The sequence below is a fragment of the Ignavibacteria bacterium genome (genome assembly GCA_016873845.1).
In the GTDB taxonomy this organism is placed as follows: Bacteria; Bacteroidota; Ignavibacteria; order Ch128b; family Ch128b; genus JAHJVF01.
In genome coordinates this window covers 1-49,036 of the sequence record VGVX01000010.1, presented here as the reverse complement: position 1 = coordinate 49,036, position 49,036 = coordinate 1, and the positions used below count along the sequence as shown (strand labels likewise).

59 protein-coding genes and 5 tRNA genes are annotated in these 49,036 nt (G+C 37.3%); 62 read left to right on the top strand and 2 right to left on the bottom strand.

Features of this window, described 5'->3' with window-relative positions:
• Positions 1-63 precede the first annotated feature (63 nt).
• Positions 64-270: a hypothetical protein gene (locus FJ213_04160; GenBank protein ID MBM4175351.1), complete on the bottom strand. Its 207-nt coding sequence runs from the start codon at positions 268-270 to the stop codon at positions 64-66.
• A 762-nt stretch (positions 271-1,032) separates the two neighbouring features.
• Here FJ213_04160 and FJ213_04155 point away from each other — a divergent pair.
• From FJ213_04155 to FJ213_03855, 61 genes are all read left to right on the top strand, one after another.
• Positions 1,033-2,283, top strand: a complete 1,251-nt coding sequence (locus FJ213_04155) for an insulinase family protein (protein ID MBM4175350.1) — start codon at positions 1,033-1,035, stop codon at positions 2,281-2,283.
• Positions 2,284-2,297: 14 nt separating this feature from the next.
• On the top strand, positions 2,298-3,533 hold the full coding sequence (locus tag FJ213_04150) for a pyridoxal phosphate-dependent aminotransferase (protein ID MBM4175349.1): 1,236 nt from the start codon (positions 2,298-2,300) through the stop codon (positions 3,531-3,533).
• A 27-nt stretch (positions 3,534-3,560) separates the two neighbouring features.
• Complete coding sequence (locus tag FJ213_04145) at positions 3,561-5,249, top strand: 2Fe-2S iron-sulfur cluster binding domain-containing protein (GenBank protein MBM4175348.1); 1,689 nt, start codon at positions 3,561-3,563, stop codon at positions 5,247-5,249.
• A 3-nt stretch (positions 5,250-5,252) separates the two neighbouring features.
• Entirely contained in the window at positions 5,253-6,272 is a 1,020-nt protein-coding gene (gene nuoH, locus FJ213_04140) for an NADH-quinone oxidoreductase subunit NuoH (GenBank protein MBM4175347.1), read from the top strand.
• Between the two features lie 14 nt (positions 6,273-6,286).
• Positions 6,287-6,781 (top strand): NADH-quinone oxidoreductase subunit I, encoded by a 495-nt coding sequence (locus tag FJ213_04135; protein ID MBM4175346.1) that lies wholly within the window; start codon positions 6,287-6,289, stop codon positions 6,779-6,781.
• Positions 6,782-6,969: 188 nt separating this feature from the next.
• Positions 6,970-8,511 (top strand): YifB family Mg chelatase-like AAA ATPase, encoded by a 1,542-nt coding sequence (locus FJ213_04130; protein MBM4175345.1) that lies wholly within the window; start codon positions 6,970-6,972, stop codon positions 8,509-8,511.
• 120 nt (positions 8,512-8,631) lie between these two features.
• Positions 8,632-8,718 (top strand) — tRNA-Tyr (locus FJ213_04125).
• An 87-nt stretch (positions 8,719-8,805) separates the two neighbouring features.
• Positions 8,806-8,882, top strand: a tRNA-Gly gene (locus tag FJ213_04120).
• A 65-nt stretch (positions 8,883-8,947) separates the two neighbouring features.
• Positions 8,948-9,023: transfer RNA gene (locus tag FJ213_04115), tRNA-Thr, on the top strand.
• Between the two features lie 20 nt (positions 9,024-9,043).
• Positions 9,044-9,193, top strand: coding sequence for a 50S ribosomal protein L33 (gene rpmG / locus FJ213_04110; GenBank protein MBM4175344.1), 150 nt, complete (start codon positions 9,044-9,046; stop codon positions 9,191-9,193).
• Positions 9,194-9,198: 5 nt separating this feature from the next.
• A tRNA-Trp gene (locus FJ213_04105) sits at positions 9,199-9,272 on the top strand.
• 17 nt (positions 9,273-9,289) lie between these two features.
• Positions 9,290-9,472, top strand: a complete 183-nt coding sequence (gene secE, locus FJ213_04100) for a preprotein translocase subunit SecE (GenBank protein MBM4175343.1) — start codon at positions 9,290-9,292, stop codon at positions 9,470-9,472.
• 3 nt (positions 9,473-9,475) lie between these two features.
• Positions 9,476-10,009 (top strand): transcription termination/antitermination factor NusG, encoded by a 534-nt coding sequence (nusG, locus tag FJ213_04095; protein MBM4175342.1) that lies wholly within the window; start codon positions 9,476-9,478, stop codon positions 10,007-10,009.
• A gap of 16 nt (positions 10,010-10,025) precedes the next feature.
• Positions 10,026-10,451, top strand: a complete 426-nt coding sequence (rplK, locus tag FJ213_04090; protein MBM4175341.1) for a 50S ribosomal protein L11 — start codon at positions 10,026-10,028, stop codon at positions 10,449-10,451.
• 18 nt (positions 10,452-10,469) lie between these two features.
• Positions 10,470-11,168, top strand: coding sequence for a 50S ribosomal protein L1 (locus tag FJ213_04085; GenBank protein ID MBM4175340.1), 699 nt, complete (start codon positions 10,470-10,472; stop codon positions 11,166-11,168).
• Positions 11,169-11,242: 74 nt separating this feature from the next.
• On the top strand, positions 11,243-11,767 hold the full coding sequence (locus FJ213_04080) for a 50S ribosomal protein L10 (GenBank protein MBM4175339.1): 525 nt from the start codon (positions 11,243-11,245) through the stop codon (positions 11,765-11,767).
• A 23-nt stretch (positions 11,768-11,790) separates the two neighbouring features.
• Positions 11,791-12,171 (top strand): 50S ribosomal protein L7/L12, encoded by a 381-nt coding sequence (locus tag FJ213_04075; protein ID MBM4175338.1) that lies wholly within the window; start codon positions 11,791-11,793, stop codon positions 12,169-12,171.
• Positions 12,172-12,289: 118 nt separating this feature from the next.
• Positions 12,290-16,048: a DNA-directed RNA polymerase subunit beta gene (gene rpoB, locus FJ213_04070; protein MBM4175337.1), complete on the top strand. Its 3,759-nt coding sequence runs from the start codon at positions 12,290-12,292 to the stop codon at positions 16,046-16,048.
• Between the two features lie 35 nt (positions 16,049-16,083).
• Positions 16,084-20,322, top strand: coding sequence for a DNA-directed RNA polymerase subunit beta' (gene rpoC / locus FJ213_04065; GenBank protein MBM4175336.1), 4,239 nt, complete (start codon positions 16,084-16,086; stop codon positions 20,320-20,322).
• Positions 20,323-20,400: 78 nt separating this feature from the next.
• Entirely contained in the window at positions 20,401-20,784 is a 384-nt protein-coding gene (locus FJ213_04060; protein ID MBM4175335.1) for a 30S ribosomal protein S12, read from the top strand.
• Positions 20,785-20,793: 9 nt separating this feature from the next.
• Positions 20,794-21,261, top strand: coding sequence for a 30S ribosomal protein S7 (gene rpsG / locus FJ213_04055; protein ID MBM4175334.1), 468 nt, complete (start codon positions 20,794-20,796; stop codon positions 21,259-21,261).
• 15 nt (positions 21,262-21,276) lie between these two features.
• A complete protein-coding gene (fusA, locus tag FJ213_04050; protein MBM4175333.1) occupies positions 21,277-23,370 on the top strand; it encodes an elongation factor G in 2,094 nt (697 codons plus the stop codon).
• A 32-nt stretch (positions 23,371-23,402) separates the two neighbouring features.
• Positions 23,403-24,611 carry an elongation factor Tu gene (gene tuf, locus FJ213_04045; GenBank protein ID MBM4175332.1) on the top strand — a complete coding sequence of 403 codons (1,209 nt, stop codon included), beginning with the start codon at positions 23,403-23,405 and terminating at the stop codon, positions 24,609-24,611.
• 42 nt (positions 24,612-24,653) lie between these two features.
• A complete protein-coding gene (rpsJ, locus tag FJ213_04040; GenBank protein MBM4175331.1) occupies positions 24,654-24,962 on the top strand; it encodes a 30S ribosomal protein S10 in 309 nt (102 codons plus the stop codon).
• Between the two features lie 12 nt (positions 24,963-24,974).
• Positions 24,975-25,595: a 50S ribosomal protein L3 gene (locus tag FJ213_04035; protein MBM4175330.1), complete on the top strand. Its 621-nt coding sequence runs from the start codon at positions 24,975-24,977 to the stop codon at positions 25,593-25,595.
• Between the two features lie 2 nt (positions 25,596-25,597).
• Positions 25,598-26,224: a 50S ribosomal protein L4 gene (gene rplD / locus FJ213_04030; GenBank protein MBM4175329.1), complete on the top strand. Its 627-nt coding sequence runs from the start codon at positions 25,598-25,600 to the stop codon at positions 26,222-26,224.
• Positions 26,224-26,529, top strand: a complete 306-nt coding sequence (locus tag FJ213_04025) for a 50S ribosomal protein L23 (GenBank protein MBM4175328.1) — start codon at positions 26,224-26,226, stop codon at positions 26,527-26,529. The genes rplD and FJ213_04025 overlap by 1 nt, the downstream gene beginning before the upstream one ends.
• Positions 26,530-26,547: 18 nt before the next feature.
• The gene (rplB, locus tag FJ213_04020; protein MBM4175327.1) at positions 26,548-27,381 is read left to right on the top strand and encodes a 50S ribosomal protein L2; all 834 of its coding nucleotides are present in this window, start codon (positions 26,548-26,550) and stop codon (positions 27,379-27,381) included.
• A gap of 11 nt (positions 27,382-27,392) precedes the next feature.
• A complete protein-coding gene (gene rpsS, locus FJ213_04015) occupies positions 27,393-27,680 on the top strand; it encodes a 30S ribosomal protein S19 (GenBank protein MBM4175326.1) in 288 nt (95 codons plus the stop codon).
• Between the two features lie 13 nt (positions 27,681-27,693).
• The gene (locus FJ213_04010; GenBank protein MBM4175325.1) at positions 27,694-28,047 is read left to right on the top strand and encodes a 50S ribosomal protein L22; all 354 of its coding nucleotides are present in this window, start codon (positions 27,694-27,696) and stop codon (positions 28,045-28,047) included.
• Positions 28,048-28,056: 9 nt separating this feature from the next.
• Positions 28,057-28,695 (top strand): 30S ribosomal protein S3, encoded by a 639-nt coding sequence (gene rpsC / locus FJ213_04005; protein ID MBM4175324.1) that lies wholly within the window; start codon positions 28,057-28,059, stop codon positions 28,693-28,695.
• 18 nt (positions 28,696-28,713) lie between these two features.
• Positions 28,714-29,136 carry a 50S ribosomal protein L16 gene (rplP, locus tag FJ213_04000; GenBank protein MBM4175323.1) on the top strand — a complete coding sequence of 141 codons (423 nt, stop codon included), beginning with the start codon at positions 28,714-28,716 and terminating at the stop codon, positions 29,134-29,136.
• Between the two features lie 9 nt (positions 29,137-29,145).
• On the top strand, positions 29,146-29,385 hold the full coding sequence (locus FJ213_03995) for a 50S ribosomal protein L29 (GenBank protein MBM4175322.1): 240 nt from the start codon (positions 29,146-29,148) through the stop codon (positions 29,383-29,385).
• Positions 29,386-29,646, top strand: a complete 261-nt coding sequence (gene rpsQ / locus FJ213_03990) for a 30S ribosomal protein S17 (protein MBM4175321.1) — start codon at positions 29,386-29,388, stop codon at positions 29,644-29,646. It abuts the gene before it with no gap.
• Positions 29,647-29,670: 24 nt separating this feature from the next.
• Complete coding sequence (rplN, locus tag FJ213_03985) at positions 29,671-30,039, top strand: 50S ribosomal protein L14 (protein ID MBM4175320.1); 369 nt, start codon at positions 29,671-29,673, stop codon at positions 30,037-30,039.
• 9 nt (positions 30,040-30,048) lie between these two features.
• Positions 30,049-30,378, top strand: a complete 330-nt coding sequence (locus tag FJ213_03980; protein MBM4175319.1) for a 50S ribosomal protein L24 — start codon at positions 30,049-30,051, stop codon at positions 30,376-30,378.
• 10 nt (positions 30,379-30,388) lie between these two features.
• Positions 30,389-31,045: a 50S ribosomal protein L5 gene (rplE, locus tag FJ213_03975; GenBank protein ID MBM4175318.1), complete on the top strand. Its 657-nt coding sequence runs from the start codon at positions 30,389-30,391 to the stop codon at positions 31,043-31,045.
• A 10-nt stretch (positions 31,046-31,055) separates the two neighbouring features.
• A complete protein-coding gene (locus FJ213_03970; GenBank protein MBM4175317.1) occupies positions 31,056-31,241 on the top strand; it encodes a type Z 30S ribosomal protein S14 in 186 nt (61 codons plus the stop codon).
• An 18-nt stretch (positions 31,242-31,259) separates the two neighbouring features.
• Positions 31,260-31,655 carry a 30S ribosomal protein S8 gene (gene rpsH, locus FJ213_03965; protein ID MBM4175316.1) on the top strand — a complete coding sequence of 132 codons (396 nt, stop codon included), beginning with the start codon at positions 31,260-31,262 and terminating at the stop codon, positions 31,653-31,655.
• An 18-nt stretch (positions 31,656-31,673) separates the two neighbouring features.
• Positions 31,674-32,213, top strand: coding sequence for a 50S ribosomal protein L6 (locus tag FJ213_03960; GenBank protein MBM4175315.1), 540 nt, complete (start codon positions 31,674-31,676; stop codon positions 32,211-32,213).
• A gap of 2 nt (positions 32,214-32,215) precedes the next feature.
• Complete coding sequence (locus FJ213_03955; protein MBM4175314.1) at positions 32,216-32,581, top strand: 50S ribosomal protein L18; 366 nt, start codon at positions 32,216-32,218, stop codon at positions 32,579-32,581.
• 22 nt (positions 32,582-32,603) lie between these two features.
• Positions 32,604-32,677, top strand: a tRNA-Gln gene (locus tag FJ213_03950).
• A 24-nt stretch (positions 32,678-32,701) separates the two neighbouring features.
• Positions 32,702-33,199 (top strand): 30S ribosomal protein S5, encoded by a 498-nt coding sequence (locus tag FJ213_03945; GenBank protein MBM4175313.1) that lies wholly within the window; start codon positions 32,702-32,704, stop codon positions 33,197-33,199.
• Position 33,200: 1 nt separating this feature from the next.
• Positions 33,201-33,383, top strand: coding sequence for a 50S ribosomal protein L30 (gene rpmD / locus FJ213_03940; protein MBM4175312.1), 183 nt, complete (start codon positions 33,201-33,203; stop codon positions 33,381-33,383).
• A 3-nt stretch (positions 33,384-33,386) separates the two neighbouring features.
• A complete protein-coding gene (locus tag FJ213_03935) occupies positions 33,387-33,848 on the top strand; it encodes a 50S ribosomal protein L15 (GenBank protein MBM4175311.1) in 462 nt (153 codons plus the stop codon).
• A gap of 1 nt (position 33,849) precedes the next feature.
• Positions 33,850-35,184 (top strand): preprotein translocase subunit SecY, encoded by a 1,335-nt coding sequence (gene secY, locus FJ213_03930; protein MBM4175310.1) that lies wholly within the window; start codon positions 33,850-33,852, stop codon positions 35,182-35,184.
• A gap of 9 nt (positions 35,185-35,193) precedes the next feature.
• On the top strand, positions 35,194-35,952 hold the full coding sequence (gene map / locus FJ213_03925; protein MBM4175309.1) for a type I methionyl aminopeptidase: 759 nt from the start codon (positions 35,194-35,196) through the stop codon (positions 35,950-35,952).
• On the top strand, positions 35,952-36,170 hold the full coding sequence (gene infA / locus FJ213_03920; GenBank protein ID MBM4175308.1) for a translation initiation factor IF-1: 219 nt from the start codon (positions 35,952-35,954) through the stop codon (positions 36,168-36,170). Before map ends, infA begins: the two co-directional genes overlap by 1 nt.
• 14 nt (positions 36,171-36,184) lie before the next feature.
• Entirely contained in the window at positions 36,185-36,298 is a 114-nt protein-coding gene (rpmJ, locus tag FJ213_03915; protein ID MBM4175307.1) for a 50S ribosomal protein L36, read from the top strand.
• A 17-nt stretch (positions 36,299-36,315) separates the two neighbouring features.
• Entirely contained in the window at positions 36,316-36,699 is a 384-nt protein-coding gene (gene rpsM / locus FJ213_03910) for a 30S ribosomal protein S13 (protein ID MBM4175306.1), read from the top strand.
• Positions 36,700-36,714: 15 nt separating this feature from the next.
• Complete coding sequence (gene rpsK / locus FJ213_03905) at positions 36,715-37,101, top strand: 30S ribosomal protein S11 (protein MBM4175305.1); 387 nt, start codon at positions 36,715-36,717, stop codon at positions 37,099-37,101.
• An 18-nt stretch (positions 37,102-37,119) separates the two neighbouring features.
• Positions 37,120-37,746 (top strand): 30S ribosomal protein S4, encoded by a 627-nt coding sequence (rpsD, locus tag FJ213_03900; GenBank protein ID MBM4175304.1) that lies wholly within the window; start codon positions 37,120-37,122, stop codon positions 37,744-37,746.
• Between the two features lie 25 nt (positions 37,747-37,771).
• Positions 37,772-38,761 (top strand): DNA-directed RNA polymerase subunit alpha, encoded by a 990-nt coding sequence (locus FJ213_03895; GenBank protein MBM4175303.1) that lies wholly within the window; start codon positions 37,772-37,774, stop codon positions 38,759-38,761.
• Between the two features lie 16 nt (positions 38,762-38,777).
• On the top strand, positions 38,778-39,341 hold the full coding sequence (locus FJ213_03890) for a 50S ribosomal protein L17 (protein MBM4175302.1): 564 nt from the start codon (positions 38,778-38,780) through the stop codon (positions 39,339-39,341).
• A gap of 61 nt (positions 39,342-39,402) precedes the next feature.
• Positions 39,403-40,014 carry a YihA family ribosome biogenesis GTP-binding protein gene (locus tag FJ213_03885; protein ID MBM4175301.1) on the top strand — a complete coding sequence of 204 codons (612 nt, stop codon included), beginning with the start codon at positions 39,403-39,405 and terminating at the stop codon, positions 40,012-40,014.
• A complete protein-coding gene (locus tag FJ213_03880; GenBank protein MBM4175300.1) occupies positions 40,015-41,844 on the top strand; it encodes a GGDEF domain-containing protein in 1,830 nt (609 codons plus the stop codon). It abuts the gene before it with no gap.
• Positions 41,845-41,921: 77 nt separating this feature from the next.
• Positions 41,922-43,106 carry a phosphopentomutase gene (locus FJ213_03875; protein MBM4175299.1) on the top strand — a complete coding sequence of 395 codons (1,185 nt, stop codon included), beginning with the start codon at positions 41,922-41,924 and terminating at the stop codon, positions 43,104-43,106.
• A 110-nt stretch (positions 43,107-43,216) separates the two neighbouring features.
• Positions 43,217-43,516, top strand: coding sequence for an ethanolamine utilization protein EutN (locus FJ213_03870; protein ID MBM4175298.1), 300 nt, complete (start codon positions 43,217-43,219; stop codon positions 43,514-43,516).
• Positions 43,517-43,519: 3 nt separating this feature from the next.
• The gene (locus FJ213_03865; GenBank protein MBM4175297.1) at positions 43,520-43,807 is read left to right on the top strand and encodes an ethanolamine utilization protein EutN; all 288 of its coding nucleotides are present in this window, start codon (positions 43,520-43,522) and stop codon (positions 43,805-43,807) included.
• Positions 43,808-44,665 carry a sigma-70 family RNA polymerase sigma factor gene (locus tag FJ213_03860; protein ID MBM4175296.1) on the top strand — a complete coding sequence of 286 codons (858 nt, stop codon included), beginning with the start codon at positions 43,808-43,810 and terminating at the stop codon, positions 44,663-44,665. It begins immediately after the preceding gene.
• 119 nt (positions 44,666-44,784) lie between these two features.
• Positions 44,785-45,456, top strand: a complete 672-nt coding sequence (locus FJ213_03855; protein MBM4175295.1) for a hypothetical protein — start codon at positions 44,785-44,787, stop codon at positions 45,454-45,456.
• Positions 45,457-45,521: 65 nt separating this feature from the next.
• On the opposite strand, the gene FJ213_03850 is transcribed toward FJ213_03855, so the two are convergent.
• Positions 45,522-48,278: a vitamin B12-dependent ribonucleotide reductase gene (locus tag FJ213_03850; GenBank protein ID MBM4175294.1), complete on the bottom strand. Its 2,757-nt coding sequence runs from the start codon at positions 48,276-48,278 to the stop codon at positions 45,522-45,524.
• 309 nt (positions 48,279-48,587) lie between these two features.
• Here FJ213_03850 and FJ213_03845 point away from each other — a divergent pair, with 309 nt between their 5' ends.
• Positions 48,588-48,998, top strand: coding sequence for a hypothetical protein (locus FJ213_03845; GenBank protein ID MBM4175293.1), 411 nt, complete (start codon positions 48,588-48,590; stop codon positions 48,996-48,998).
• Positions 48,999-49,036 lie beyond the last annotated feature (38 nt).

The window sequence follows — 49,036 nt, the reverse complement described above, 5'->3', positions numbered from 1 at the left end:
TGTACATGTTCCGGCAAAGACTTGAGGTCGCGAGCGAATCTATTTGTTCGCTGAAGAACTCTCTTATGCAATAAAATCGTCGAACGAATGTATTTCGTTCATCTTTTTGTTTCGAATGTCGTCATCGGCTTCATGAAGTCCAATTAAGAATTCTTCACGATATAATTTTTTGGGTGGAATTGTTGATTCAAGGAACTCTTGAATAGTTTTATAAGCATCGATAAGTTTTGTTAATTGTTCTTCGGAGATATTTATTGTTTCAGTGGTCATAGGTATTCCTTTCAAGTAGCACACTGCAAAGTAAGAAGTCTTGCGGACATAAACAAACATCGAAGTTATGTTTTGTGATGTATCTGTAGGATATTTTTTTACAAGCTTGTGATGAATCTAATTGAACCATTTATGGTGAGTTATATCGAAGCATTGCAAGCTGGATCGTTTATTGAGACAAAGAAATTAGTTTTGCTGAAGTGAAATGAAAAAAGATGACATCTTTAATTCAATGAAGTGAATACTTCAACTTATTTGTAATTATAATTAGAACCGAAGTCCTTAGAAATCAATTTTTTTTAATCCCACGATTAAGCGTGAAGTTTTTATAATCAAAAAAGAATACACTCAAAGCTCCAAATTTCTGTAGATATCTTTACGGTGAGCAATCCGCTTGAGGTAAACCGCTTTGTCATCGTATGAGAAAATAATTCTATAATCTTTTACTACAACGACTCGATAATTGCCTTTAGGAGCAGCCATAGCCCGAACATTTAATTCAACGTGAAAGACGTCTTCGCAAAAATTCATTGCATCGACAGAAGTTTTATAAAATCTTTACCAAAATTTTCAATATCCAATCTTCAATCTTCAATCTGCAATCTTTAATCTGCAATCTGCGACCTGCAATCTGTGACCTGCAATCTGCGATTTACGATCTCCCATCTTCAATCACCAATTCCAATTCTCAATTGAATCTCTAAGCCCATCTTTCTATATTTGTACAAAATTTTTGAAAATTTCTTACAGAATTGAAACGATTTGAAGTTCTACGATAAAACTATTCTCGATAACTGTATAAAAGTCCTCACAGAAAAGAACACTCATGTAAAATCTTTTTCACTTGGAATTTGGATTGATGTCGGTTCACGTGATGAAAACATGGTTAACAACGGGATCAGCCATTTTATTGAACATTGTGTTTTTAAGGGAACTCAAAGACGAACTGCGCGGCAGATTGCTCTCAGTCTCGAAGCTTATGGCGGTTATTTAAATGCATTTACAACAAAAGAACATACTTGTTTTTATGCCCGTGCTCTGAGTGCTCAAGTTCCAAAAGCTTTTGATGTACTTTCTGATTTGATCACTTCCGCAACATTTAAACAAAAGGAAATCGAAAAAGAGAAACAAGTCGTCATAGAAGAGCTTGTGACTTACGAAGACACTCCAGAAGAACATATTCCTGAACTCCTAGATACTGAATTATACTCACCTCATCCACTTGGTTATCCGGTTATTGGCACCAAAAAGAATCTAGAAAACTTTACTCAAAAACACTTACAAAATTTTATTGAAGAGAAGTACATTCCTTCAAGAATGATCATCTCAGCGGTTGGTGATATAGAGCACGAGAAAATTGTTAGCCTGGCGAATAATTATTTTAGTTCGTCAAAAAATAGACTCAATGATTTTTCAAGATCGAAACCAAGATTGAATAATCGTTCAAAATCATTACGAATGGAAAAGGACATAAACCAAGTTCACATCTGTCTTGGCAGAAAAACGTTTGGTGTGAAGAATAGCAATCGAACCAATCTTGCAGCGCTCAATACTATACTCGGTGGGGGAACAAGCAGCAGACTTTTTCTTAATATTAGAGAAAAATATGGATTCGCATACAATGTTTATTCGTTTTTAAGCAGTTATTATGACTCGTCGACATTCGGAGTTTACATTTGCACTTCACCAAGAAATCGTGACCGTTCTATTGACTTGATATGGAATGAATTAAATAAGTTGAAAAATAATCCAATCAGCAAATCAGAATTGAAAAAAGTCAAAGAACACATCAAGGGAACTATATCGCTCGGATTGGAAAGCACATCATCGAAAATGATTCATCTGGCAACATCTGAGTTATATTTTAATCGTGTGAAGTCAATCGATGAGATTTTTGCAGAAGTTGATTCTATAACTTCTGAAGGGATTCAGAACTTGGCTAAAGAATTATTCGATAGAAGTTCATTTACAACTGTTACAATCGAACCGAAGAACAGCGTTACAATGAACTAAGAGGTGAGGAACAAATGGAAATCGCTAAAGAAATAAAGAGAGAAACAAAAGTGCCGCAGATCTCCGAACGTGCGAAATCAATGCAGGCTTCTCCACTGAGAAAACTTGCGGCAATCGCAGATGCGAGGAAAAAGCAGGGAGTGAAAATCTATTTTTTGAATATTGGTCAGCCTGATCTTCCAACCGATCCGGAAGTTTTCAATGAAATTCAAAAACGTCAGCAGCGTACTATTGCTTACGCACCATCAAACGGGATTGCTGAAACTTTGACTGCATGGAAAACATATTTCAAACATTATGGAATTGAATTTGAAGAAAGCGAAATGATCGTAACTGCAGGTGGTTCGGAAGCGATTATTTTCGCAATGTGTTCGATATGCGATGCGAATGATGAAATTATTGTCTTCGAGCCGTTTTATACTAATTATAATGGATTCGCAACTTTATCAGACGTAAAATTGAGTGCTGTTCCGCTGAGCATTGAAAATGGCTTTCATCTCCCGTCTAAAGAAATTATTGAAAAATACATCACGCCAAAAACTAAAGGAATACTTTTAAACAATCCTTCAAATCCAACTGGTGCAATTTACTCAAGAATGGAGCTTGAAGGTGTTGTCGAACTTGTAAAAAAACATAATTTATTTCTGCTGTGCGATGAAGTCTACCGCGAATTTGCTTACGACAGCGAATTTATAAGCGTGATGGATTTCCCGGAAGTCTCTCAACAGACAATTTTATTAGATAGTTGTTCTAAACGTTTTAACGTTTGCGGTGCAAGAATCGGTGTGATTGCAAGTCATAATAAAGATGTTATCCAAAGTGCATTTAAATTTGGAATGGCAAGGCTTTGTGTGGCAACTATCGAACAGCTTGCAGTAATTCCGTTGTTAAATTCACCGGAAAAATTTACCAAACCGATAGTAGATGAATTTAGAAAAAGAAGAGATGTCGTTCACGAATGTTTGAAGGATATTCCGGGTGTTACTTTCTACAAACCCGAAGGAGCTTTTTATATCGTAATTGGACTGCCAGTAAAAGACTCAGAACATTTTTCGAAATGGCTGATTGAAGAATTTGAATATGAGAACGAAACGATATTATTAGCCCCGGCCCAAGGTTTTTACGCCACGCCTGACAAAGGAATGAATGAAGTCCGTTTAGCGTTTATGTTGAATGTGGATGAAATGAAAAGATGTTTGAATATCTTGAAGATTGCTTTAGAGATTTATAAAGAGAAATTTGGTTCATAATTTGTTGTTTGAATTATAGGAATAAGAATGCCGACTTTAACAATAAATAATAAACAATACGAATTTACCCCCGGCGAAACTGTCATCGAAGTTGCCGAAAGGAACGGAATAAATATTCCGCATTACTGCTGGCATCCGAGATTATCAGTATCAGGGAATTGCAGAATGTGCTTAGTTGAAATTGAGAAAATTCCAAAACTTGCAATTGCATGTTCGACTACTTGTATGGACGGAATGATAGTTCATGTCGATTCCGAAAAAGCGGTCTTTGGACGCGAACATGTCATGGAATTTTTGCTGATCAATCATCCACTCGATTGCCCAATTTGTGACGAAGCAGGTGAATGCAAACTGCAAGATTATGCATATCATCACGGAACCGGTGAAAGCAGATTCATCGAAGAAAAAAATCACAAGCCAAAAAGAGTAAAGCTCGGTCCATATGTAATGTTCGATGCAGAAAGGTGCATTTCGTGCTCACGTTGTATCCGATTCTCAAAAGAAATTGCGAAGGAAGATCAACTCACGTTTGTGCAAAGAGGAGATCGCGTTACAATCGAAACTTTTCCGGGTAAAGATTTTGATAATCCATATTCGTTGAATGTGGTGGATATTTGTCCCGTAGGTGCATTGACGAATATCGATTTTAGATTTAAAGCACGGGTTTGGGATATGTCATCAACTCTAAGCATCTGTCCCGGCTGCTCGCGCGGATGCAGCATCGATGTTTGGACCCGCAACAATGAAATTCTACGGCTCACACCACGATTTAATGAAGAAGTAAACGATTATTGGATGTGCGACAACGGCAGAATCAATTCTTTCAAACATGTTAATGCAGGATCGAGGATCGACGGACCCAGAATTCGAAAAAGCGGTGAACTAACTTCCGTCGGATGGGATGAAGCCATTAGCAAATCTGTTTCAGAGTTGAAACGATTCAAACCGTCTGAAATAGCTGTAATTGGTTCTTCCTTTGGAACAGTGGAAGATAACTATGCCTTGCTTAAATTCGCAAAAAATGTTCTTCGTACAAAAAATTTAGATTTGGTTGAACATATTCATCCGGGAGATGAAGATGAAATCTTAATTCGTGAAGACAAAACTCCGAACTCGCTTGGTGCAAAACTCGCCGGTGTCGTTCCTCAAAAAGATGGGATGAACTTCTCGCAAATCATTGAGGGAATTAAAAACAAATCGATCCGCTGCTTAATCTCCATGGAAGAAGATTTCGTTGCACTCTCTTCTGAGAATGTTACTTTAACTGAAAACTTAGATCTGTTTATTATACTTGCTTCGAATTTTAATGAGTCGACCAAATATGCTCACATTGTTTTTCCGGCAGCAGCGTTCGCTGAAAAGAATGGTGTGTTCGTGAATTTCGAAGGTCAAGCACAGCGGATTCGTCCTGCCGTTATGACTGTCGAAATGGATCGAAGCTTGGAAGGAATGAATCTAAGCCGATTGGATAAGTTCGGTACAGAATTCGACCGATGGGGAAAATCAAAAAAGATGAATGCATTTTCTTCATGGAAGATAATCACAAAGCTCGCGAATGCTTTAGGGGTAAAATTCAATTTCGAAACTTCTGAAGACGTATTCATTGAGTTGTGTGAAGTCAATAAAGAATTTAAAGATCTAGATTACGATAAGCTCGGAAGCAATGGCGTAAAATTAAAAAGCTACAAAAAAATTCAAGAAAAAATTCCGGTGTGATAAATGGAAATTTTGATCGCTCTTGGTAAAATTATTATTGCAATTGGAGCAATATTATTTACAGTAACCTACTTGGTCTATTTTGAAAGAAAGATAAGTGCATGGATACAAGACCGTGTCGGACCCAATCGTGTCGGCTGGTTTGGTTTGCTTCAAGCACCGGCCGATGTTCTGAAACTCTTTTTCAAAGAAGATATTGTTCCGCTTGCAGCAAATAAGGTCATTCATGCATTCGCACCGATCATTTCGTTAACGATTGCACTCTCGACTTATGCAGTCATTCCGATCGGACCCGAAGTCGAACTTCTTGGATATAAAGTTAAGCTTGTTGTTGCAGATGTGGATGCTGGAATTTTATTCATTCTCGCTTTCACATCGATCGGAGTTTATGGTTTGACTCTCAGTGGATGGTCGTCGAATAATAAATATTCTCTGCTCGGCGGATTGCGTTCCGCTGCACAAATGATCAGCTATGAATTATCGATGGGAATTTCGGTTGTTGGAGTTTTAATGCTCGCAGGTTCACTCAGCATTTCAAACATAGTTGAGTATCAATACGGATGGATGTGGATGGCAGTTCTCCAACCGATTGGATTTATTACTTTTGTAGTTTCAGCATTTGCAGAAACCAATCGTCTTCCGTTCGATCTTCCTGAGGCAGAACCTGAACTTGTCGGAGGTTATCATACAGAATACAGCAGCTTGAAGTTCGCAATGTTCTTTCTGGCGGAGTATGCAAACATGATAGTCGCGAGTGCATTGATTGTCTCATTATATCTCGGCGGCTGGCAGTTTCCGTACGCTCAGGAATTCGGATTAAGTTCAGGCTTAACCGTATTGCTACAAGTGTTTTCTTTTATTGCAAAAGTTCTGTGCGTTCTTTTTGTTTTTATTTGGGTGAGATGGAGTATCCCAAGATTTCGTTACGATCAATTGATGAACCTCGGCTGGAAAGTTATGCTTCCGCTGTCGCTGGTAAACTTAATTTGGGTTGCATTCTTAATTTATGTTTTTAAGATTTAATCAGAGGATATCGAATGGCTGTTGTAAAGAAAAGACTTAAAGATTTAACTCTGCTTGAAAAACTTTACATTCCGGAAATTGTAAAAGGAATGCTGTTGACACTGAAGCATCTTGTCAGTCCGAAATTCACCCGTCAATATCCGGAAGTAAAATATGTGCAGCCGGAATCCTACCGCGGCAGACCTGTTCTAGTTGAAGATGGTGGAAAAGAAAGATGCGTTGCCTGTAGTTTATGTTCGCGTGTTTGTCCTGCACTTGCAATTGATGTTCAAGCCGCTGAGACAATTGATGAAAAGGAACGATATCCCGAACGGTTCGAAATAAATATGCTTAGATGCATCTTCTGTGGATTCTGTGAAGAAGTCTGCCCAGAAGAAGCTATTGTAATGAGCAAAGATTACGAACTCACCTTCTTAAATTATAAAGATGCCATTTACGGTAAAGATAAACTTCTTACTCCGGTCGAAAAACTTAAAGACCGAATTGAGTTTTTAAGAAAGTATAGATAATCTAATAGTTATATTTTTTTGCTCAAACTTTTCTCTGTGCGCTTTGTGGTACTCTGTGTAACTCTGTGGTGATTTTTTTTTCTTTCACAAGGGGTCACAATGATCAAACTCGGTTAAAAATTTAAAATTGCATTCAATATTGTAAAATCACTTACCATTAATTAACTTAGCCAAAAAAGTTAAAGAGCATGTTCGCCAAAGTTTTTTGTGCAGCGACATACGGCATAGACGCATTCATCATCGAAGTTGAAACTCACATCGAGAATCAAGTTCCGTCGTTCACAATTGTTGGTCTGCCTGACAGTGCAGTAAAAGAAAGCCGTGAAAGAGTTTTTGCCTCGATAAAAAATTCTGAATACACATTTCCGAGTAAAAAAATAACGATAAATCTTGCACCTGCTGATATCAAAAAAGAGGGCAGCTCATTTGATCTTCCAATTGCATTAAGCATTCTCCAATGCAATGGTTCTATTGAACTTCAAAATCTTGATAAGTACTTAATTCTCGGTGAACTTTCACTCGATGGATTTTTGCGTCCAATACGCGGTGTTCTTCCGATTTGCATCCGAGCAAGAAAAGAAGGATTCAAAGGAATTATTCTCCCGGAGAAAAACGCACTCGAAGCTTCTATTGTCGATGGACTTGATGTTTACTCAGTGAGTGGGCTCGGCGAATGCATTAATCTGTTGAACAATATTGAATCTGCTGCTCCGCTGCGAACAGATGTAAATGAAGTTTTCAAACACGCTTTGGATTACTCGTTCGACTTTTCTGAAGTCAAAGGGCAGGAGAATGTGAAACGTGCCTTAGAAGTTGCTGCAGCCGGCTCACATAATATTTTAATGATTGGTCCGCCTGGTTCAGGAAAAACTATGCTCGCGCGAAGACTTCCATCAATTTTACCAACTCTAACTTTTGAAGAAGCATTGGAGACAACAAAAATCCACTCAGTTGCCGGCTTACTTCAATTTGATAGTCCGCTTGTAACAAACCGTCCATTCAGAAGTCCGCATCATACAACCTCGGACGTTGCTCTAATTGGCGGAGGAACTATCCCGCGTCCAGGTGAAGTTTCGTATTCACATAATGGAGTTTTATTTTTGGATGAGCTTCCTGAGTTTAAAAAAAATGTTCTCGAAGTTTTGCGTCAGCCGCTTGAAGATCGAAGAGTAACAATAAGCAGATCAAAAATGACTCTGGAGTTTCCCTCGAACTTCATGCTCGTCACTGCAATGAATCCATGTCCGTGCGGTTTTTTTACAGATCCAACAAAAGAGTGTACTTGTACTCCGCAGCAAATTCAAAAATATCTTTCAAGAATATCCGGACCGCTTTTAGATAGAATTGATATTCATATCGAAGTACATGCGGTTAAGTTTAAGGAGCTAATGTCATCAAGTTCCGCAGAATCGTCAAAAGAAATTCGAGATCGAGTAACAACTGCAAGGATGGTGCAACTGAAAAGATTTAGTGAGGTCGAAGGAATTTATTCTAATTCTGGAATGACGAATAAGCTTGTAAAAAAGTTTTGCTCGATAGATTCAGCGGGTGAAGAGCTGCTAAAAACCGCCATCACAAAACTCGGTCTTTCTGCCAGGGCGTATGATAGAATTCTTAAGGTTTCTCGGACTATTGCTGATCTTGAGGGTAACGAAAAAATCTTACCTCAACATCTAAGCGAAGCAATTCAATACCGCAGCTTGGATAGAAATAGCTGGTTTTCTCAATAAAAAATCATACCATAATAAATAATTTCCCTATAATAATTTTTTTCCTTTCTTATGGACTAAACATTATTGCATTTGACACTTTTTTTTAATAAACTTGTAAGCTCAAAATTGGATTTTTACGGGTAGACGCCGGAGTTGGAGAGCCGGGGCGGACTGTAAATCCGTTGGCAAATGCCTTTGGGGGTTCGAATCCCTCGCTACCCACAACATATTAACTAAATATTCAACTTATCTCTAAAATACAATCTAATAATGTGAGATAAGTTGTTCTTTAAATTTTGTAATGCACATGCTGCGGGAGTAACTCAGTTGGCTAGAGTCACAGCCTTCCAAGCTGTTGGTCGCGGGTTCGAGTCCCGTCTCCCGCTCGAAGAGAGATTGTGAATTCTAAAAAGTCTTCGCTTCAAAGAAATCAAATCACTCGCTCAATCAACAAGCTTGCGTAGCTCAGTTGGTAGAGCACTTCCTTGGTAAGGAAGAGGTCACCGGTTCAATCCCGGTCGCAAGCTCAACAAAGAAAAAATAGAAGACGATGAGAGATATAATAACATTAGAATGTACAGAGTGTAAGAGAAGAAATTACACAACAACTAAAAACAAAAAGTTGCACTCCGGCAGAGTTGAATTTAAAAAGTTTTGTAAGTGGTGTAACAAACATACAACTCATAAAGAGACCAAATAAGTTCTACGTCAGTAGCTCAATTGGCTAGAGCAGCGGTCTCCAAAACCGCAGGTTGGGGGTTCGAGTCCCTCCTGACGTGCACAAACAGGTATTTATATGAAAGAAAAAATAATAAACTTCTTTTCCGATGTCGTTAAAGAAATGAAAAAAGTCACTTGGCCTACAAAAGACGAACTAAGAGAGTCGACAGTTATTGTTATTGTCACTTGTGTTATTCTGGCAGCGTTTGTTTATGCCATTGATATGATATTAAGTAATCTAATTAAGGGATTGTTCTAGGCAATGACTCATAAGTGGTATGTAGTTAGAACTTATTCTGGACATGAGAAACGTGTGAAGACTGCTCTCGAAAACGAAATCGAATATCAGAGTTTGCAGGATTACATTAAACAGGTTCTGATCCCTACAGAAAAAGTATTTGAAGTAAAAGACGGAAAGAAGAAAAGTAAGAGCAAAAGTTTTTTCCCAGGATATGTTTTGATAGAAGCGATCCTGGATAAAAAAATAATAGATATTATTCTTAGTGTCCCATCGGTAATGGGATTTTTAGGCAATCGAAATAATCCGCAGACTCTTCATGCTGATGAAATCAAACGAATTTTCGGAAAAATTACAGAAGAAGCTACGGGTGAAAGATTAGAGAATCCATTCCGTCTTGGTGATGCAATTAAAATTATTGATGGACCATTTAATAATTTCAATGGTGTCGTTCAAGAAGTAAATAACGAAAAAATGAAACTGAAAGTAATGGTTAGCATCTTCGGGAGGAAAACTCCTGTGGAGCTTGACTTCATTCAAGCTGAGTTAGAAAAATAATTAGAGAGAATTTTTTATGGCAAAGAAAGTAACTGGTTTTATTAAGCTTCAAATTCCTGCAGGTCAAGCAAATCCTTCACCACCTGTTGGACCGGCATTAGGTCAAAAAGGTGTGAATATAATGGAGTTTTGCAAGCAGTTTAACGCAAAGACTTCAGACAAAGCTGGTTTAATCATTCCAGTTGTGATTACAGTTTATTCGGATAAATCATTTACATTTATTACTAAAACCCCGCCTGCTTCTATTTTATTATTGAAAGCAGCAAAGCTTGAAAAGGGTTCACCAGAACCAAATAGAAATAAAGTCGCAAAAGTTACAAAAGATCAAGTTAGAGAAATTGCCACATTGAAAATGCCTGACTTAAATGCAAACGACGTTGATCATGCAATGAGTATGGTCGAAGGGACTGCAAGAAGCATGGGAATTTTAGTTGAAGGCTAATCATATTTATAAAGGTTGATTATGAAAGTAAGCAAAAGATCAAAAGAAAATTTTAAGAAAGTTGATTCAAAAAAAGATTATAAAATTAATGAAGCAATCGATTTAGTCAAGGGACTTTCTAATTGTAAGTTTGATGAATCAGTTGATGTAGCAGTGAGACTTGGTGTTGATCCACGACATTCTGATCAAATGGTTCGTGGAACTGTTGTTTTACCGCATGGCACCGGAAAAAAAGTAAGAGTTTTAGTACTAACTAAAGGTGCGAAAGAAGAAGAAGCAAAAGAAGCAGGTGCCGATCATGTCGGATTTGATGAAATGATCAAGAAAATACAAGAAGGATGGTTTGATTTCGATATCGTGATCGCAACTCCAGATGTTATGTCTGAAGTTGGTAAACTTGGAAAGATTCTTGGAACACGCGGTTTAATGCCGAATCCAAAGAGCGGAACTGTAACCAACGATATTAGTAAAGTTGTAAAAGAAGTCAAAGCCGGAAAAATTCAATTCCGTGTAGATAAAGCCGGAATTGTACATGCTTCAATTGGAAAATCTTCTTTTGATGAAACCAAGCTGCAAGAAAATTTGAAAGCTTTCTTAAGCATGATTGTTAAATTGAAACCTTCCTCTGCGAAGGGTCAATATGTCAAGAGCGTTTATATGTCAAGTACGATGAGTCCAGGTGTGCGGATTGATCGCAATGAAGTTGCTGCGCTCTAATAAATAAGAATTTACGCACTCATAAATAGCTTCTATATTTAGATAACAAGTGTAAAGTTCAGACAGGAAATACTATGAACAAAACAGAAAAGGCGGAAATAATCTCAAATTTTGCCGAGAAGTTTCAAAATACTTCGGCTTTGTATTTGATTGATTATACCGGAATTACTGTCGAAGAAGTTAGCGAACTTCGAAGAGAATTCCGCAAATCAAAAGTTGAATACAAAGTCATCAAGAATACTCTCGCGAAACGAGCGATTGATGAAGCCAATAAATTTGACAAGCTTAAAGATTATTTTGTAGGGATGACAAGTGTTGCTATTAGCTCTGATGATCCTGTCGCACCAGCAAAAATAATCAAAAAGTACAAAGATAAATTTAACAAGCTTGATCTTAAAGCATGCTACATCGAGAGCAGTTTTTACGATGGATCTAAGCTTAATGAAATTGCATCACTTCAAACAAAACCAGAAATTATTGCTGGAATTTTAGGAAGTCTGCAATCACCAATCAGTGGAATTGTTGGATCAATCAATGCAGTTATGCGCGATCTAGTTGGTGTTTTAGATGCAATTGCAAATAAAAAAGAATCAAATTAAAAATTTTATTTTAGGAGATTAAAATGTCAGAAAAAATTGCCGGATTAGTTGAACAGATTAAAGGCTTAACATTAATTGAAGCAGCAGAATTGAAGAAGGCATTAGAAGATGAGTTCGGTGTGACAGCAGCAGCTCCGGTTGTTATGGCAGCAGGCCCAGCAGGTGGCGCGGCAGCTCCAGCGCAAGAGGAAAAAACTGAATTCACAGTTATGTTAACCAGTGCAGGTGCACAAAAAATTAATGTTATTAAAGTAGTTAGATCACATACTGGATTAGGTTTAAAGGAAGCTAAAGACTTAGTTGACGGTGCACCAAAACCTGTTAAAGAAGCTATCAGCAAAGATGAAGCTGAAAAAATAAAGAAAGAGATTGAAGAAGCTGGCGGTTCAGTCGAGCTTAAGTAATCTTTTTGCTTATAATTTTTTTACTAAAACGGGAAGTGATGAGTTGAAAAATCGACTCATCATTTTTCCGTTTTATTGCGTTTATATGAAATACAATATTTTATCAAGTTAATGGAGAATTAAATTGTCAGAACGAATATCATTCTCGAAGATCAAACCGGTTATTGATACTCCTGATTTACTTGCGGTACAATTAAGTTCATACGAAGATTTTTTACAAGCTAACATTCCTCCAACTGGGAGAGAAAATAAAGGCTTACAGAGTGTTTTTCTTGCGAACTTTCCTATTTACGATACCCGCGAGAATTTCAAATTAGATTTTGTTGAATACTATCTTGAGAAACCAAGATTCACTATCACTGAATGCCAAGAACGTGGATTGACTTTTGCCTGTCCATTAAAAGCAAAACTTAGGCTGTCGATCAAGGATTTGGATTCGCAAGAATTTGCCGAGTCTATTGAACAAGGTGTGTATCTTGGAAATCTTCCTTTTATGACAGAGAAAGGAACCTTCATTATAAATGGTGCCGAGAGAACTATCGTTAGTCAGCTGCACCGTTCACCTGGAGTAGTATTCGCTGAATCACGCCATCCAAATGGTACGATGATTTACACAGCTCGAATAATTCCTTTTAGAGGTTCTTGGGTTGAATTCGCGACGGATATTCAGAATGTAATGTATGTCTATATCGACCGTCGAAAAAAGTTTCCAGCTACTACGTTATTACGCGCACTTGGATATTCCTCTGATGAACAGATACTCGAACTTTTTGAATTGGCCGACGAAGTTGATGTAGATAAGAGTGACATAAAAAAATTCATTGGTAAAAAATTAGGAAACGATTTAATCGATTTCTCAACTGGTGAAATTTTTGCTTTCAAAGATTCTGAATTTACTGAAGAAGCTCTCAAGAGAGCAAAGAAAGCAGGAATCAAAGCGATCAAATTTATTAAAGATGATCAGCCGATTGATGGGCATATCATTATTAATACTCTCGGTAAAGATATTTCAAGAAGCGAAGATGAAGCTCTTGAAGCAATTTATAAACAACTGCGTTCAACAGAAGCGCCGGATTTAGAAACAGCCCGCGGATTGATCGATAAATTGTTTTTCAATCCAAAGAGATATGATCTTGGAGAAGTTGGTCGTCACAGAATGAACACAAAGCTTGGATTGACTGTGCCAGGCGACATTACAATTCTAACAAAAGAAGATATTCATACTATTATCAAATATTTAATTGAGCTTAAAGACCAAAAACGTTCTGTCGATGATATTGATCATTTAGGAAATCGTAGAGTCAGAACTGTTGGTGAGCAATTAACTTCTCAATTTAATGTAGCATTTGCACGTCTTGCAAGAACGATCAAAGAAAGAATGAACTTACGCGAATCCGAAAACTTCACTCCTCAGGATTTAGTCAATGCAAGAACGATTTCAAGCGTGGTTAATGCGTTCTTTGGTACAAATCAATTATCACAATTCTTAGATCAAACTAATCCACTCGCCGAGTTGACTCATAAGAGAAGGTTGAGTGCTTTAGGACCAGGTGGTCTTACAAGAGAGCGGGCAGGATTCGAAGTTCGTGACGTTCACTACACTCATTATGGACGATTATGTCCAATCGAAACTCCCGAAGGTCCAAACATTGGATTAATCTCATCACTTTGCATTTACTCTAGAATAAACAGATTTGGTTTCATTGAAACTCCCTACAGAAAAGTTGCAAAGAACCAGGCAACCGACGAAGTAGAATACCTTACTGCCGAGAGAGAAGATGAAGTTACAATTGCGCAGGCAAATGCTGTACTCGATGAAAAAAGCAAATTTGTAAATGAAAGAGTGAAATCAAGATTTAAGGGAGATTTTCCTGATACTGAACCAGCAAACATTGATTATATGGATGTTGCTCCAAGTCAGATTGTAAGTCCGGCTGCTGCACTGATTCCATTTCTTGAGCATGATGATGCTAACCGTGCACTTATGGGCAGCAACATGCAGCGTCAAGCGGTTCCATTATTCTCACCAAAATCTCCGCTTGTCGGAACAGGAATGGAACATAAAGTTGCTTTAGACTCTCGTGCGATGATAGTTGCTGAAACGAGTGGTGTTGTGCTTTCGTGTGATTCAACTCACATTACTGTTGAATACGATATGACGGAAGATGAAAAATTAACTTCATTCCATGAAAAGAACATTGTTAATTATGATCTGACTAAATTCCAGCGGACAAATCAAGACACATGTTTAAACCAGAAACCAATTGTACTAGAAGGTTCAAAATTCGAGAAAGGTGCAGTATTGGCCGATGGTTTCGGTACCGAGCAAGGTGAACTTGCTTTAGGAAGAAATGTTCTAGTCGCATATATGCCTTGGAGAGGATATAATTTCGAGGATGCTATTATCGTGAATGAACGTCTCGTTGCAGATGATGTTTACACCTCAATTCATATTGAGGAGTTCGAACTCCAAGTACGAGAAACAAAACGTGGCGAAGAAGAGCTTACTCGCGAAATCCCAAATGTTAGTGAAGATGCAACAAAAGATCTAGACGAAAATGGTATCATCCGTGTCGGTGTTGAAGTAAAAGAAAATGATATATTAATCGGGAAAATTACTCCAAAGGGTGAAACGGATCCAACACCAGAAGAAAAATTATTAAAGGCGATTTTCGGTGATAAAGCTGGTGACGTAAAAGATGCATCGCTGAGAGCGAATCCTGGTATGAAAGGTGTGGTGGTTGCAACTAAATTATTCAGCAGAAAACGAAAAGATGCCGAAGGTAAAAAGGAAGAGAAGAAAGCACTCGAAAATCTTGATAAGGAACTCAAGCGAAATACTCTTGAATTAAAAGATAAATTTGCCGAGAGACTTGGTGCGATTTGCGATGGTGAAGAATCTTTAGGGATCAAGTTCAAAGATGGAAGTACAGCAATAAGAAGCGGCACGGGATTAAAACAAAGTAACTTTGAATCGCTCGGTGATGACATTCACAATTTGGACTTCGAAAGCGATTGGATGAATGGCAGAAAGAAGAATTCTCTTGTCAAGAAATTATATCAAAATTATAAAATAAAGCTTGAAGAAGTAGAAGAAATTTATAAAAGACAAAAAGCTAAGATACAAACCGGTGATGAACTACCCCCCGGAATAGTACAATTGGCCAAAGTATTTGTTGCGAAGAAAAGAAAAATCTCCGTTGGAGATAAAATGGCAGGTCGTCATGGAAATAAAGGTGTAATTGCAAAAGTTGTTCCTTCCGAAGATATGCCTTATACGCCTGAAGGACAGTCTGTAGATATAATTTTAAATCCTCTTGGCGTTCCTTCAAGAATGAACCTTGGGCAATTGTATGAATGCGCACTTGGTTTAGTTGCACAAAAACTTGGAGTGAAGTTTGCAACTCACATCTTCGACGGTGCCAAATGGGAAGATATTCAAGGATTTATGAATAAAGCGGAAGTCAATGCGAACACAACATTATATGATGGGCGTTCTGGAGAAGCTTTCGACAGGCCTGTTACCGTTGGTGTCATTTATATGATGAAACTCTCGCATTTAGTTGATGACAAACTCCATGCACGTTCAATTGGACCTTACTCGCTTATCACTCAGCAGCCACTCGGCGGAAAAGCTCAGTTTGGTGGACAGCGATTTGGTGAAATGGAAGTTTGGGCACTCGAAGCTTACGGCGCAGCAAATACACTGCAAGAAATTCTCACAGTAAAGAGTGACGATGTTATAGGTCGTGCAAAAATTTATGAAGCGATCGTAAAAGGTGAAAACCTTACTGAAGCTAGCATCCCAGAATCATTTAATGTTCTGACAAGAGAGCTTCAAGGTTTATGTTTAGAATTTAATGTTGAACATGAATAAATACTTTTTAAAAGAAAAAGAAAAGAGTTTTAACCATGGCAATTAGAGCACAAGATTACACAAGTAAAAACATTTCAAAAATTACAATCAGTTTGGCAAGTCCGGATGCAGTTTTGAAAAGATCTTATGGTGAAGTCACAAAACCTGAAACAATAAACTATAGATCTTTTCGTCCAGAAAAAGATGGTCTTTTTTGTGAAAAAATATTTGGACCAACACGCGACTGGGAATGCCATTGCGGAAAATATAAGAGAATCCGATACAAAGGTATTATCTGCGATCGCTGCGGTGTAGAAGTTACACAAAAGTCTGTCAGACGTGAACGAATGGGTCACATTTCGCTGGCGGTTCCAGTTGTTCATATTTGGTTTTTCCGATCATTACCGAGTAAAATTGGAAACATGCTCGGATATACTACCAAAGAACTCGAAAAAATAATTTATTACGAAACTTATGCAGTAGTTAATCCTGGACCGACAGGATTAAAAGAAAAAGATCTTTTAACGGAAGAACAATATTTTGAAGTTCTTGCTTCGCTTCCATCTGATAATGAAAAATTGGATGATGATGATCCAAGAAAATTTGTTGCCAAGATCGGTGGTGAAGCCGTTAAAGCACTTTTATCAAAAATTGATCCGGATGTGCTATCAGTCGAACTGCGCGCTCAGCTAAAAGAAGAAACTTCACAGCAGAAAAAAGCAGATTTACTTAAACGATTAAAAATAGTTGATGCTTTCAGAACAAAAGATGGCGGCATGGACAATAGACCTGAATGGATGGTGGTTGATGTTGTACCAATTATTCCACCTGAACTTCGTCCATTAGTTCCTCTTGAAGGTGGTAGGTTTGCTACCAGCGATCTAAATGATCTTTACAGAAGAGTTATCATCCGCAATAATCGTTTGAAGAGACTTCTTGATATCAAAGCACCGGAAGTAATTTTAAGAAATGAAAAACGTATGCTTCAAGAGGCAGTTGATGCTCTCTTTGATAACTCAAGAAGAACGAACACAATAAGAAGTGATTCGAATCGAGCATTGAAATCTCTTTCCGATATTTTGAAAGGAAAGCAAGGTCGATTCAGACAAAATCTTCTGGGTAAAAGGGTTGATTATTCAGGACGATCTGTGATTGTTGTTAATCCTGAGTTAAAACTTCACCAATGTGGTTTGAACCGTGAAATGGCTCTGGAATTGTACAAGCCATTCGTTATTAGAAAGTTGATTGAACGAGGATATAACAAAACAGTAAAGAGTGCACGTAAAGTCATCGATCGTAAAGATGCAATCGTTTGGGAGATTTTGGAGAAAATAGTTGACGCGCATCCAGTAATGTTAAATCGTGCTCCAACTTTACATAGATTAGGAATTCAAGCGTTCCAACCAATTTTGGTTACAGGTAAGGCAATCGAAATTCATCCGATGGTTTGTACGGCATTCAATGCCGACTTCGATGGTGATCAAATGGCTGTTCACGTTCCACTGTCTCCTGAATCGCAGCTAGAGTGTTCACTCCTTCTTTTATCAAGTCAAAATATTTTGTCACCACAGAATGGAAATCCAATTGTTATTCCAACTCAGGACATTGTTCTTGGATGTTATTATTTGACCAAAATTAAAGAAGGTGACTTAGGTGAAGGAAAAATATTTAGTTCACCGGAAGAAGTACTCATTGCTCTCGAAAATAAAAAAGTTGGACTCCATGCAAAAATCAAGGTGAGAGTAGAAGGTGAAATGATTGAAACTTCGGTTGGTCGAGTTGTTTTCAATCAGATTGTACCGAGCGAAGTTGGATATGTTAATGAACTCCTTGTGAAAAAAACTTTCGGTGCTTTCATTGGAAAGATGTTCCGGCAAATAGGAAATGTTGGAACGGCTAAGTTTCTTGATGATCTGAAAGACTTGGGATTCAGATATTCTACTTTAGGTGGATTGTCTGTGAACGTAGATGACATGTTAATTCCAACAGAGAAATCAGAATTTGTAAGTAAGTCACTGAAGGAAGTCAAAAAAGTACTGAACCAGTGGCAGGAAGGATTTATTTCGGAAGGTGAGCGATATAATAAAATAATTGATATATGGACTCACACAACAAACAATGTAGCTGATGCATTAATGGATCATCTGAAAAAATCTCATCAAGGATTTAATCCAATCTGGATGATGATCGATTCAGGTGCGCGTGGCTCTAAGGAACAGGTTCGTCAGCTTGCAGGTATGCGTGGATTGATGGCTAAACCTCAAAAAAGTTTAACTGGCCAAGCTGGAGAAATTATTGAAAGTCCAATTATTGCTAACTTCAAAGAAGGTTTATCAGTTCTTGAATACTTTATTTCCACCCACGGTGCGAGAAAAGGTTTAGCAGATACTGCCTTAAAAACAGCAGATGCCGGATATCTAACTAGAAGATTGGTAGACGTTGCTCAAGACGTAGTTATCACTTCAACCGATTGCGGCACTATCAGAGGAATTGATATTACCGCTTTGAAAGATGGTGAAGAAGTACGAGAACCGCTTTCAGAGAGAATTCTCGGAAGAACTTCGTTGTTAGACATCTATGATCCAATCAGCGAAGAGCTTCTCTGTGAATCCGGAGAATTAATTACCGAAGAAATTGCTGACAGAATTGGTGAAACCACGATCGAGGAAGTTGCAATTAGAACAGTCTTGACTTGTGATTCAGAGCGTGGTGTTTGTGCAAAATGTTACGGTAGAAATTTGACTACTGGAAAGATAGTTAATATTGGTGAAGCAGTTGGAATTATTGCAGCACAGTCGATTGGAGAACCCGGTACACAGTTAACGCTTCGTACATTCCACATTGGTGGTGCTGCAAGCAGAATTGTTGCAACATCACAAGTCACAACAAGATTTGATGGAAAAATAAAATTCGAAAATATCCGATACGTTGAACGCAGTAATGAATTTGGCGAAAACATTAAGATCGCCCTTGGAAGAAGCGCTTATATAAACATCGTAGATCCTGATGGTCGTGTCCTCAGAAAATATGAAGTACCTTACGGTGCAGAAATAGTTGTTGAAGATAATCAGAAGGTAGAAAAAAACAATATTCTTTATAATCACGATCCCTATAATGCTGTTATTATTGCAGATTCAAATGGTACAATTTCATTCTCAGATCTAGTTGAAAATATTACCTTCAGACATGAGAGTGATGAACAGACTGGTCACATTCAGCAGGTCGTTATCGAATCACGTGACAAAACTCTAATACCAACCGTCAATATTGTTAATAATAAAAATCAAAAACTATCTTCTTTTATTCTTCCCAATAAGGCACATATCATCGTTCGTGAAGGGGAAGAAATTACTGCTGGAACAGTAATTGCCAAGATTCCGAGAGATATTGGAAAGACACGAGATATTACAGGTGGATTGCCTCGCGTAACAGAATTATTTGAAGCAAGAAGCCCACAAGATCCTGCGGTCATTTCTGAAATTGATGGAATTGTTTCCTTCGGTGCACATAAAAAAGGTTCAAGAGAAGTCATGGTTACCACCAAAGATGGTGTAGAAGTAAAAAAATATACAATTCCGATCGGTAAGCATCTTCTTGTTCAGAATAATGACGAAGTAAGTGCAGGGGACAAACTCACCGATGGTGCATTGAATCCTCATGACATTCTGAAAATCAAGGGAATCAGTGCAGTACAGGAATATCTTGTAAATGAAATTCAAGAAGTATACCGTTTACAAGGTGTAAAAATCAATGATAAACACATTGAAATTATCGTAAAACAGATGCTTCAAAAAGTTCGAGTTCTTGATCCTGGTGATACTCGCTTCCTTGAAAATGACACGGTTGATTGGTATGTATTCAATGAAGAGAACGAAAAAATTGGTCAATCCATTATTATCACTGATAAAGGTGATTCTAGATTCAAGATAGGTCAAGTATTAGAAAAAGGTAAAATTAAAGATACAAATATTGAATTGAAGAAACGATCAAAGAAACTTGTGGAAGTGAGAGACGCCCAAGCTGCAACATCGGACAATATTCTGCTTGGAATAACTCAAGCTGCACTTTCAACTGAAAGTTTTATTTCAGCAGCATCATTCCAAGAAACTACTAAAGTACTAACTGATGCAGCAACAGAAGCAAAAATGGACTTCTTGCTTGGATTAAAAGAAAATGTCGTTGTAGGACACAGAATTCCTGCTGGAACAGGTCTTAAAAAGTACAAGAACATTTTAGTTTTAACAAGCTCTCAAGAGGAGCTTGATGAAGTTGTTGATGAAGAAAAAGTGAAATAACAATGGCTTTGCATATTGACTATTTTTCTTTAAAACGATATATTGCAAAGCTAATTTTTCAAAAAACGGAGATAAAATTTGCCGACGATCAATCAATTAGTTAGAAAAAATAGAGTAAAAGTTACTAGCAAAAATAAAGCACCTGCTCTGCAGAGTTGTCCGCAGAAACGAGGAGTATGTACGAGAGTTTATACAACTACTCCGAAGAAACCAAATTCTGCTTTGAGAAAAGTTGCAAGAGTGCGATTAACTAATCAAATTGAAGTTACTGCTTATATTCCTGGAGAAGGTCATAATTTACAGGAACACTCTATTGTATTAATCAGAGGCGGTAGAGTTAAGGATTTGCCAGGCGTTAGATACCACATTATTAGAGGAACACTCGATACCGCAGGAGTAACTGATCGTAAGCAAGGTAGATCTAAATACGGAACTAAAAGAGCAAAAACTGCAAGTAAATAAACAAAGGTTATGAGAAAAAGAAGAGCTGACAAGAAAAGAATTTTACCCGATCCAAAATATAATGATATGTTGGTTTCGCGATTAATTAATGGAATTATGGCAAGTGGAAAAAAAAATACTTCGCGCCGATTAGTCTATGATGCATTTGAAATTATTAATGAAAAAACTCAAAAGCCTGCGATCGAAGTGTTTAATAAAGCTCTGACTAATGCCCAGCCAATGATCGAAGTAAGAAGCAGAAGAGTTGGTGGTGCGACTTATCAAGTGCCTACTGAAGTTCGTCCAGCAAGACGTATAGCACTTGCTATGCGTTGGTTAATAAATTATGCCCGCGAAAGAAAAGATAGATCGTTTGCAAGTAAGCTCGCGGCAGAAATTATTGCCGCTTCTAATGGTGAAGGTTCTACAATTAAAAAGAAAGATGATACACATAGAATGGCAGAAGCGAATAAAGCTTTTGCACATTTCAAATGGTGATTTGATTAAGTATAAATGAGTAAACGTATTGATATATCGAAGATAAGAAACATTGGTATTATGGCGCACATAGACGCCGGTAAAACTACCACAACTGAGCGCATTCTTTTCTATACTGGTCGACTTCACAGAATGGGTGAAGTGCATGATGGTGCCGCAACTATGGATTTTATGGAGCAGGAAAGAGAAAGAGGAATCACAATTACAAGCGCTGCAACTACATGTGAATGGTCTAATCACAGAATTAATATTATTGATACTCCTGGACATGTGGATTTCACAGTAGAAGTTGAGCGTTCTTTAAGAGTTCTTGATGGTGCAATTGCATTGTTTTGCGCTGTAGGCGGCGTAGAACCACAATCTGAAACTGTTTGGCGACAGGCTGACAAATTCAATATTCCAAGAATTGCATTTGTAAATAAGATGGATCGGGTTGGTGCCGACTTCTATAATGTAATTCAGATGATGAAGGATAGACTCGGTGCAAATGTAGTTCCCATTCAATTACCGATTGGTGATGGTGAGTTATTTAGCGGTGTGATTGATCTCATCACTATGCAAGCCAGAATGTATAACGAAGATCCGCTCGGTGCAGAGTTTACCGATTTTGAAATTCCCAAAGATCTTTTAGAGCAAGCAAAAGAGTATCGCACAAAAATGCTCGAATCAGTTTCCGAGATTGATGATACACTTCTCGAAAAATATTTAGATGGTAAACCAATAAGCGAAGCAGAAATTAAATCAGTTTTACGGCGAGCAACCATCGAAGTAAAAATTATTCCCGTGCTTTGCGGCTCTGCATTTAAAAACAAAGGTGTTCAAAAGCTTCTTGATGCCGTAGTGGATTATTTCCCATCACCTGCAGACCTGCCTGAAATTGTAGGTCACCATGTGAATTTGTCTGACATGGTTATTCGGAAAGCAAATGAAAAAGAAAAGTTCACGGCCCTCGCATTTAAAATCATGACTGACCCATATGTCGGTAAGCTGACGTTTTTCCGAGTGTATTCTGGTAAAGCGGATGCAGGATCATATGTGCTTAATTCCTCTAAGGATAAGAAAGAACGATTTGGAAGATTGCTTCAGATGCATGCCAATCATCGTACAGATATTGACTCAGTAGTTGCTGGTGATATTGCAGCTGCTGTTGGATTAAAACATACCAAAACAGGTGATACGCTTTGCGATAGTACAGATCCTATCATTCTCGAAAAGATGGAATTTCCTGAGCCTGTGATTCAAATTGCAATCGAACCAAAAACTAAAGTGGATCAAGACAAATTATCAGAAGCTTTAAATAAACTAGCAGATGAAGATCCGACTTTTAGAATTTCATCTAATGAGGAAACTGGCCAAACTTTAATTAGCGGTATGGGAGAACTTCACCTTGAAATCATCGTTGATAGGATGAAAAGAGAATTTAGGGTAGAAGCAAATGTGGGAAGACCGCAGGTTGCATATAGAGAAACAATTACTAAGAAAGTTGAAGCTGAAGGAAAATTTGTTCGACAGAGTGGTGGACGCGGTAAATTTGGACATGTATGGCTTGAGATCGAACCAAATGAAAAAGGAAAAGGATTTGAGTTCATCAATAAAATTGTTGGTGGAACCGTACCTAAGGAATACATCCCTGCAGTTTCTGCTGGTGTTCAGGATGCGATGAGAAATGGTGTAATTGCTGGCTTTCCAGTTGTTGATGTCAAAGTAACTCTTTTCGATGGCTCGTATCATGAAGTCGATTCAGATGAAATTTCATTTAGGGTGGCTGGTTCGATGGGTTTCAAGGAAGGTGCGAAGAAAGCCTCGCCCGTATTACTCGAACCATATATGAGTGTAGAAGTTATATCACCCGAAGAATATTTGGGTGATGTGATGGGTGATTTGAATTCACGAAGAGGAAAGATCGAAGGATTTAGTGCGCGAAAAGATGCACAAATAATTAATGCAATAGTTCCGCTCTCTGAGATGTTTGGATATGCAACAATTCTTCGCTCAATGACTCAAGGAAGAGCGATCTACACAATGCAGTTTTCTCACTATCAGGAAACACCGAAAAGTATTTCCGACCAAATAGTTGAAAAGGCAGTTGGCAAAGGAGTTTTAGTTTAAGTTTTAAAGCTTATAAATAAAAGGAGAATAAAATGGCAAAGGAAAAATTTGATCGAAGTAAACCTCACGTTAACGTGGGAACGATTGGCCACGTTGACCATGGTAAAACTACTTTAACCGCCGCTATGACTATGGTTCTTTCGAAGAAAGGATTGTCTGCGGTTAGAACATTTGATAGTATCGACAATGCACCGGAAGAAAAAGCTCGTGGAATCACGATTGCAACTGCTCACGTCGAATACTCTACTGCAAACAGACATTATGCTCATGTTGACTGTCCGGGTCACGCTGACTACGTAAAGAACATGATCACGGGTGCAGCACAAATGGATGGAGCAATCCTCGTCGTGGCCGCGACTGATGGTCCAATGCCCCAAACAAGAGAGCATATTCTTCTTGCACGTCAAGTTGGTGTACCTCGAATTGTCGTGTTTATGAATAAAGTCGATGCAGTTGATGATCCTGAATTACTCGACTTAGTTGAAATGGAACTCAGAGATCTGCTTACAAAATATGAATTTCCAGGTGATGAGATTCCTATCATCAGAGGAAGTGCATTGAAAGCAATGGAAAAAGCTATTAATCCAGCCATTCCGATTGACGATCCAGATTTCAAATGTATCTATGATCTTTTAGATGCAGTTGATAATTATGTTCCAGTTCCACAGCGTGATGCAGATAAACCATTCTTGATGCCCGTTGAAGACGTATTTAGTATCACAGGTAGAGGAACAGTAGGTACTGGTAGGGTTGAAAGAGGACAAATCAAAGTCAGTGATGAAGTTGAAGTAGTAGGTTTAGGAGCTCACAAGAAAACCGTTATCACTGGTATAGAGATGTTCAGAAAAGAATTAGATTACGCCATCGCTGGTGACAATGCTGGATTATTGTTGCGTGGTGTCGGTAAGGATGATTTAGAAAGAGGAATGGTTATCGCAAAACCAGGAAGTATCACTCCGCATACTAAATTCGATTGCGAGGTTTATATTTTATCAAAAGAAGAAGGTGGACGCCATACTCCATTCTTCACTGGTTACAGGCCGCAATTCTATTTCAGAACAACTGATGTAACAGGTATTGCATATTTACCTGAAGGAATTGAAATGGTTATGCCTGGTGATAACGTAAAAATGAGAATTGAACTGATCTCCGAAATCGCAATGGAAGACGGATTACGATTCGCTATTCGTGAAGGCGGAAGAACAGTTGGTGCTGGAGTAGTTACAAAAATTCATGAATAAAATTAGTGAGTTGAAATTTTATCCAATAGGAGATTCTAAGACGTGACAAGCCAAAAGATCCGAATAAAACTGAAATCTTATGATCATAATTTGATTGATAAGTCTGCTGAAAAAATTATTAAGACAGTTCGCAGCACTGGCGCAATTGTGTCAGGGCCTATACCTTTGCCAACAAAAAGAACCGTCTATACTGTGCTTAGATCTCCTCATGTCGATAAAAAATCCCGTGAACAATTTGAAATCCGTTCACACAAACGACTCATTGACATTCTGAATTCGAATAATAAAACAGTTGATTCACTAATGAAATTAGATATCCCCGCTGGTGTCGATATCGAGATTAAAGTATAGTTGGAGATAATAATGATTGGCCTTTTAGGTAAAAAAACAGGGATGACAAGAATTTTTGATGAGAGTGGAAATATTATTCCTGTTTCCATTATTGAAGCAGGTCCTTGTTTTGTAACTCAAGTTAAAACAAAAGATAAAGATGGATACGATGCGGTACAGATTGGCTTTGATGATAAAAGATTAAAGAGCGTTAATAAACCGCTCAAAGGACATTTTGATAAGGTTAAAATTGCACCAAAGAAATTCCTTGCCGAGTTTCGTAACTATGATGTAAAAGATTTAAGCGAAGGTTCTGAATTAGGTGTTGATGTGTTTAAAGAAGGTGATAAAATTGATGTGCAAGGTGTAACAAAAGGTAAGGGATTTCAAGGTGTGGTTAGACGTCATGGTTTTGGCGGTGGTGCTCAAACTCACGGTCAAAGTGATAGATTAAGAGCTCCTGGTTCGATTGGAGCGAGCTCTTATCCAAGCCGTGTCTTTAAGGGTCAAAAAATGGCTGGAAGAATGGGTGGAGATAATCTAACCATTCGCAACGTGAAAATTATCAAAGTGGAAAAGGATGCAAACCTAATTTACTTGAAAGGTGCAATCCCTGGTCACATTAATGGTTATGTGAAATTGATTAAAAAATAATTATGAAAATTGACGTATACAAAATAGATGGAACGAAGACCGGCAAGCAAGTTGAGCTTAATCCGGAAGTTTTTGAGATAGTTCCGAATGATCACTCGATATATCTTGCAGTGAAACTTTTTAATGCCAATCAAAGGCAGGGAACTCATAAAACAAAAGAACGAAATGAAGTAAGAGGCGGCGGAAAAAAACCTTGGCGTCAAAAAGGACGCGGTACTGCTCGCGCTGGATCTTCACGTTCTCCTGTATGGATTGGCGGTGGTACTATTTTCGGTCCGAGACCACGTGATTATGGTTTCAAGTTACCTAAGAAAGTTAAGAAATTAGCTTTCAAGTCAGCCCTTTCCTATAAAGCAAAGGGAAATGAAATATTTGTTGTGGAAGATTTCACTTTTGAGCAGCCAAAAACAAAAGAAATGGCTCAAATATTAAAATCTCTTCAGCTCAATTCTAAAAAGACTCTGCTGCTTACAGGAAAAAATGATACAGCAATTCATAAGTCTGGAAATAACATTCCAAAATTTAAAGTGATCGAAGCAAAAAATGTTTCTACTTATGACATATTAAATTCGAAAACATTATTGCTTCAGCAAAGTGCAGTTGAATTAATTAATACGACGTTAAGCTAATGAAGAAGATGATACATCAAATTTTGATCAAACCTTTGATCACTGAAAAAGTTACTGAAACCCAGGAACAAAAAAATCAGTATGGATTCCAAGTTGCACTCAATGCCAATAAAATTGAGATCGCAAATGCTATTGAAAAAAAGTTTAATGTAGAAGTTACTAAAGTGCGAACTGTCCGTCATCAAGGTAAAACAAAAACTCAATTTACTAAAAGCGGAAGATTTACTGGACGCACGTCGAAATTTAAGAAAGCATATGTGACTTTAAAAGAAGGTCAGAAAATAGATTTCTTTGAAAACGTATAATATTTGAAAAGATAGATAATGGGATTAAAAAAATTAAAGCCAGTAACACCGGGAACACGATTCGCAATCGTGCCAGATTTTTCCGAGGTCACAAAAGCAAAACCGGAAAAATCTTTACTCAAACCGATTAAAAAATCTGGCGGAAGAAATAATGAAGGTAAGCTAACTTCACGTCACCGCGGCGGCGGTCATAAACGGATGTATCGTATTATCGATTTTAAGCGTGATAAAAGAGAGATCCCTGGTAAAGTTCATTCAGTTGAATATGATCCAAACCGTTCTGTAAGAATTGCATTGATACATTATGCAGACGGTGAAAAACGTTACATTCTAGCGCCAAATGAATTGAAGATCGGCGAAACAATTGTGGCTGGTGCCGATGTGGAAATCAAGGCGGGTAACGCAATGCCGCTCTCAAGTGTGCCCCTTGGAAGCTTTGTTCATAATATTGAAGTCCGACCTGGAAAAGGCGGACAGATTGCCCGAAGTGCAGGAACATCCGCGCAGTTAGTTGCACGTGAAGGTAAATTTGCTCAAATCAAACTACCTTCGGGAGAAGTAAGATTAGTCCCAACAAACTGTTATGCAACTTATGGTGTGCTCGGAAATTCTGATCATGAAAATATTACTTTAGGTAAAGCCGGAAAAAAGAGATGGTTGGGATGGAGATCCTTTGTTCGAGGAGTTGCGATGAATCCCATCGATCACCCAAATGGTGGCGGTGAAGGTAAAAGTAAGAGCGGCGGCGGATGGCAGCATCCCACTTCCCCTTGGGGACAAAAAGCCAAAGGTCTGAAAACAAGAAAGAAAAAGAAAACATCAAGCAAATATATAGTTAAGAGAAGAAAGTAATCGAGGAATAGATGCCAAGATCGGTTAAAAAAGGACCATTTATTGATCCAAAACTTTTAAAGAAAGTTCAAGCTCTAAACAAATCGAATCAAAAAAAGATTATTAAAACATGGTCAAGAGCTTCAACTATTTCTCCTGAATTTGTTGGTCACACAATTGCTGTCCATAATGGAAAAAACATGATTCCTATCTACATCAGTGAAAATATGGTTGGACACAAACTTGGTGAGTTTTCACCTACAAGAATTTTTAGAGGACACCCTGGAACAAAAGCTGAAAAAGCCTCAAAAGCTAAATAAGGATTTGTAAGAAATGGAAGCACGAGCAAGATTTAAACATATACCCACATCGCCAGCTAAGATGAGATTGGTTATCGATTTGATTCGCGGTAAAGCAGTAGATGATGCCTTGAACATTCTTCACTTTACAAAAAAACATGCTGCTAAAGATGCAGAAAAAGTACTTCGTTCAGCTGTTGCTAATTTTATGAATAAAGAAGATTCCGGCAGAGTTGAAGCACACGACCTTTTTGTTAAAGAAGCTTTTGTGGATGGCGGACCTTCAATGAAACGAATTCTACCAGCCCCGATGGGCCGTGCATATCGAATGAAAAAAAGATCTAATCACGTAACAATTGTTGTTGCAAAAAAAGAAAATAAAAAGTAAGGAGAACTTTTGGGACAGAAAGCTAACCCGATAGGATTAAGATTAGGAATTACAAGGTCTTGGGATTCGAATTGGTTTGAAACAAAATCATTCAATATAAAGATCATTGAAGATAATAAGATTAGAAATTATATCAAGAATCGTTTGGAAAAAGCTGGTGTTGCAAGAATTGTTATTGATAGAACATCGAAAGATATCACGGTTACAATTCATACATCAAGACCTGGTGTTGTTATCGGAAGAAGTGGTAAAGAAATTGCTCAGCTCGAGGAAGAACTAAAGAGAGTTTTTGATAAAAATGTGAAAGTGCAGATTAGTGAAATTAAACGTCCCGAATTAGATGCAGAATTAGTAGCAAAAAACATTGCAACTCAATTGCAAGGAAGAATCTCACATCGACGTGCAATGAAATCTGCAATTACAGCTGCCATGAGAATGGGTGCTGAAGGAATTAGAATTAAATGCAGCGGCAGATTAGCGGGATCGGAAATGGCACGAACTGAACAATATAAAGAAGGAAGAATTCCTCTACATACTTTGCGTGCCGATATAGATTATGCTATAGCTGCATCTCAAACAATTTATGGTACCATTGGCGTAAAAGTTTGGATTTGCCGTGGTGAAATTTTAGGAAAAGCAACTGATTAATACTGGAGTTTTACTGATATGTTAATGCCCAAAAGAGTAAAATTTAGAAAAGCACATCGAGGAAGGATGCGTGGTAAAGCCACTCGTGGTAATTCTGTCTCATTCGGTGATTTTGGTTTAAAAGCAATGGAGCCGCATTGGATAACTGCACGTCAAATTGAGGCAGCAAGAGTTGCACTCACGCGTCGAATGAAACGAGACGGAAAAGTTTGGATAAGAATTTTCCCAGACAAACCAGTTACAAAAAAGCCGCTTGAAACTCGTATGGGAAAAGGAAAAGGTGCTCCTGAATTTTGGGTTGCAGTAATTAAACCAGGACGCGTTATGTTCGAAGTCGGCGGTGTATCAAAAGAAATTGCTCATGAAGCATTAAGCATTGCTGCCCATAAACTACCAATTAAAACTAAAGTTGTATCCAGAGTTGATTATCAAGGATCATAGGTAAGCAAAATGAAAATTTTTGAAATTAGACAAATGAACGATGAAGAATTGACGAAGCGAATTCTCGAAGAAGAGAATAACTTAGTTGATTTGAGATTTGCACAAGAGACAAAACAATTGACAAATACTTCTAAATTAAGAAGTACGAAAAAAGATATTGCTAAAATGAAAACAGTATTAAAAGAAAGACAACTGAATTTAAAAAGAGGTCCGATATCAGCCGATTCATCAAAGGGAGAAAAAGAATAGATGGAAGAAAAGCGTAATATCCGTAAAACCAGGGTCGGCAAAGTCGTAAGCAATAAAATGGATAAGAGCATTGTCGTTGCAATTGAACGAAAAGTTGCTCATCCTATCTATAAAAAGTATTTCAAGAAAACTACCAAATTAATGGCTCATGACGAAAAAAATGAATGCAATATTGGTGATACTGTAAAAATCATGGAAAGCCGTCCGCTAAGTGCGAGAAAAAAATGGAGATTAGTTTCAATTTTGGAAAGAGCCAAATAAATTTTATCGTAGAGGAATTTAGTCATGATACAAGAAGAGACAAATTTAGTAGTAGCAGATAATTCTGGAGCAAAGCGGGTGCGATGTATCAGAGTGCTTGGTGGTAGTGATAGAAGATATGCCAGCATTGGCGATACTATTGTTGTATCTGTTAAAGCTGCTATTCCCGGTGGAACCGTAAAAAAAGGTGAAGTTTCAAGAGCTGTGATAGTTAGAACTAAAAAAGAAGTCAGAAGAAATGATGGGTCTTACATTCGCTTCGATGAGAATGCGGCAGTTTTGATAAATAATCAGAATGAACCCCGTGGAACAAGAATCTTCGGACCGGTAGCGAGAGAACTTCGAGAAAAACAATTCATGAAAATCGTTTCACTAGCTCCGGAAGTTTTATAAGAGGTAATGATGAAAGTTAGTATCAAAAAAAATGATAATGTGATTGTAATTGCCGGAAACTCACGCGGTAAAACCGGAAAAGTTTTGAAAGTGTATCCAAAGACAAAGAGAGTTATCATCGAAGGTGTTAACCTGGTTAAGCGTCATTCTCGCCCAACACAAAAAAATCCACAGGGGGGAATAGTAAAGAAGGAAGCACCCATTCATATATCAAATGTAATGTTGCTCGATCCAAAGTTGAATGAGAGAACCCGTTTAGGTTCAAAAATCATTCTCGATGAAAATACAAATAAGAAAAAGATCGTTAGGATCAGCATTAAGAGCGGAGAAATGGTTTAGGTTTTTCAAGATGGCAGAGAAAAAACAAAAAAAGAAAATAGAAGAAAAAGAAATAGAAAAGAAACCAAAAGGTAAAAAAGCAGATAAGCCTGAAGTGCCTGAGGAAAAAGTCCCTCTAAGACTTCTAGAAATGTATCGTCAGGAAATAATTCCTCATCTGAAAAATACTTTTTCCTATAAAAACATAATGGAAGTACCGAAGCTGGAGAAAATCACAGTTAATATCGGTGTTGGCGCTGCAACTCAGGATGCAAAATTACTCGACGCTGCTGTGAGAGACCTTGAAACAATTACAGGTCAAAAGCCTTCGGTTCGAAAAGCTAAAAAAGCTATTTCAAATTTCAAACTCCGTGAAGGCATGCCAATTGGTGCAATGGCTACTTTACGAAGAGCAAAAATGTACGAATTCTTTGATAGATTGATTAATATAGCCCTTCCACGAGTCCGTGACTTCCGTGGAGTTTCAGACAAATCATTTGATGGAAGAGGAAATTATAATCTTGGGATTAAAGAACACATCATATTCCCGGAGATCAATGTAGATAAAGTTGCGAGACTTTATGGATTGGATATATCAATCGTAACTTCTGCGAAATCTGACGCAGAAGCGTATGAACTATTAAAGAGTTTCGGATTTCCATTTAGAAAAAAAGAAATTACGCAATAAGGAGATAAATTTGGCTCGATTATCATTAAGAGTTAAAGCTAAAAAAGAACCGAAGTTTAAGGTTAGAAAATATAATCGATGTAACATTTGCGGACGCCCAAGGGCTTATATCCGAAAGTTTGGTGTATGCCGAATTTGCTTCCGAAATATGGCAAGCATCGGAAAAATTCCCGGTGTCAAGAAATCAAGTTGGTAAACAAGGAGTTAGAATTAGATGCCAGTAACAGACCCAGTCGCAGATTTTTTAACAAGAGTTAGAAATGCTATTAAAGCTCAGAAAATGAATGTTGAAATTCCTGCTTCTAATTTAAAGAAAGAAATTGCTAGAATACTCGAAGAACAAAAGTATATCGATGGTTATGATTTTGTAAAAGATAGTAAACAAGGTATTTTGAAAATAAAATTACGTTACGTTGCGGGCAGAAGTGCAATTAGTGGTTTAAAAAGAATCAGTACGCCTGGTTTAAGATTTTATGCGGATTCAAAATCAATTCCAAGAGTAAATAATGGATTGGGCGTTGCAATCATTTCAACATCAAAAGGATTGAGGAGTGATAAGCAAGCACGAAATGAAAAAATCGGCGGTGAAGTTATTTGCCACGTTTGGTAAATCGTAAAGGAGTTTAATGTGTCAAGAATAGGTAAAAAACCGATAGATATCCCAAAAGGAGTTACCGTTCAAATAGTTAACGGAGTTGTGAAGGTAAAAGGACCTAAAGGTGAATTACATCAAGAATACAATCAAGCTATCAAGATAAAAGTTGAAGAAGGTCAAGTAGTTGTAGAAAGATCCTCGAACGATAAACAGTTTAGAGCATTACATGGATTGTATCGCGCTCTGATCCAAGGTATGATTACTGGTACAACTGAGGGTTTTGCAAAAAAGCTTGAAATAGTAGGTGTTGGTTACCGAGCTGAATTGAAAGGACGAGGTTTACAACTCGCTTTAGGTTACTCACATCCAATTTTCTTCATTCCGCCAAAGGATGTTAAAATTGAAGTTCCACAGCCAACGCAGATTCTTGTAAGTGGATTCAGCAAGCAATTAGTTGGTCAAATTGCTGCCAAGATAAGATCATTTAGACCGCCTGAACCATACAAAGGCAAGGGAATTAAGTATGAAGGCGAACACATTGTTCGTAAAGCTGGTAAAACTGCAGGTAAATAAGTATGATTAAGAAAAAACCAAAATCGCGAATTCGAGTTAAAAAGAAATTAAAGAAAACTATCAAAGGTACAGCTGAAAAACCGAGATTAAGTGTTTATAAGAGTTTAGATGAAATCTATATTCAGTTTATTGATGATTTGGAGAATAAGACTTTGTTAGCTGTTTCAAGTATCAGCAAAGATGTTAAAAGTAAAGTTGCGGATATAAAAAATAAAGTTGAAAAAAGTAAAGCAGTTGGTAAAGCAGCAGCAGAAGTTGCAATAAGTAAAGGAATTTCAACAGGAATTTTTGATAGAGGCGGATTCAGATATCACGGGAGAATTAGAGCTTTAGCTGATGGCTTACGTGAAGGAGGTCTGAAAATTTAATGTCCGCCGTGAATGGACGCATTGCCGGGTCGTCTAATGGTAGGACAGCGGCCTTTGGAGCCGTACGTAGAGGTTCGAATCCTCTCCCGGCAGCAAATAACGGAGTAATGATATTTTAATATGAGTAAAACAATTAATTTAGAAAACTTAAAAGAACGAGTTGTACACATTAACCGGGTTGCAAAAGTTGTTAAAGGTGGTAGAAGATTCAGCTTTAACGCTATTGTAGTTGTGGGCGATGGTTCCGGTTTTGTCGGTGTTGGCTTAGGCAAAGCAAATGAAGTAACCGATGCAATTTCAAAAGGAATCGATGATGCCAAAAAGAATGTTGTACGAGTTTATAAATATAAAGGCACCATCCCTCATACTATTATTGGAAAAGCTGGTGCAGCCAAAGTGTTATTAAAGCCTGCTACTCCAGGTACAGGATTAATTGCTGGTGGCGGTGTTCGTGCCGTACTCGAATCGGCAGGTGTACAAGATGTCTTAACGAAGTCACTTGGTTCATCAAATCCGCATAATACAGTTAAAGCAACGTTAAACGCTTTGATGAACTTGCATGATGCAAATTCAGTTTCTATTAAACGTGGAATCACAAAAGAAGAATTATTTAATTAAAATGAAATTAAAGATTACGCAAACTAGATCTATAATCGATCGCCCAAAGGATCAAAAGAAAACCATCGAAGCTCTTGGTCTTGGAAGGCCAAACTGGGTTAAAATTCACAACGATACTCCTCAAATAAGAGGAATGATTCGTAAAGTAACTCACTTAGTAAAAGTTGAAGAAATTAAAGATTAAAAAATGGACGTTCTAAGTAATTTGAAATACGCCTCCGGCTCTATTAAAAAAAGAAAAAGAGTTGGCAGAGGTGTTGGTTCCGGTCATGGAAAAACTTCATGCCGAGGAAGTAATGGACAAAAATCGCGTGCAGGTGCAAAATACAGGAGCTGGTTTGAAGGAGGTCAAATGCCTCTGCAGAGAAGAATACCCAAAAGAGGTTTCACAAGTCCATTCCGAAAAGAATATCAAACTGTCAATTTAACTGCAATAGAAAAATTAGCTTCCAGAGTTAAGCTTGATGATAACAAAATTACGATTGAAATTTTACACAGCAACAGAGTTGTTGGTAACAAAAATCTTCCCATCAAGATATTAGGTGATGGAGAAATGAAATCCAAGCTAACCGTAGAAGCTAACGCATTCAGTAAAACAGCTCAAGAAAAAATTGAAGCTGCTGGTGGAAAAATAACCATAGTGGAATAAAATGCCGACATTTACAGAGAGCTTTAGAAATATTTTTAAGATTCCCGAACTGAGAGAGAGAATAATTTACACTCTCGCAATCTTAGTAATTGTAAGAATAGGTGCGCACATTACTCTACCCGGAGTGGATGCACAAGTTCTAGCAGAAGCTATGAGGAATGCTTCGCAGGATAATTTATTCGGACTGTATGACTTATTTGTTGGCGGTGCGTTTAGTAACGCTGCAATTTTTGCATTAGGTATAATGCCTTACATTAGTTCGTCAATTATTGTTCAGCTTCTTGGTGCCGTTGTACCTTACTTCCAAAAACTCCAAAAAGAAGGCGAAGAAGGAAGAAAAAAAATCAATCAAATTACAAGATATGGAACTGTTTTAGTTAGTGCGGTTCAAGCATGGGGTGTGACAGTTAGATTGAGCAGTATGGATTCTAATGGTGTTCCCATTGTTCCAGTCGAAGTACAAGGATTTGGCTTTACACTCAGTGCTGTCGTTATTCTTACATCTTGCACAATTTTCATGATGTGGCTTGGCGAACAAATTACTGAACGTGGGATTGGCAACGGTATATCATTAATTATTTTTATAGGTATAGTTGATAGATTACCTTACGCCATTTTTGATGAATATAGATTGTTAAGCGCTGGGCAGACTAACTTAATTGTTGAGATTGTCATTGTAGCACTAATGTTCTTTATTATTGCTGGTGTTGTACTTGTAACACAAGGGACGAGAAGAATCCCAGTTCAGTATGCAAAAAGAGTTGTTGGACGGAAAGTTTACGGCGGAGTAACACAATACATTCCGATGAGAGTAAATACTGCAGGTGTTATGCCTATAATCTTTGCTCAATCGATTATGTTTATCCCGAATACTTTCTTGACATTTTTCCCAGAGAGTGAATTAATGCAAGATCTGTCAGTTCATTTTAGATACGATTCATTTGTTTACTCATTCATCTATGCATTGATGATAGTATTTTTCACCTATTTCTATACTGCGATTGCATTTAATCCAAAAGATGTTTCAGAAACAATGAAAAGACAGGGTGGATTTATTCCTGGAATAAGACCCGGAACACAAACTTCTGAGTTTATCGATAATATTTTAACAAGAATCACTTTGCCAGGCTCAATATTCTTAGCGATAGTTGCGATTTTACCCGCTTTCGTTAGTCGCTTTGGTGTCTCGGGAACCTTTGCCCAGTTTTTTGGCGGAACAAGTCTTTTGATTCTTGTTGGCGTTGCTCTTGATACTTTACAGCAAATAGAATCTCATCTCGTAATGCGTCATTACGATGGATTTATGAAAAGCGGGAAGCTAAAGGGCAGACGCTAAGTTTCTGCCATGATTTTTATTAAAACTGCAGCAGAAATTGACGCTATTAGAAAAAGCTGTCAGATTGTTGCAGATGTTCTTAGACTTATTGGATCGATGGTTAAGCCAGGCATCTCAACGTCGGAATTGGATAAAGCCGCTGAAGATTTTATCCTTTCAAACGGAGGTATTCCAGCATTTAAAGGATATTCTCAAGCTGGGAGTGTAAATTTTCCTGCTTCGATTTGTTCATCAATCGACTATGCAGTCGTTCACGGAATACCTGATAGTAAACCACTACTTGAAGGACAAATTCTATCGGTGGATGTTGGAGTTAAAAAAAATGGATATTTTGGAGACGCTGCTCGAACATTTGCTGTCGGAAGTATTTCTGAAAGGAAACAAAAATTAATGAAGGTTACTGAAGAATCTTTTTGGAAAGGTGCTGAGCAAGCCATTAAAGGAAGTCGTGTACACGATATTTCATTCGAAATTCAAAAGCACGTCGAAGGAAATGGTTTTAGTGTAGTTCGAGATTTGTGCGGTCATGGTGTAGGGAAATTCCTGCATGAAGATCCCTCAATTCCGAATTATGGTAAACCTGGCACTGGTGCCAAATTGAAAACAGGAATGACTTTGGCTGTTGAACCTATGGTAAATGCTGGGACATGGAGAGTGAATGTACTTTCCGATGGTTGGACAGTTGTAACAGCGGATGGTGAACCGTCTGCACATTATGAAAATACAATTATGGTTACAAATGGTGAACCAGAAATTTTGACAATTTAATGCCAAAACAAGAATTAATTAAAATAGATGGAGTGATTACTGAAACTTTGCCGAATGCAACGTTTAGAGTAAAATTAGAAAATGGCCACGAAATACTTGCCCACATTTCAGGTAAGATGAGAATGCATTTTATTAAGATTTTAGTCGGTGATAAAGTCTCAGTTGAATTATCCCCTTACGATTTATCGAAGGGAAGAATAAATTATAGATACAAATAGAGTTTGGAGTATTTATGAAAGTAAGAGCTTCCGTGAAGAAAATATGCGAACACTGTAAAATCATTAAGAGAAAAGGACAGGTTCGAGTGATTTGTAAAAATCCGAAACATAAACAAAGACAAGGTTAAAATAACGGAGTTATAATTTGGCACGTATAGCAGGTATTGATCTACCAAAAAATAAAAAAATTGCTTATGCCTTAGGATACCTATATGGCATAGGCAGATCGAACGCATGGAAAATTCTTGAAGAAGCAAAAGTTGACCCTGATAAAAGAGTTAATGACCTGACTGCCGATGAAGTCGCAGCGATTCGTGCTGTTATTACTGCAGATTATAAAGTTGAAGGTGCTTTACGCGGTGAAGTTCAAATGAATGTGAAACGTTTGATGGATATTGGAACTTACCGAGGTCTTCGGCACAGAAGAGGTCTTCCAGTAAGAGGTCAAAGAACACGAACGAATTCGAGAACAAGAAAAGGAAAGAGAAAAACTGTTGCCGGTAAGAAAAAAGCCGCAGCTAAGAAATAATTAGGAGAATATAACTTGGCGAAAATCCAAAAGAAAATTAAAAAGAAAATTCATATTGATGCAAAAGGGATCGCACATGTTCATGCATCTTTTAATAATGTTATGGTTACGATAACGGATATTTATGGAAATACAATTTCTTGGTCTTCTGCAGGCAGAAATGGATTCAAAGGTTCAAGAAAGAATACTCCTTTTGCAGCACAAGTAACTGCCGAAGCTGCTGGCAAAGAAGCATTTGATGCTGGATTAAGAAAAATTGATGTGCTCGTTAAAGGGCCCGGTTCGGGAAGAGAAGCAGCGATTCGTTCACTTGCAACAGCGGGTTTGCACATTGAATCGATTAAAGATATTACACCGATTCCACATAACGGTTGCAGACCACCAAAAAGAAGAAGAGTTTAATAATTGGAGAAAATGTAGATGGCAATTTACACAGATGCAGTATGTAAATTATGTCGAAGAGAAAGACAAAAGCTGTTTTTAAAAGGAACTAAGTGTTATACCGAAAAATGTCCTATCGATAATAAAAATTATCCACCGGGGCAGCATGGTGTTTCAAGAAGAGCGAAAATCTCTGAGTATGGAGTTCAACTTCGAGAGAAACAAAAAGTAAAAAGGATTTACGGCATCTTAGAAAAACAATTCAGAAATTATTTTGAAAAAGCCAACAGGCAAAAAGGTGTTACTGGTGAGAATTTAATTAAACTTCTTGAAAGAAGGCTTGATTCAGTTGTTTATAGACTTGGTTTCGCTCCATCCCGTAAATCAGCTAGACAATTGATCCGACATAGACATATCCAAGTAGATGGACACATCACAGATATTCCATCATATTTGGTTACGCCTGGTCAAACTATAAAAGTGAGAGAAAAAAGTAAAAGTTTGGACAGCATTCATAACTCTCTCAAACGAGTAAAAGAAGGAACTTACGGTTGGGTGTCAATCGATAAAGCTTCTTTATCCGGAACATTTTTACATGTTCCTGAGAGAGCGGACATACCATTGAATGCTAATGAACAGTTAATAGTTGAATTATATTCTAAATAATCATTAACCTAAAAGGGTTTAGAAAATGAGTTTATCATTTATACAAATGCCAGAAACAATTGTACTTGACGAATCTACGTATTCAAATACGTTCGGAAGATTTTATATTCAACCGCTTGAGAGAGGATTCGGTGTTACGGTCGGAAATGCATTGAGACGAGTATTGATCTCCTCAATACCTGGAACTGCAATTACCGCAATAAAGATTGACGGTGTGTTGCATGAATTCAGTAATATCGAAGGGGTAAAAGAAGATGTTGCCGAAATGATCCTTAACCTTAAACAGGTTCGGATGAAGCTTTTGAATAAAAAGACGAACCGTGTCGTCCTAAAACTAAAAGGTGCAGGAGAAGTAAAAGCTTCGGAAATTCAAAAACAATCTGCCGATGTAGAAATTCTTAATCCAGATCTGCACATTGCTACATTAAACAAGCAAGCAAATTTTGAAATTGAATTACGGCTTGGCAGAGGTAAAGGATACGTTCCAGCAGAGGAAAATAAAAGCCCGGATTACACTATTGGCGTGATTCCTATTGATTCAATTTTTTCGCCGATTAAAAATTGTATTTTCAATGTTGAAGCAACTCGAGTTGGTGTGCGAAGTGATTTTGAAAAACTGACTCTTGATATTGAAACTGATGGATCAATTACACCAGAGGACAGTTTAACCTTAGCGGCAAAAATATTACGTGATCACTTCCAAATGTTTATCAATTTTGATATCGAGCCCGAAGAAGAAACAAAAGTTTCTGAACAAGATACAGAAAAACAAAGACTTCGCAAGATTTTGATGATGAACGTAGATGAGCTTGAGCTTTCAGTTCGAAGTCATAACTGCTTGAAGGCTGCAGATATCAAAACACTCGGAGATTTAGTAAAAAGAGAAGAAGCCGAGCTGCTTAAGTTCAGAAATTTTGGTAGAAAATCACTTGATGAACTTATGGCGATCACCGAAGAGTATGGCCTTCAATTTGGAATGGATGTTGAAAAATATCTAAAAGAGGATACTGAATAAATTTTAAGAGAGAAAAATGAGACACGCAGTTAAAGGCAGAAAATTAGGAAGAACAGCAAGTCATCGGAAGAGTACCTTAAATTCACTTGCTACCGCATTGTTCAGACATAAAAAAATTAAAACTACCTTAGCCAAGGCAAAAGAAACTAGAGTATTCGCTGAAAAGTTGATCACTAAAGCCCGCAAGAACGACTTATCAGCAAGAAGACATATTTCAAGATTTGTTAAAGATAGAGATGTTCTAAAAGAATTGTTTGGGGATATAATACTAAAAGTAGGCGAACGTCCAGGTGGATACACTCGTGTTATAAAGTTAGGTTCTAGAAAGGGTGATGGCGCTGATTTAGCTGTTTTGGAATTGGTTGATTACAACGAAGGTACTATTCAAGCTGCAAAAGAACGAGCGGATGCGAAAGCTGCACGTAAAGCAGAGAGAAAAGCAGCTGAGGGAAGCCCTGTTGAAGAATCAAAAGTAGTAGAAGAAGCAAAAGTAATCGAAGAAGTTAAAGAATCAGAGGTCACATCCACAAAAGAGGAAAAATCTGATGAAGGCGAAGCTTCTTCGGAAGAAAAGAAATAAATTTTTAATTACTTAGTTTTCAGGAGTAGTTAGTGAGACTGGCTACTCCTTTTTTATTGTTATGACTGTGAACTTTAGAAATACGGTCTTCATTGAAAGCGTTTTTGATCCAAAAAAGCTATTTCGAGATGCATATCCTGAGGTAGCTTTTATTGGTAGATCGAATGTAGGTAAATCATCACTGCTGAACTGCTTGGTCGGTAGAAAAGAAATTGCAAAAGTCAGTCAAACACCTGGGAAAACCCGATCTGTAAATTATTTTTTAATTGATAATTCCCTTTACTTTGTTGACCTTCCTGGATTCGGGTATGCAAAGAGAGCCAAATCCGAATTAAGAAGATTCGAGACATTGATTGAAAAGTACTTTATAAAAAACGAAAAAATCATTTTAGTTTGCCATTTGATTGATTCTCGTATTCCCCCAACAGAGTTGGATATTACAGCTAACGATTTCATAATGAAATTGAATTATCCAAGTTGTATTTTGCTTACAAAAGTTGATAAATTGAAGCAATCAGAAAAAGCTGGATTGAGGAAAGAATTGAAAAATCTTCAACTCCAAACAGTTATTGAAACGATCAATTTCTCTTCAAAAACCGGCGAAGGGAAAAAAGAAGTGTTAAGTCTGATAGGTATGCAATTTGAAAATTATTTTAAAACTAAGAAATATTAAGTGGCACAATTAAATAAAAAGAGGTTATTTACTTTCATTTTTCTTGTAGTTCTTGGACTAGTTCCACTTATTATGGATGATCTGCTAATTAGAATAAGTGCGATTGCAGTACTTGTAGTGTATGTGGCATTTATTATTTTCTTACGTGATGGAAAAGCTAAATTGGAACCCAAGTCGGAGGGGAATGCAGATGCTGCCCAAGATATCAAGCCCAAGTTAGAATCATTTCCAGAGGATGAGGAAAAATCTATAATCACTTCGAACGAATTAAAGCGGATGAAAGCCGCAACGCAGATTCACAGTCTCAAACCAAGCAATTTAAAAGATAAGTTTTACGAAATAGCTTGCGAGTCGTTGCCTGAAGGATTAGACCAGGATGCCCAGTTCAATTTTGTTCTTGAGAAAATATTGAATGTTATTCAATCGACATTAATAGCTCATTCGGCTATTTTCTTCTGGTTTAACAAGAAAAAAAATCAGATGATAATTCAGAGTTATGTTTCGGAGAATAATAATATCCATAAAGCAAGATTTTCTTTGGAAGAGGATATTGTGAGCAAAGTAGTGCGAAACGGCTCACCTGAATTGTTGAATAATTTAAATTCTAACGTTGAAGCTGACTTAATTCGCTATTATGATAGTACAATAGGGATCAAATCTATAGTCGCCGTTCCGGTATTTTTTAATGATCAATTGATCGGAGTTTTAGTAGCAGATAGTAAAAGCGAAGATGCTTTTGGTGTCGAAACAGTTTATCTGCTTGGCAGATTTGTGAGAATGGTCACAATAATGCTCGGCATATTTGATGAAAAATTCAGCGTCAATCTCGTTAATCAGAAATTAGATGCGTTGATTGGATTGATCGGCGACCCAGAGAAGAACCAAGATGAAAAATACTATTACCAAAAGTTGCTGCTTGCTTTCGATAAATTAGTTGAATGGGATGCTCTATCAATAATCGCATTCGATTATCAGGAAAGGTGTTACAAGATTAAACGAGTTGTACAAAAAACTTCCCTGAAATATCCAGGTGAAGGACTGGTTATTGACCTTGATAAATCAATAACTGGAAAAGCTATTCAAACCGGAAGAAGTGTGAAGATTGATGATATAACTGAAGACAAGATATATTTGTTCAACGCTCAAGATTCTTCAACACTTGGCGGATCACTGTTGATAACACCGATTCTATATCAAAATAAAACCTTTGGTGCGATAGTGATTGAAAAGCTGCGAAAGAATTTTTATTCTAATACAGATGTACGATTTATCGAAAAAATTGCTTCTTATATAGCATCGCATTTTGATTCGATTTCTAATATTCGGCTTTTAAATAGTTATCTGAGTGTTGATTTAGACACTCTTCTTCTTAACAGATCAACTTTTGAAAAAAGAGTTAAAGAAGAGCTAACCAAATCAAATATCACTAAAGTTAATGTTGGGCTTGCTTTTATTTCAGTTGATAATTTTGAAAAGCTGTTAAATGAATTTGGTGAAAAGGTAATTCAAAAAATCATTAAGCATGTTGCAGTGCATTTAAACAAAGAATCAGATGATCTTATGATTAACGCTCGGCTAGATACTAATAAATTTGCTGTGTTGTTTTTCAATCGAGATGATGCCGAAGCTTTTCTATGGTGCGAGAAACTTCGCCAAAAGGTTGTTAAGGATTTTATAAATTTGGATAGTAATAATATTAGCATTTCACTGAGTATCGGTTTTGCCAGTGGTAAAAATCATGTCCAACCTGAGCTATTATTCGAAAACTGTGAACTTGTTCTTCGCAGGGCAGTTTCAAGTGGCGGGAATTGTGTGAGAAATTTCAAATGATTTTCTCAAAATCCTCTTAATGGCTCAATGTATTAGTAACATTATTTGTTGAAACAATAAACTTTAAATTATTTTCCATGCCAAAAACAGTTGTCATAATTCTCGATGGAGTTGGTGTAGGTTTCACACCAGATGCTGCTGACTACAATGATGTCGGATGTAATACGCTTGGCAATATCGCCAAAAAAATTGGTGGTCTGAAATTACCTAATCTTGAACAGCTGGGTATTGGAAACATTATTGATATTCCTGGAATTGCTAAGAGATCAGATTGCATCGGTAATTTCGGAAAAATGAAAGAACTATCAAAAGGAAAAGACAGTACAACAGGACACTGGGAAATTGGCGGCTTGATTACCGACAAACAGTTTCCAGTTTATCCCAGTGGATTTCCAAAAGAAATTATAAACAAGTTTATTAAACTCAATGGTTTGAGCGGTTCACTTGGAAATAAAGCTGCGTCTGGTACAGTAATTATTGTAGAACTTGGTGAGGAGCACATTCGTACTGGTTATCCGATCGTCTATACGAGTGCCGATTCGGTTTTTCAAATTGCAGCTCATGAGGAAGTAATCCCCATAGAAAAACTGTATGAAATTTGTGAAGTCACTCGAAACAGAGTTATGATAGGTGAACATGCTGTTGGTAGAATCATCGCCCGACCTTTTATAGGCAGCAATGGAAACTTTAGCCGAACTTATAAGAGAAAAGATTATGTTCTTGAACCACATGGCGAAATAATTTTTGACGTATTAGTTCAAAATGATATTAATACTATCGGAATCGGTAAAATCAATGATTTATTCGCTTACAGAAATATTAATAAGCAAATTAAAACCAAAACTAATCTCGAAGGTATTGCTGAAACAATTAAATTCATTAATGAAGGAGAAAATTCATATCTGATGACAAACTTAGTAGATTTTGATGTTTATTTCGGTCACAGAAATGATAGTGAGGGATTCGCAAAAGCATTGATTGAATTTGATAATCATTTACCAAAATTGCTAACTGCTCTGAATGAAGCTGATATGCTTATAATTACCTCTGATCATGGTAACGATCCAACCTTTCCTGGTACTGATCATACAAGGGAATTTGTTCCTCTATTAGTGTACGGAAAAAATTTAGTTAAAGGAATGAATATCGGTTTAAGAGAGACTTTTGCAGATGTTAGTAAAACGATTTGTGATTTTTACGGGATAAGCAATAGACTGAGCGGAACGAGTTTCTATCCTTTACTACAGCCCAAAAATGTTTAAAATTTGTGAAAAAGGACAAAGAAGTAAATAAAAATACTTCAATTTGAAACTATTATTAATGAAAAAAATTTTTATATTTAAAGCCAAAATTAACTAGAATAGGTGAGAACTTGATACTTGGCAGAATCATTGGTACCGTTTGGGCAACAAGAAAAGACGATAATTTAGTCGGTGCAAAATTCTTGATTGTTCGGCAATTGAACCTTGATTATTCTGAAACGTCTAATTTTGTTGTTGCAGTTGATAGTGTCGGAGCTGGAGTAGGTGAGGTTGTTTTAGTGGCAACCGGTTCTTCTGCTCGACAGACTGCGTTCACCAAAAATAAGCCAATTGATGCTGTCATAATGGCAATTGTAGATAAATTAGACATACCGATTAAACAAAAAGATTTTGAAACCGTAAAAAATTAAATTATGTTTTTCGCACAAGTGATCGGAACAGTATGGGCAACAAAAAAATATCCTGCACTTGAATCATTCAAAATGCAGTTTATTCAGCCGATAAATGGTGAAATGAAACAACGTGGCGAACCAATTGTTGCAATCGATACAGTCGGCGCTGGACCTGGTGAAATTGTGATGTACATTACTGCATCCGAAGCCGTAATCCCACTGCCAGTGGATATGGCACCAGTAGATGCATCAATAGTTGGAATTATTGATCGAATAGATTTGGAAAAAAATTTGGAGAAGAAAAAGTAAATGGTAAGAATAACCAAACAATACACGAATAGAGAAAGTCAGTCACTCGATAAGTATTTACAGGAAATTGGAAAAGTTGATTTAATTACTCCGGACGAAGAAATTGAACTTGCCCAAAAAATCAAAAAAGGTGATCAGCTTGCTCTGGAGAAATTAACCAAAGCAAACCTTCGCTTTGTTGTTTCAGTGGCCAAACAATATCAAAACCAAGGATTATCTCTCGGCGATTTGATCAATGAAGGAAACTTAGGTTTAATAAAAGCTGCAAAGCGATTTGACGAGACTCGTGGGTTTAAGTTTATATCATATGCAGTTTGGTGGATTCGTCAGTCAATTCTACAAGCCCTTGCGGAACAATCAAGAATTGTAAGGTTACCGCTTAACCGAGTCGGAGCTCTAAATAAAATTGGAAAAGCTTTCAGTAATCTCGAGCAAGAATTTGAAAGAGAACCGAGTGCTCAAGAATTATCCGAGGAATTGAATATTCCAGTTGGCGAAGTTGCTGATACGTTAAAAATATCCGGCAGACATGTTTCTATGGATGCTCCTTTTGCTCAGGGAGAAGATAATCGTTTGCTTGACGTTATCCAAAACGATCAACAGCCCTCTCCTGATCATGGATTAATGAAAGAATCATTAAAAGTTGAAATTGAAAGAGCTTTATCTACTTTAACAGAACGTGAAGCAGAAGTGATTAGACTCTATTTCGGACTTAACTATGAGCACTCACTCACATTGGAAGAGATTGGAGAGAAATTCAATCTTACTCGCGAAAGAGTAAGACAAATCAAAGAAAAGGCAATTCGTCGATTGCGGCACGCATCTCGCAGCAAGGCGCTTCGCTCTTATCTTGGATAATCCTTAAAACAATTTAAGTTCTACGTACTCAAACGATTGATTCTATTATTAAACTCATTTAACATTTGAACCTGTTAACTATTTCTATAAATAGATTTTCATTGTCGGCCACAGTTACCATGACTGTAATTTTACTAGCATTTTCCTCTTGTTCTGGTCCAGTTCGTTTCGCATCAAAATCAACAAATGGACAGAATGGATTGTCAAAATCAGACTCACTCAGAGTTGTCCGCGGACTCAATTCTCATCAAGATTCATCACTTCGTTTTGCAAGTGATATTGAATTTAGCGAAGATGAAATTAGAGAATCCGAAAGAGAAATTCCTGATCAGGGGAAAATTGATATTAGTGAACTACTGCGGCAGCATGGCCGGATGGATACTATTAATAGTATTCCAACCTCATATGAGCGAACAATAATGCAGATCATAAATTTTCTCGGAACTCCATATAAATTCGGAGGCAATTCACGAAAAGGAATTGATTGCAGTGCTTTTACCCAAACTATAATGGCTGAAGCCTTTAATCTAGAAATTCCACGTTCAACTCTTGGGCAAATTAAAATCGGCAGTGAAGTGCGGAGAGAGGAACTTGAATTCGGGGATCTGATATTTTTTAATACACGCCGCCGCCAAGTTCCAGGTCATGTCGGAATTTATCTTTGGGATCAATATTTCGCCCATGCATCAACTAAACATGGCGTAACAATCAGTTCGATGGAATCGGGTTATTATGATCGCAAATTTATTTCGGCCCGCAGGATAGAAGAAGTGTTTGCGTTAACTAGATAGTCAGATTTTAATAATTACAAATGGTCGAAATCAAATTACGACCTTCTGATAGTACTTAATTTCTATTAAGAACATCCGCTCGTTGAACCGCACTCCAGACACTTATAGCAATTTCCACTCCTTACCATAATTGAACCGCATTCATGACAAGGAGGTGCATCAGCTTGGGTCACAAAAACTTTCTTTTCGTTAAACTCCAGTGAATTTTGCATTTTAGTTTGAGACTTGCTCATTGTCTTTGATTTCTTTGCTTGGTATTCCGGAATTTGAGCTAATTGACTCGCTTCATCTTCAGGTAAAAATTTTAATTGAAGCCATCTGAAGATATAATCCATCACAGATTTGGCAATGGGAATCTGCTTATTATTTGTGAATCCAGAAGGTTCAAACCTTGTATGTGTGAACTTATCTACTAATACTTTTAATGGAACACCGTACTGCAGCGCTAATGATATTGCCGTAGCAAATGAATCCATTAATCCCGAAACAACAGTCCCTTCCTTAGACATTACAATGAAAATTTCCCCTGGTTGGCCGTCCTCGTAAATACCAACTGTTATATAACCTTCGTGACCGCTAATGCTAAATTTATGGGTGATTGAGTGCCGTTCATCAGGAAGTCTTTTCCTACGAGGTTGAAAGTCTATATATAAATTTCCTTTTTCTTCGGCGATTTTCTTTTTTTCGGTTTTTGTTGATGTGCTGAGTGGTTGAGTAACTTTACAACCATCTCGATAAATCGCAATTGCCTTGAGTCCCAATCGCCATGCTTCTAAATAAGAATTTTTAATTTCCTCAACTCTTACTTCGTTCGGCATATTGACAGTTTTAGAAATTGCACCAGATAAGAATGGCTGAACAGCCGACATCATTTTTATGTGACCCATGTAATGAATAGTTCGCGATCCATTGACCGGCTTAAAAGCACAATCAAAGATTGGCAAGTGTTCTTCCAATAAATGAGGAGCGCCTTCGATCGTATCACTTTCATTAATATATGAAACAATTTCAGCAACTTGCTTTGAATTATAGCCTAATTTATTTAAAGCTAGTGGAACAGTTTTGTTTATAATTTTGAATGCACCGCCACCGACTAATTTTTTCATCTTGACAAGTGCGATATCAGGCTCTACACCAGTGGTGTCACAATCCATCATAAAGCCGATTGTACCTGTCGGGGCTAATACCGTTACTTGAGAATTCCTAAATCCAAATTCCGTTCCGAATTTCGCAACCTCTTCCCAAATTTCGATGGAAGAAGTGAACATCTCCAATGGTATAAGTGAACCATCAATTTTTTTGGCTGCTTGGAGATGTTGATTCATTATGCGGAGCATCGGCTCACGATTTTTTAAAAAACCTCTAAATGGTCCTATTTTCTCAGAAATTATGGCGGATTGTTTGTAAGCTACACCGCACATTATGGAGGTGATGGCAGCAGCATATGCACGTCCATGATCGCTGTCGTAAGCGACACCATTTGCCATTAGTAATGCCCCGAGGTTTGCATAACCGAGTCCGAGTGGACGATAATCATAACTGTTTTTCTCAATTGCTTTGGTCGGGTAACTTGAATTCTCAACGAGAATTTCTTGAGCAGTAATCACTATGCTGCATACGTGTCTAAAGGAATCAACATCAAAATTACCATCCTCATTCCGGAATTTCATTAAATTCAGTGAAGCCAAATTGCACGCTGTATCATCGAGAAACATGTATTCACTGCAAGGATTGCTTGCGTTTATTCTTGCACTATTCGAGCATGTATGCCAATTATTGATTGTCGTATCGAATTGAATTCCCGGATCGCCGCATAGCCAAGCGGCTTGGGCGACTTTGTTCATAACATCTTCAGCATCAAATGTATCGATGACGCGCCCATCTTTAATTGCTTTTGTTTGCCAGGATTTTTTATTTACAACGGCATCCATAAACTCATCAGTCACACGAATTGAATGATTAGCGTTTTGATAATGGATACTGTCATACGCGCCACCTGGCACATTGAAACTTGAATCATACCCGGCTTCGATTAATGCATGAGCTTTTTTCTCTTCATCAGCTTTACAATTAATAAAATCAATGATGTCAGGATGATCTATGTTAAGGATTACCATTTTTGCTGCTCGGCGTGTTTTACCGCCGCTTTTTATTACACCAGCAAATGCATCATAACCTTTCATGAACGATACTGGTCCAGAAGCAATACCACCACCTGAGAGGGATTCCTTTGATGATCTGAGGACACTTAGATTAGTTCCCGTTCCACTTCCCCACTTGAAAAGCATACCTTCAGTCTTTGCTAATTCGAGGATAGATTCCATTTTGTCTTCAACGGAATTAATAAAACAAGCCGAGCACTGAGGATGTTTTTCGATTCCGACATTAAACCAAACTGGACTGTTAAAACTTAAATATTGGTTTACTAACAAATAAGAGAGCTCGTTATAGAATGCATTTGCGTCTTCAACATTCGAAAAATACTTTCCTTTAATCCCCCATTCAGTGATTGTTTTTGTAACTCGATTAATTAATTGACGGACACTATGCTCTCGGTCAGGTGTGTCAAGCTTTCCGTGAAAATATTTCGATACGACTACGTTGGTTGCTGTTAGCGACCATGATTTTGGTATTTCAACATCTTTTTGTTGAAATATAATTTCTCCTTTTTCATTGGAGATTGTTGCATCTCTAAGATCCCATTCAATTTCATCGAATGGATGTATTTCTTTGTTTGATAATTTATAATTAAATGTTAAACCGTCTTTTTTAAAATATTCCTCACTCTCAGTATTCGGAAGGTCAATCTTTCGGGTTGACATGAAAGTGGTACTTTTTTGCATTAAACTCTCTCGTGAATAATAATTGAATTTGGGATGTTGTTTTTCTTACCATAATTTCTTTTGCATAGACAAGATTCAAAACATGCTTGGCAATAATATCATTCATATTCAAATGATGCAAGATTTTTTTTTGACAAAGAAAAAATTTTTTTCATACTTCAATAACATTTTACAAATCATTTATTAAAAATAAAAATTTATTTTTGAAAAAATATTCTCCGTAAATTTAAATATTGAGTCGAGTATAAATCGAGCACTGATAAAAAAATATTTAATGAAGGAGTTAAAATGGAAAAAAGTATATGGTTAAAAAATATCGAACGTGATATAATTTCACTTGGGAGTATTGTGTTTTATTTTCTTGTAATTGGAAGAGCCCTGATTGCACCATACGTACTTTTTGTGAGTCAATTAATTGTAGCAGCCATATTCCTTGTAATAATTTTCATCAAATTTAAAGATTGGGAAACTTATATAGCACGAGCATTCGTGTTGTTAGTATGTACTGGAATTTTTTACAACAGTCTGGCGTACACAATATTTACAATAGTAATATTTTTATTAATACTAATTTCATCTAAGCATCTGGGCTCTTCAACGAAAAGCATCATTGCTGGTATATTGATTGGAATAATCTCACTCGTTCCAGCTTTTATTGCGTCACATTTAATTCGAGGAAGTTTTGGATTCACTGAATGATTTGAAGCCAAAAACATTCAAAAATTTAGAATTTTTAT

Excerpts from the sequence above, each read along its gene's own strand:
- fusA (MBM4175333.1), top strand. The coding sequence starts at position 21,277 with ATGAGTAAACGTATTGATATATCGAAGATAAGAAACATTGGTATTATG.
- FJ213_03855 (MBM4175295.1), top strand. The coding sequence starts at position 44,785 with ATGACTGTAATTTTACTAGCATTTTCCTCTTGTTCTGGTCCAGTTCGT.
- rplD (MBM4175329.1), top strand. The coding sequence starts at position 25,598 with ATGAAAATTGACGTATACAAAATAGATGGAACGAAGACCGGCAAGCAA.
- FJ213_03850 (MBM4175294.1), bottom strand. The coding sequence starts at position 48,278 with ATGTCAACCCGAAAGATTGACCTTCCGAATACTGAGAGTGAGGAATAT.
- FJ213_04135 (MBM4175346.1), top strand. The coding sequence starts at position 6,287 with ATGGCTGTTGTAAAGAAAAGACTTAAAGATTTAACTCTGCTTGAAAAA.
- FJ213_04145 (MBM4175348.1), top strand. The coding sequence starts at position 3,561 with ATGCCGACTTTAACAATAAATAATAAACAATACGAATTTACCCCCGGC.
- FJ213_04025 (MBM4175328.1), top strand. The coding sequence starts at position 26,224 with ATGAAGAAGATGATACATCAAATTTTGATCAAACCTTTGATCACTGAA.
- FJ213_03995 (MBM4175322.1), top strand. The coding sequence starts at position 29,146 with ATGAAAATTTTTGAAATTAGACAAATGAACGATGAAGAATTGACGAAG.
- secY (MBM4175310.1), top strand. The coding sequence starts at position 33,850 with ATGCCGACATTTACAGAGAGCTTTAGAAATATTTTTAAGATTCCCGAA.
- FJ213_04075 (MBM4175338.1), top strand. The coding sequence starts at position 11,791 with ATGTCAGAAAAAATTGCCGGATTAGTTGAACAGATTAAAGGCTTAACA.
- FJ213_03980 (MBM4175319.1), top strand. The coding sequence starts at position 30,049 with ATGAAAGTTAGTATCAAAAAAAATGATAATGTGATTGTAATTGCCGGA.
- FJ213_03895 (MBM4175303.1), top strand. The coding sequence starts at position 37,772 with ATGAGTTTATCATTTATACAAATGCCAGAAACAATTGTACTTGACGAA.
- FJ213_04010 (MBM4175325.1), top strand. The coding sequence starts at position 27,694 with ATGGAAGCACGAGCAAGATTTAAACATATACCCACATCGCCAGCTAAG.
- rplP (MBM4175323.1), top strand. The coding sequence starts at position 28,714 with ATGTTAATGCCCAAAAGAGTAAAATTTAGAAAAGCACATCGAGGAAGG.
- infA (MBM4175308.1), top strand. The coding sequence starts at position 35,952 with ATGCCAAAACAAGAATTAATTAAAATAGATGGAGTGATTACTGAAACT.
- FJ213_04160 (MBM4175351.1), bottom strand. The coding sequence starts at position 270 with ATGACCACTGAAACAATAAATATCTCCGAAGAACAATTAACAAAACTT.
- FJ213_04130 (MBM4175345.1), top strand. The coding sequence starts at position 6,970 with ATGTTCGCCAAAGTTTTTTGTGCAGCGACATACGGCATAGACGCATTC.
- map (MBM4175309.1), top strand. The coding sequence starts at position 35,194 with ATGATTTTTATTAAAACTGCAGCAGAAATTGACGCTATTAGAAAAAGC.
- rplB (MBM4175327.1), top strand. The coding sequence starts at position 26,548 with ATGGGATTAAAAAAATTAAAGCCAGTAACACCGGGAACACGATTCGCA.
- FJ213_03955 (MBM4175314.1), top strand. The coding sequence starts at position 32,216 with ATGATTAAGAAAAAACCAAAATCGCGAATTCGAGTTAAAAAGAAATTA.
- secE (MBM4175343.1), top strand. The coding sequence starts at position 9,290 with ATGAAAGAAAAAATAATAAACTTCTTTTCCGATGTCGTTAAAGAAATG.
- FJ213_03865 (MBM4175297.1), top strand. The coding sequence starts at position 43,520 with ATGTTTTTCGCACAAGTGATCGGAACAGTATGGGCAACAAAAAAATAT.
- tuf (MBM4175332.1), top strand. The coding sequence starts at position 23,403 with ATGGCAAAGGAAAAATTTGATCGAAGTAAACCTCACGTTAACGTGGGA.
- FJ213_03860 (MBM4175296.1), top strand. The coding sequence starts at position 43,808 with ATGGTAAGAATAACCAAACAATACACGAATAGAGAAAGTCAGTCACTC.
- rplE (MBM4175318.1), top strand. The coding sequence starts at position 30,389 with ATGGCAGAGAAAAAACAAAAAAAGAAAATAGAAGAAAAAGAAATAGAA.
- rpoC (MBM4175336.1), top strand. The coding sequence starts at position 16,084 with ATGGCAATTAGAGCACAAGATTACACAAGTAAAAACATTTCAAAAATT.
- nuoH (MBM4175347.1), top strand. The coding sequence starts at position 5,253 with ATGGAAATTTTGATCGCTCTTGGTAAAATTATTATTGCAATTGGAGCA.
- rpmD (MBM4175312.1), top strand. The coding sequence starts at position 33,201 with ATGAAATTAAAGATTACGCAAACTAGATCTATAATCGATCGCCCAAAG.
- rplN (MBM4175320.1), top strand. The coding sequence starts at position 29,671 with ATGATACAAGAAGAGACAAATTTAGTAGTAGCAGATAATTCTGGAGCA.
- rpmG (MBM4175344.1), top strand. The coding sequence starts at position 9,044 with ATGAGAGATATAATAACATTAGAATGTACAGAGTGTAAGAGAAGAAAT.
- FJ213_03845 (MBM4175293.1), top strand. The coding sequence starts at position 48,588 with ATGGAAAAAAGTATATGGTTAAAAAATATCGAACGTGATATAATTTCA.
- FJ213_03935 (MBM4175311.1), top strand. The coding sequence starts at position 33,387 with ATGGACGTTCTAAGTAATTTGAAATACGCCTCCGGCTCTATTAAAAAA.
- FJ213_03890 (MBM4175302.1), top strand. The coding sequence starts at position 38,778 with ATGAGACACGCAGTTAAAGGCAGAAAATTAGGAAGAACAGCAAGTCAT.
- FJ213_03885 (MBM4175301.1), top strand. The coding sequence starts at position 39,403 with ATGACTGTGAACTTTAGAAATACGGTCTTCATTGAAAGCGTTTTTGAT.
- rpsQ (MBM4175321.1), top strand. The coding sequence starts at position 29,386 with ATGGAAGAAAAGCGTAATATCCGTAAAACCAGGGTCGGCAAAGTCGTA.
- nusG (MBM4175342.1), top strand. The coding sequence starts at position 9,476 with ATGACTCATAAGTGGTATGTAGTTAGAACTTATTCTGGACATGAGAAA.
- rplK (MBM4175341.1), top strand. The coding sequence starts at position 10,026 with ATGGCAAAGAAAGTAACTGGTTTTATTAAGCTTCAAATTCCTGCAGGT.
- FJ213_04150 (MBM4175349.1), top strand. The coding sequence starts at position 2,298 with ATGGAAATCGCTAAAGAAATAAAGAGAGAAACAAAAGTGCCGCAGATC.
- rpsH (MBM4175316.1), top strand. The coding sequence starts at position 31,260 with ATGCCAGTAACAGACCCAGTCGCAGATTTTTTAACAAGAGTTAGAAAT.
- FJ213_04080 (MBM4175339.1), top strand. The coding sequence starts at position 11,243 with ATGAACAAAACAGAAAAGGCGGAAATAATCTCAAATTTTGCCGAGAAG.
- FJ213_03945 (MBM4175313.1), top strand. The coding sequence starts at position 32,702 with ATGAGTAAAACAATTAATTTAGAAAACTTAAAAGAACGAGTTGTACAC.
- rpsS (MBM4175326.1), top strand. The coding sequence starts at position 27,393 with ATGCCAAGATCGGTTAAAAAAGGACCATTTATTGATCCAAAACTTTTA.
- rpsG (MBM4175334.1), top strand. The coding sequence starts at position 20,794 with ATGAGAAAAAGAAGAGCTGACAAGAAAAGAATTTTACCCGATCCAAAA.
- rpmJ (MBM4175307.1), top strand. The coding sequence starts at position 36,185 with ATGAAAGTAAGAGCTTCCGTGAAGAAAATATGCGAACACTGTAAAATC.
- FJ213_03875 (MBM4175299.1), top strand. The coding sequence starts at position 41,922 with ATGCCAAAAACAGTTGTCATAATTCTCGATGGAGTTGGTGTAGGTTTC.
- FJ213_04035 (MBM4175330.1), top strand. The coding sequence starts at position 24,975 with ATGATTGGCCTTTTAGGTAAAAAAACAGGGATGACAAGAATTTTTGAT.
- rpsD (MBM4175304.1), top strand. The coding sequence starts at position 37,120 with ATGGCAATTTACACAGATGCAGTATGTAAATTATGTCGAAGAGAAAGA.